Source organism: Arthrobacter humicola (genome assembly GCF_022803015.1).
GTDB classification, from domain to species: domain Bacteria; phylum Actinomycetota; class Actinomycetes; order Actinomycetales; family Micrococcaceae; genus Arthrobacter; species Arthrobacter humicola_A.
The window spans coordinates 1-56,338 of the sequence record NZ_JAFKON010000008.1; the positions used below are offsets into that span (position 1 = coordinate 1).

Annotated in this window: 52 protein-coding genes, 3 tRNA genes and 2 pseudogenes (1 of these 57 cut by a window edge); 40 read left to right on the forward strand and 17 right to left on the reverse strand. The window is 69.1% G+C overall.

The genetic code is table 11. The annotated features are described in order from the left end of the window. Positions 1–120: 120 nt before the first annotated feature. The 4 genes and pseudogenes from ARTB_RS15350 to ppsA form a co-directional block, all read left to right on the forward strand. Positions 121–963 (forward strand): annotated as a pseudogene (locus tag ARTB_RS15350) (class I SAM-dependent DNA methyltransferase); the annotation flags it as partial. A gap of 5 nt (positions 964–968) precedes the next feature. Then, positions 969–1,754, forward strand: coding sequence for a glycosyltransferase (locus ARTB_RS15355; protein WP_243181332.1), 786 nt, complete (start codon positions 969–971; stop codon positions 1,752–1,754). 42 nt (positions 1,755–1,796) lie between these two features. Beyond that, on the forward strand, positions 1,797–2,015 hold the full coding sequence (locus tag ARTB_RS15360; protein ID WP_028277122.1) for a three-helix bundle dimerization domain-containing protein: 219 nt from the start codon (positions 1,797–1,799) through the stop codon (positions 2,013–2,015). Between the two features lie 281 nt (positions 2,016–2,296). Beyond that, positions 2,297–4,725 (forward strand): annotated as a pseudogene (gene ppsA, locus ARTB_RS15365) (phosphoenolpyruvate synthase). Here ppsA and ARTB_RS15370 read toward each other — a convergent pair. Beyond that, the gene (locus ARTB_RS15370; protein WP_243181333.1) at positions 4,726–6,660 is read right to left on the reverse strand and encodes a heavy metal translocating P-type ATPase; all 1,935 of its coding nucleotides are present in this window, start codon (positions 6,658–6,660) and stop codon (positions 4,726–4,728) included. A 213-nt stretch (positions 6,661–6,873) separates the two neighbouring features. Between ARTB_RS15370 and ARTB_RS15375 the strand changes: the two genes are divergently transcribed. Further along, entirely contained in the window at positions 6,874–7,965 is a 1,092-nt protein-coding gene (locus ARTB_RS15375; RefSeq protein ID WP_243181334.1) for an SDR family oxidoreductase, read from the forward strand. A gap of 63 nt (positions 7,966–8,028) precedes the next feature. After that, positions 8,029–8,994 (forward strand): polysaccharide deacetylase family protein, encoded by a 966-nt coding sequence (locus ARTB_RS15380; RefSeq protein WP_028277125.1) that lies wholly within the window; start codon positions 8,029–8,031, stop codon positions 8,992–8,994. 172 nt (positions 8,995–9,166) lie between these two features. Here the strand turns inward: ARTB_RS15380 and ARTB_RS15385 are convergent, their stop codons facing one another. Together ARTB_RS15385 and ARTB_RS15390 are read right to left on the reverse strand one after the other, a co-directional pair. Further along, entirely contained in the window at positions 9,167–10,174 is a 1,008-nt protein-coding gene (locus ARTB_RS15385; RefSeq protein ID WP_308197248.1) for a zinc-dependent alcohol dehydrogenase family protein, read from the reverse strand. A gap of 54 nt (positions 10,175–10,228) precedes the next feature. Continuing rightward, positions 10,229–11,140, reverse strand: coding sequence for a universal stress protein (locus tag ARTB_RS15390; protein WP_243181336.1), 912 nt, complete (start codon positions 11,138–11,140; stop codon positions 10,229–10,231). Between the two features lie 177 nt (positions 11,141–11,317). Between ARTB_RS15390 and ARTB_RS15395 the strand changes: the two genes are divergently transcribed. Continuing rightward, positions 11,318–12,301 (forward strand): spermidine synthase, encoded by a 984-nt coding sequence (locus tag ARTB_RS15395; protein ID WP_243181337.1) that lies wholly within the window; start codon positions 11,318–11,320, stop codon positions 12,299–12,301. Between the two features lie 28 nt (positions 12,302–12,329). On the opposite strand, the gene ARTB_RS15400 is transcribed toward ARTB_RS15395, so the two are convergent. Further along, positions 12,330–13,247 carry a LysR family transcriptional regulator gene (locus ARTB_RS15400; RefSeq protein ID WP_243181338.1) on the reverse strand — a complete coding sequence of 306 codons (918 nt, stop codon included), beginning with the start codon at positions 13,245–13,247 and terminating at the stop codon, positions 12,330–12,332. Between the two features lie 131 nt (positions 13,248–13,378). Between ARTB_RS15400 and ARTB_RS15405 the strand changes: the two genes are divergently transcribed. Both ARTB_RS15405 and ARTB_RS15410 read left to right on the forward strand, forming a co-directional pair. Continuing rightward, a complete protein-coding gene (locus tag ARTB_RS15405) occupies positions 13,379–14,761 on the forward strand; it encodes an MFS transporter (protein WP_243181339.1) in 1,383 nt (460 codons plus the stop codon). 78 nt (positions 14,762–14,839) lie between these two features. Beyond that, complete coding sequence (locus tag ARTB_RS15410; protein WP_243181340.1) at positions 14,840–15,589, forward strand: 3-hydroxybutyrate dehydrogenase; 750 nt, start codon at positions 14,840–14,842, stop codon at positions 15,587–15,589. Between the two features lie 173 nt (positions 15,590–15,762). On the opposite strand, the gene ARTB_RS15415 is transcribed toward ARTB_RS15410, so the two are convergent. Beyond that, positions 15,763–16,398: a LysE family translocator gene (locus tag ARTB_RS15415; protein ID WP_243181341.1), complete on the reverse strand. Its 636-nt coding sequence runs from the start codon at positions 16,396–16,398 to the stop codon at positions 15,763–15,765. Between the two features lie 64 nt (positions 16,399–16,462). Continuing rightward, positions 16,463–17,959 (reverse strand): amino acid permease, encoded by a 1,497-nt coding sequence (locus ARTB_RS15420; protein ID WP_243181342.1) that lies wholly within the window; start codon positions 17,957–17,959, stop codon positions 16,463–16,465. A gap of 378 nt (positions 17,960–18,337) precedes the next feature. On the opposite strand from ARTB_RS15420, the gene ARTB_RS15425 reads away from it, so the two are divergent. Genes ARTB_RS15425 through ARTB_RS15435 form a run of 3 tightly spaced genes read left to right on the forward strand, consistent with a single transcriptional unit; the run spans position 18,338 to position 19,961 of the window. Further along, positions 18,338–18,766, forward strand: a complete 429-nt coding sequence (locus ARTB_RS15425; RefSeq protein ID WP_243181343.1) for a hypothetical protein — start codon at positions 18,338–18,340, stop codon at positions 18,764–18,766. Next, positions 18,760–18,993 carry a helix-turn-helix transcriptional regulator gene (locus ARTB_RS15430; protein WP_028277135.1) on the forward strand — a complete coding sequence of 78 codons (234 nt, stop codon included), beginning with the start codon at positions 18,760–18,762 and terminating at the stop codon, positions 18,991–18,993. Before ARTB_RS15425 ends, ARTB_RS15430 begins: the two co-directional genes overlap by 7 nt. After that, the gene (locus ARTB_RS15435) at positions 18,990–19,961 is read left to right on the forward strand and encodes an NAD(P)-dependent alcohol dehydrogenase (protein WP_243181344.1); all 972 of its coding nucleotides are present in this window, start codon (positions 18,990–18,992) and stop codon (positions 19,959–19,961) included. The genes ARTB_RS15430 and ARTB_RS15435 overlap by 4 nt, the downstream gene beginning before the upstream one ends. 28 nt (positions 19,962–19,989) lie before the next feature. Here ARTB_RS15435 and ARTB_RS15440 read toward each other — a convergent pair whose 3' ends face one another. Next, positions 19,990–20,430, reverse strand: coding sequence for a protein-tyrosine phosphatase family protein (locus ARTB_RS15440; protein WP_028277136.1), 441 nt, complete (start codon positions 20,428–20,430; stop codon positions 19,990–19,992). Between the two features lie 56 nt (positions 20,431–20,486). Beyond that, positions 20,487–21,404 carry an SDR family oxidoreductase gene (locus ARTB_RS15445; protein ID WP_243181345.1) on the reverse strand — a complete coding sequence of 306 codons (918 nt, stop codon included), beginning with the start codon at positions 21,402–21,404 and terminating at the stop codon, positions 20,487–20,489. 282 nt (positions 21,405–21,686) lie between these two features. On the opposite strand from ARTB_RS15445, the gene ARTB_RS15450 reads away from it, so the two are divergent. The 5 genes from ARTB_RS15450 (at position 21,687) to ARTB_RS15470 (ending at position 27,931) form a co-directional block, all read left to right on the forward strand. Continuing rightward, positions 21,687–22,562 carry an IclR family transcriptional regulator gene (locus ARTB_RS15450; protein WP_243181346.1) on the forward strand — a complete coding sequence of 292 codons (876 nt, stop codon included), beginning with the start codon at positions 21,687–21,689 and terminating at the stop codon, positions 22,560–22,562. Between the two features lie 262 nt (positions 22,563–22,824). Beyond that, positions 22,825–24,522: a urocanate hydratase gene (hutU, locus tag ARTB_RS15455; protein ID WP_243181347.1), complete on the forward strand. Its 1,698-nt coding sequence runs from the start codon at positions 22,825–22,827 to the stop codon at positions 24,520–24,522. A gap of 9 nt (positions 24,523–24,531) precedes the next feature. Next, positions 24,532–26,124 (forward strand): histidine ammonia-lyase, encoded by a 1,593-nt coding sequence (gene hutH / locus ARTB_RS15460; protein ID WP_243181348.1) that lies wholly within the window; start codon positions 24,532–24,534, stop codon positions 26,122–26,124. A 152-nt stretch (positions 26,125–26,276) separates the two neighbouring features. Beyond that, positions 26,277–26,513: a hypothetical protein gene (locus ARTB_RS15465; RefSeq protein WP_243181349.1), complete on the forward strand. Its 237-nt coding sequence runs from the start codon at positions 26,277–26,279 to the stop codon at positions 26,511–26,513. Between the two features lie 113 nt (positions 26,514–26,626). Then, on the forward strand, positions 26,627–27,931 hold the full coding sequence (locus ARTB_RS15470) for a cation:proton antiporter (RefSeq protein WP_243181350.1): 1,305 nt from the start codon (positions 26,627–26,629) through the stop codon (positions 27,929–27,931). A gap of 30 nt (positions 27,932–27,961) precedes the next feature. Here the strand turns inward: ARTB_RS15470 and hutG are convergent, their stop codons facing one another. Beyond that, positions 27,962–28,921 (reverse strand): formimidoylglutamase, encoded by a 960-nt coding sequence (hutG, locus tag ARTB_RS15475; RefSeq protein WP_243181351.1) that lies wholly within the window; start codon positions 28,919–28,921, stop codon positions 27,962–27,964. 150 nt (positions 28,922–29,071) lie between these two features. Continuing rightward, positions 29,072–30,514: an NCS2 family permease gene (locus ARTB_RS15480; protein ID WP_028277143.1), complete on the reverse strand. Its 1,443-nt coding sequence runs from the start codon at positions 30,512–30,514 to the stop codon at positions 29,072–29,074. 121 nt (positions 30,515–30,635) lie between these two features. Between ARTB_RS15480 and ARTB_RS15485 the strand changes: the two genes are divergently transcribed. Continuing rightward, the gene (locus ARTB_RS15485; protein ID WP_243181352.1) at positions 30,636–31,229 is read left to right on the forward strand and encodes a copper resistance CopC family protein; all 594 of its coding nucleotides are present in this window, start codon (positions 30,636–30,638) and stop codon (positions 31,227–31,229) included. 40 nt (positions 31,230–31,269) lie between these two features. On the opposite strand, the gene ARTB_RS15490 is transcribed toward ARTB_RS15485, so the two are convergent. Continuing rightward, positions 31,270–31,899, reverse strand: coding sequence for an FAD-binding protein (locus tag ARTB_RS15490; protein WP_043436212.1), 630 nt, complete (start codon positions 31,897–31,899; stop codon positions 31,270–31,272). A gap of 472 nt (positions 31,900–32,371) precedes the next feature. Here ARTB_RS15490 and ARTB_RS15495 point away from each other — a divergent pair, with 472 nt between their 5' ends. The 6 genes from ARTB_RS15495 to ARTB_RS15520 all read left to right on the forward strand — a co-directional run bounded on the left by ARTB_RS15495 (position 32,372) and on the right by ARTB_RS15520 (position 40,297). Further along, a complete protein-coding gene (locus ARTB_RS15495) occupies positions 32,372–33,409 on the forward strand; it encodes a universal stress protein (protein ID WP_243181353.1) in 1,038 nt (345 codons plus the stop codon). A 37-nt stretch (positions 33,410–33,446) separates the two neighbouring features. Continuing rightward, positions 33,447–36,179 (forward strand): PEP/pyruvate-binding domain-containing protein, encoded by a 2,733-nt coding sequence (locus ARTB_RS15500; RefSeq protein ID WP_243181354.1) that lies wholly within the window; start codon positions 33,447–33,449, stop codon positions 36,177–36,179. 92 nt (positions 36,180–36,271) lie between these two features. After that, positions 36,272–37,048: a hypothetical protein gene (locus ARTB_RS15505; RefSeq protein ID WP_243181355.1), complete on the forward strand. Its 777-nt coding sequence runs from the start codon at positions 36,272–36,274 to the stop codon at positions 37,046–37,048. 109 nt (positions 37,049–37,157) lie between these two features. Further along, positions 37,158–38,246 carry a LolA family protein gene (locus ARTB_RS15510; protein WP_243181356.1) on the forward strand — a complete coding sequence of 363 codons (1,089 nt, stop codon included), beginning with the start codon at positions 37,158–37,160 and terminating at the stop codon, positions 38,244–38,246. A gap of 58 nt (positions 38,247–38,304) precedes the next feature. Beyond that, positions 38,305–39,360, forward strand: coding sequence for an ABC transporter ATP-binding protein (locus tag ARTB_RS15515; protein WP_243181357.1), 1,056 nt, complete (start codon positions 38,305–38,307; stop codon positions 39,358–39,360). Between the two features lie 124 nt (positions 39,361–39,484). After that, complete coding sequence (locus ARTB_RS15520) at positions 39,485–40,297, forward strand: ABC transporter permease (RefSeq protein WP_279294340.1); 813 nt, start codon at positions 39,485–39,487, stop codon at positions 40,295–40,297. 61 nt (positions 40,298–40,358) lie between these two features. Here the strand turns inward: ARTB_RS15520 and ARTB_RS15525 are convergent, their stop codons facing one another. The 5 genes from ARTB_RS15525 to ARTB_RS15545 all read right to left on the reverse strand — a co-directional run bounded on the left by ARTB_RS15525 (position 40,359) and on the right by ARTB_RS15545 (position 45,388). Beyond that, positions 40,359–41,867 (reverse strand): C40 family peptidase, encoded by a 1,509-nt coding sequence (locus ARTB_RS15525; RefSeq protein WP_243181359.1) that lies wholly within the window; start codon positions 41,865–41,867, stop codon positions 40,359–40,361. Positions 41,868–42,057: 190 nt separating this feature from the next. Then, entirely contained in the window at positions 42,058–42,978 is a 921-nt protein-coding gene (locus ARTB_RS15530) for a cation diffusion facilitator family transporter (protein ID WP_243181360.1), read from the reverse strand. A gap of 10 nt (positions 42,979–42,988) precedes the next feature. After that, entirely contained in the window at positions 42,989–43,432 is a 444-nt protein-coding gene (locus ARTB_RS15535) for a metallopeptidase family protein (protein WP_243181361.1), read from the reverse strand. A gap of 9 nt (positions 43,433–43,441) precedes the next feature. Further along, positions 43,442–44,422 (reverse strand): DMT family transporter, encoded by a 981-nt coding sequence (locus ARTB_RS15540; RefSeq protein WP_243181362.1) that lies wholly within the window; start codon positions 44,420–44,422, stop codon positions 43,442–43,444. Between the two features lie 84 nt (positions 44,423–44,506). Further along, the gene (locus tag ARTB_RS15545; RefSeq protein WP_243181363.1) at positions 44,507–45,388 is read right to left on the reverse strand and encodes an ArgP/LysG family DNA-binding transcriptional regulator; all 882 of its coding nucleotides are present in this window, start codon (positions 45,386–45,388) and stop codon (positions 44,507–44,509) included. Positions 45,389–45,456: 68 nt separating this feature from the next. Between ARTB_RS15545 and ARTB_RS15550 the strand changes: the two genes are divergently transcribed. Continuing rightward, on the forward strand, positions 45,457–46,059 hold the full coding sequence (locus ARTB_RS15550) for a LysE/ArgO family amino acid transporter (protein WP_243181364.1): 603 nt from the start codon (positions 45,457–45,459) through the stop codon (positions 46,057–46,059). 161 nt (positions 46,060–46,220) lie between these two features. Beyond that, on the forward strand, positions 46,221–46,766 hold the full coding sequence (locus tag ARTB_RS15555) for a methyltransferase family protein (protein WP_243181365.1): 546 nt from the start codon (positions 46,221–46,223) through the stop codon (positions 46,764–46,766). 98 nt (positions 46,767–46,864) lie between these two features. Here the strand turns inward: ARTB_RS15555 and ARTB_RS15560 are convergent, their stop codons facing one another. After that, positions 46,865–47,884, reverse strand: a complete 1,020-nt coding sequence (locus ARTB_RS15560; RefSeq protein WP_243181366.1) for a PHP domain-containing protein — start codon at positions 47,882–47,884, stop codon at positions 46,865–46,867. Between the two features lie 201 nt (positions 47,885–48,085). On the opposite strand from ARTB_RS15560, the gene ARTB_RS15565 reads away from it, so the two are divergent. The 14 genes from ARTB_RS15565 to ARTB_RS15630 form a co-directional block, all read left to right on the forward strand. After that, positions 48,086–48,158 (forward strand) — tRNA-Glu (locus tag ARTB_RS15565). A 105-nt stretch (positions 48,159–48,263) separates the two neighbouring features. Beyond that, positions 48,264–48,337: transfer RNA gene (locus ARTB_RS15570), tRNA-Asp, on the forward strand. Between the two features lie 48 nt (positions 48,338–48,385). Then, a tRNA-Phe gene (locus ARTB_RS15575) sits at positions 48,386–48,461 on the forward strand. A gap of 230 nt (positions 48,462–48,691) precedes the next feature. After that, entirely contained in the window at positions 48,692–49,165 is a 474-nt protein-coding gene (locus ARTB_RS15580) for a hypothetical protein (RefSeq protein ID WP_243181367.1), read from the forward strand. Between the two features lie 195 nt (positions 49,166–49,360). Further along, a complete protein-coding gene (locus tag ARTB_RS15585; protein ID WP_243181368.1) occupies positions 49,361–49,879 on the forward strand; it encodes an Asp23/Gls24 family envelope stress response protein in 519 nt (172 codons plus the stop codon). Then, positions 49,879–50,070 (forward strand): hypothetical protein, encoded by a 192-nt coding sequence (locus tag ARTB_RS15590; RefSeq protein ID WP_243181369.1) that lies wholly within the window; start codon positions 49,879–49,881, stop codon positions 50,068–50,070. The genes ARTB_RS15585 and ARTB_RS15590 overlap by 1 nt, the downstream gene beginning before the upstream one ends. Beyond that, positions 50,067–50,450 (forward strand): hypothetical protein, encoded by a 384-nt coding sequence (locus tag ARTB_RS15595; RefSeq protein WP_243181370.1) that lies wholly within the window; start codon positions 50,067–50,069, stop codon positions 50,448–50,450. The genes ARTB_RS15590 and ARTB_RS15595 overlap by 4 nt, the downstream gene beginning before the upstream one ends. Further along, positions 50,447–51,106, forward strand: a complete 660-nt coding sequence (locus ARTB_RS15600; protein ID WP_243181371.1) for a DUF6286 domain-containing protein — start codon at positions 50,447–50,449, stop codon at positions 51,104–51,106. Before ARTB_RS15595 ends, ARTB_RS15600 begins: the two co-directional genes overlap by 4 nt. Continuing rightward, complete coding sequence (locus ARTB_RS15605; RefSeq protein WP_243181372.1) at positions 51,103–51,714, forward strand: hypothetical protein; 612 nt, start codon at positions 51,103–51,105, stop codon at positions 51,712–51,714. Before ARTB_RS15600 ends, ARTB_RS15605 begins: the two co-directional genes overlap by 4 nt. Positions 51,715–51,910: 196 nt before the next feature. Beyond that, positions 51,911–53,194 (forward strand): ABC transporter substrate-binding protein, encoded by a 1,284-nt coding sequence (locus tag ARTB_RS15610; RefSeq protein WP_028277787.1) that lies wholly within the window; start codon positions 51,911–51,913, stop codon positions 53,192–53,194. Positions 53,195–53,201: 7 nt separating this feature from the next. Continuing rightward, the gene (locus ARTB_RS15615; RefSeq protein WP_243181373.1) at positions 53,202–54,239 is read left to right on the forward strand and encodes a carbohydrate ABC transporter permease; all 1,038 of its coding nucleotides are present in this window, start codon (positions 53,202–53,204) and stop codon (positions 54,237–54,239) included. Beyond that, positions 54,236–55,135: a carbohydrate ABC transporter permease gene (locus ARTB_RS15620; RefSeq protein ID WP_243181374.1), complete on the forward strand. Its 900-nt coding sequence runs from the start codon at positions 54,236–54,238 to the stop codon at positions 55,133–55,135. The genes ARTB_RS15615 and ARTB_RS15620 overlap by 4 nt, the downstream gene beginning before the upstream one ends. A gap of 10 nt (positions 55,136–55,145) precedes the next feature. Then, positions 55,146–55,400: a hypothetical protein gene (locus ARTB_RS15625; RefSeq protein ID WP_243181375.1), complete on the forward strand. Its 255-nt coding sequence runs from the start codon at positions 55,146–55,148 to the stop codon at positions 55,398–55,400. 109 nt (positions 55,401–55,509) lie between these two features. Then, a protein-coding gene (locus ARTB_RS15630) for a LacI family DNA-binding transcriptional regulator (RefSeq protein ID WP_243181376.1) crosses the window boundary here: on the forward strand, positions 55,510–56,338 show its 5' portion. 239 nt of this gene lie beyond the right edge of the window; the window shows 829 of its 1,068 coding nt (coding positions 1–829); it begins with the start codon at positions 55,510–55,512; the stop codon falls past the right edge of the window.

The following is a 56,338-nucleotide window of genomic DNA, read 5'->3' on the forward strand; positions in this document are numbered from 1 at the left end:
GTGGACTAGAATTTGTTGGACATGGAGGAGTTGTTCGAGCGAGGTGCTGGTATGTTTTTTTTTTTTTTTTTTTTTAATGGTCTCGTGGGCTCGGAGATGTGTATAAGAGACAGGCTTGAGGCCAAGGCCGCCGCGATGGCGGCACATGTGTCCCAGGTCCGCCCGCTCTCCGGGCTGCCGGGCGACGAGGTGCTCCTGCCACCGGCCTTCCTGGCACACTTTGAGCGGGCCTGGGAGACGTTTGCCTGGCACCCCGCGGTCGCCCCGGCCGACGCCCCGGCCGACGGCCCGGGCGACGGCCCTGCGGACGGCCCGGGCGATGGCGGGTCCCGGCGGCCCTTCGTCGCGGGCGACGCGGAGCGCGTGTTCGATGCGGTCCACGCCCGGGAGGAGGACCCCTGGCAGTACACCTCGAGCTGGTACGAGCAGCGCAAACGCACCCTCACGCTCGCCGCGCTGCCCGGCAGCAGCTACACGTCCGGGTTGGAGATCGGCTGCTCCATCGGGACCCTGAGCGTGGAACTCGCGCCGCGGTGCGGAAGCTTCCTCGCCGTCGATGCCAGCGGCACCGCGCTGGACCGTGCCGCCAGGCGGCTCGTGCACCTGCCCGCGGCGACGACGCGACACCTGACCGTCCCAAACGAGTGGCCGGAAGGATCGTTCGACCTGATCGTGGTTTCAGAGGTGGGCTACTACCTCTCACCGGCAGAGCTCGCCGGACTGTTCGACCGGATTCAAGGCTCGATCATGCCCGGCGGGACCCTCGCGCTGTGCCACTGGCGGCACCCCATTTCCGGCTGGGAACTCGACGGCGACGCGGTCCACGCCGCGGCCCGGCGGCACCTGGGCTGGGCGGGCGGCGGGAGCTACCAGGAGCGCGACTTTGTGCTCGAGGTGTTTCTTGCCCCGGACGCTGTACCGGGTGCCGCGCCGGGCCTGGGCGGCCCGGAACGGATGCGGTGACCCCGATGACGGCGTTGCCATTGCCGCGCGGGCACCGCATCGACCGGGTCGCCGTCGTCATGCCCGCAAACAACGAGGAAGACCACCTGGAACTGGCGTTGGAGGCCGTCCAGCGGTCCGCGGACGCCCTCCGCAGGGTCCGGTCCGACGTCGACACCCGGGTGACGGTGGTACTGGACAGCTGCACGGACGGCTCCGCCGCCGTCATGGCCGGCTTCGCAGCCTCGGACCCGCGTTTCAGCGCACTGGAGGTCAGCTACCGCAGCGCCGGCGCCAGCCGGGCCGCTGGCGTCCGGGCCTCCGGCATCGGCGTGACCCGGCGGCGGCCGCCCGGCCAGCGCTGGACGCCGCCGCCCTGGGCCGGCCGGACCTGGCTGGCCAACACCGACGCGGATTCCCGGGTGCCCGAGAACTGGCTGGTGCGCCAGCTGGAGTTCGCCGAGGCCGGGGCCGACGCCGTGCTGGGTTCCGTGGAACCGGACCCCGCCGGGATGGACCCTGAACTGCTCCGGTGCTGGCACGAACGCCACCCCTTCCGCGAGGACCACCCGCATATCTATGGCGCGAATTTCGGGGTCCGGGCTTCCGCCTATCTTGCCGCCGGAGGGTTCGCCAGGGTCACGTCCGAAGAAGACCGGACCCTGGTGCACAGCCTCCGCAGCCGCGCCTTCACGGTCACCGCAACGGACAGCATCAGGGTCATGACCTCCGGCCGGACCCATGCCCGGGCGCCCCACGGCTTTGCCACCTACCTGCGGAGCCTGGGCCACCTGCTGCCGCCTGCCAGCTGAAGATTCATTGACGCCGGGACCTGGCCGCTCCACACTGAAGAAGTGACGGACGATGCGAAAGAACCCAGCATTGATCAGGTTGTCGAGCGTCTGGCTGCCAGGTTTCCGCACGTGCCGCGGATGCACATCGCCGGGATCGTCGGCGAGGAATTCGATGCCCTGAACGCAGGCCGGATCCGGACCTACATACCCACACTGGTTGAGCGCGGCGCCCGCGTGCGGCTCAAGAGCGAGTTCGGGATCAGCGCCGCCGAAGACTAACGCACGTGACGCCGCCCCCTAGCCGCGAGTTCGCCGGATGCGCGCGACCCGGCACCCCCGAGTTCGCCGGATCCGTGCGACCCCGCACCCTCGAGTTCGCCGGATCCGCGCGACATCGCCGTATAGTTCCGGCGATCCCGCAGGTGTCCGGCGATTTCGACGGCGGCGGCCCGGGGCAGGCGGCACAGTAGCCGGAGGGGGCGCGCGGGTCCAAAGCCCCTGACCCCGGGACACCGGCCCCGCGCAGTATGGGTCCACCGACAATCCACAGGAGTGCTGACATGGCTGAATCGCCCGTGATGTGGTTTGACGAGACCGGCATGGCCGACGTCCCACGGGTCGGCGGGAAGAACGCCTCGCTCGGCGAGCTCATCCGGACCCTCCAAAGCGAGGGGATACGGGTCCCCGACGGGTTCGCCACCACAGCCGCCGCCTACCGCTCGTTCGTCGCGGCCAACGGGATCGACGCCGCCATGCGATCGCGCATTGCCGCCTACCGGGCCGGGGACGCCACACTGCGCGCCACCGGCGAGGCCATCCGGGACCTGTTCCTGGCAGCGAGTTCCCCGGCGACATCGCCGACGCCATCCGCGCCCACTACCGGACCCTGGGGGACCGGGCCGGCATGGACCGGCTCGCCGTGGCCGTGCGCAGCAGCGCGACGGCGGAGGATCTCCCGGACGCGAGCTTCGCCGGGCAGCAGGAGACCTTCCTGAACATCGCGGGTGAGCGGGAACTGCTGGACGCCTGCCGCCGCTGTTACGCCTCACTCTTCACGGACCGGGCCATCAGCTACCGCGAGGTCAAGGGCTTCGACCACATGGACATCGCCCTCTCGATCGGCGTCCAGCGGATGGTGCGCTCCGACGTCGGCGCCTCCGGGGTGATGTTCTCCATCGATACCGACTCGGGCTTTCCCCGCGCCGCCGTCATCAGCGCGGCCTGGGGCCTTGGCGAAACCGTCGTCCAGGGCACCATCAATCCGGACAAGTACCTGGTCTTCAAGCCGCTCCTGACAGAGTCCGCGGCCGCGGAGGGCATCACCCCGATCATCGAGAAATCCCTCGGCTCCAAGGCCCGGAAAATGGTCTACAGCCGCGGCGGGAGCGCCCGCACCCGGATGGTGGACACCTCGGAGGCCGAGCGCCGGGCCTTCGTGCTGGGCGACGCCGAGATCCTCGCCCTCGCCCGCTGGGCCGTCACGGTCGAAAACCACTACGGCCGGCCCATGGACATGGAATGGGCCCGGGACGGCGAGACCGGGGAACTCTTCATGGTCCAGGCCCGGCCCGAGACGGTCCAGTCACGCCGGACCGGGCCGCAGTTCACCATCCACCACCTGCTGGAACGGGGGCCCGTGCTCGCCACCGGATCGGCCATCGGCGACTCGATTGCGCACGGCACGGCCTGCGTCATCCGGACCGCGGCGGACATCGCGGGGTTCCGCGACGGCGCCATCCTCGTGACCGAAATGACCGACCCGGACTGGGTGCCCATCATGAAACGGGCAGCCGGCATCGTCACGGACCACGGCGGCCCCACGAGCCACGCGGCGATCGTCAGCCGCGAGCTGGGTGTCCCCGCCGTCGTCGGAAGCGGCAACGCCACGGCCGTCCTGGCCGAGGGCCGGCCCGTGACGATCTCCTGCGCCGAAGGTGATCTGGGCCGGGTCTACGACGGCACCCTGGCGTTCGAAACCGAAGAGGTGGACCTCGGCGCGCTGCCTGCGACGCGCACGGCCGTCATGGTCAACATCGCCAGCCCAGCCGCGGCCTTCCAGTGGTGGCGGCTGCCGGCGGACGGCGTCGGGCTTGCCCGGATGGAATTCATCATCAGCAGCCTGATCCGCGTCCATCCCATGGCGCTTGTCCACCCGGAACGGGTCACGGATCCGGCCGAGGCGCACCAGATCCGGGAGCTGGCGCAGGCCTATGCGGACCCGGCCGAGTACTTCGTGGACGCCCTGTCGCTGGGGATCGCCAAGATCGCCGCGCCGTATTATCCGCGCCCCGTGATTGTCCGGCTCAGCGACTTCAAGACCAACGAATACGCCCACCTGCTCGGCGGTGGCGCCTTCGAGGAACCGGAAGAGAATCCCATGCTCGGGTTCCGCGGCGCCTCGCGCTACTACGACCCCCGTTACCGCGAGGGGTTCGCGCTCGAATGCGCCGCGCTCAAACGTGTCCGCGAGAAGCTCGGGTTCACCAACGTGATTGTCATGGTGCCGTTTTGCCGCACGCCGCAGGAGGCGGACAAGGTCCTGGCCGTGATGGCCGAGCATGGTTTGGTCCGCGGCAGCAACGGGCTGCAGGTCTACATGATGTGCGAAATCCCGTCCAACGTGGTCCTGGCCGAGAAGTTCGCCACGCGGTTCGACGGGTTCTCGATCGGCTCCAACGACCTCACCCAGCTGGTCCTGGGCGTGGACCGTGACTCCGGCCAGCTCGCGGCGCTCTTCGATGAGCGGGACGAGGCCGTGATGGCGATGATCAGCGAGGCCATCCGCAAGGCCCACGCCGCCGGCATCAAGATCGGCATTTGCGGGCAGGGACCGAGCAACCACCCGGAGTTCGCCGCGTTCCTGGTGCGCGAAGGGATCGACTCGATCTCCCTGAACCCGGACAGCTACCTCAAGACCGTGCCGCGGATCGCGGAAGCGGAGACTGAGTCAGCCGTCGCGGCGGCAGAGACAGAGTCAGCCAGACAATAGTCATCCCGGTAGCGGGGCCTGCCGCTCGCTTTCCCGGGACCGCACCGGGCTGGCTGCGCCGCGGCGGCCGGGGCCGAGTGAACGCAGGGCATTGAGGATCGTGGCGAGGTCCACCAGTTCCTGGGACAGGGCGCCGGCGATGGCCGGCACGTAGCCCGCGGCGGCGGCCAGCATGAGGGCCACGCTCAGGCCGATGCCGATCCAGATGCTCTGCAGGGCCACCTGCACGGTGCGTTGCCCGATCCGGACGGCGGTCCCCACCTTGGAGAGGTCATCGAGGATGATCACGACGTCGGCCGACTCGCCGGCCGCCGTCGAACCGCGGGCGCCCATGGCGATTCCGACGTCGGCGACCGCCAGGACGGGGGCATCGTTGACGCCGTCGCCGACCATCATGACCGGACGGTCCGGCAGCGACCTGACGGCCTCGACCTTGTCCCGCGGCAGGCACTCGGCGCGGACGTCGGTGAGCCCTGCCTCGTCCGCGATGTGCCGGGCCGTGGCGAGCGCGTCACCGGTCAGCATGACCGTTCGGCGTACGCCCAGGGCCTTGAGGTCGGCGAGGGTGCGGCGGGTCTCTTTGCGGATGGGATCGCTCATCACCAGGGCGCCCACGAATTTTCCGCCGGCACCGACGTAGATGGCGAGCTCGCCGCTGGCCAGCCCAGCCTCCACCACGCCGGACGCCCACTCTGCGACGAACGCGGGCTTGCCCACCACCACGTCCTGGCCGTCGAACCTGGCACGGACCCCGTGGGTGGCGAATTCGGTGGCTTCGGTGGCGGCCGCGAAGGGCAGGGCCCGGTTCCGGGCGGCCTCCACCACTGAGGCGGCCAGGACATGCGAGGAATACTGTTCCGCGGACGCCGCCAACTGCAGGACCTCGTCCTCTGCGAGGGGCCCGGCGGTCCGGATACGCAGCAGGGACGGGCGGCCGTACGTGAGGGTCCCTGTCTTGTCGAAGGCGGCCGTCTTGATCCGGCTCAGCTGTTCCAGCACCCCGGCGTACTTGACGATGACGCCGGAGTGAGCGGCGCGGCTCATGCCGCCGAGGAACGCCACCGGCGCTGCGATCAGCAGGGGGCACGGCGTGGCCACCACGAGGACCTCGGCGAAGCGTTCCGGGCTGCCGCTGATGATCCAGCCCACGGCGCCGAGCACGTACGCGAGGGCCGTGAATGGCACGGCATAGCGGTCAGCGAGCCGGACCATGGGCGCCTTGCTGTCCGCTGCCTCCTGCACGAGGGCGACGATCCGGCTGTACTGCGAATCCTCCATGCGCGCCGTGACCCGCATCCGGACGGCGGCCTCACCGTTCAGCGAACCGCTCATGAGGCCGTCCCCGGCGGACCGCTCCACCGGCAGGCTCTCCCCGGTGAGTGAGGACTCATCGAAAGAGCCGGACTCGGAGAGCAGGACGCCGTCCAGCGGGACCACCTCGCCGGGCCTGACCAGCAGGATGTCCCCGATCTCGACGTCGGCGGCCGCCACGTCCTCGTGTTGGCTCTCCGTTGGGGTTCCGGCGGCGGGGGTTCCGGCTGTGTGGGTTCCGGCGGCGGGGGAGCCGTTGCGCTCCCGGTGGGCCGTCTGCGGGACGCGTTCGAGCAATGCGGTGAGTTCGCCCTTGGCCCGGCCGGCGGCGTAGTCCTCAAGGGCAGTGCCGCCCGCGAGCATGAGTACGACGATCATCGAGGCGACGTACTCGCCCACCAGCACGGTGCTGACGATTGCGGTGACGGCCAGGATGTCGATGCCGAACTGCCCGCGTGCGAGCCGGCGCGCCATCCCGACGGCGAGGTAGGCCGCCACGGCCAGGGCATAGACGCTCGCAGCGGCCCGGGCTATGCCTTCCTGCCCGGAGAACAGCAAGACCAGCACCGCCAGCAGGACGACGAGGGTCCCGGCCACGAGCGGATACCGGAGTACGAATTTCACGGATGTTCCGCCTTAGCTTCGTATCAGTTTTGGCGTCTCCCTGAATCCTACTGCGCGGCCGCGACCGGCTTGCCGGGACGGCCTCCCGGACCGTCCCCGGACCCCGGCATGAGAGGCTGGACGAGCAGCCGTCCCGATCAAGCGGGCCGGCGCGCAGGGACCCGACATAGGCGATGGGCGCGGCGCAGCACAAGCGATGCCAGGAGGAATGACGTGCGAAGCAGTTCAGAGACCGTCGACACCCGGACCGCCCTGGTGGTGGGGGCAAGCGGAATTGCCGGATCCGCCCTGGTGGACAGGCTCGTCGAGGAGGGCTGGGACGTGGTGGGGCTCTCCCGCAATCCCCTCCGTCGCCGTGACGTACGCCATGTGAGCGCGGACCTGACATCCGTGGAGAACCTGCGCCAGGCCCTTGCAGGTGTTTCACCCACCCATGTGTTCTACACCGCCTGGTCCAGGCGGAAGACCGAACAAGAGAACATCGACACAAACGCGGGCATGCTGCGGAACGTCCTCGCCAGCCTCAACGGCAAACCTGTGAAGCACGTCGCCCTCATGACCGGGCTGAAGCACTATCTGGGCCCGTTTGAGGCGTATGCGGCCGGGGAAATGCCGGACACCCCCTTTCGGGAGAGCGAGCCGAGGCTGCCGACGCCGAACTTCTACTACGCCCAGGAAGACGAGTTGTGGGCTGCGGCCGCGAAGCAGGGCTTTGGCTGGTCCGTGCACCGGGCGCATACGGTGATCGGGCATGCGGTCGGGAACGCCATGAACATGGGGCTCACCCTCGCCGTTCAGGCATCCATCTGTAAGGAACTGGGCCAGCCGTTCATCTTCCCGGGCTCGGAGACGCAGTGGAACAGCCTCACGGACATGACCGACAGCGGACTGCTGGCGGACCACATGATCTGGGCGGCCACAGCGGACAACGTTGGCGACCAGGCCTACAACATCGTCAACGGCGATGTCTTCCGCTGGCGGCGCATGTGGCCTGCGCTGGCCGGCTACTTCGGGGTCGAGCCGGTAGGTTACAGCAACGAACCGCAGCCGTTGGAGCAGCAAATGCGCGGCATGGAAGGCGTCTGGTCGGGCATCGCCGCCCGCCATGGGCTGGCCGAACCCGACCTCGCGCAGGTCGCCTCCTGGTGGCACACGGACGGCGACCTGGGCCGGAACCTCGAGGTGGTCACGGACATGAGCAAGAGCCGGCTCGCCGGTTTCACCGGGTACCGTCGCACGGAAGACGCATTCCTGCAGCTGTTCGACCGGTACCGTGCGGACGGCTTGATTCCGGCGGCCTCCTAGGCTGCGGCACGGGCGGGGCCTTTGAGCCCTAGCCTGCCGTAGCGCGTGATGCCAAGGTGAAGCATGGGGTCCATGACCGCGGGCCGCCGCCGGCTGTTGGTGATCGCGGCCGTGGTGGTTGCGCTGTTTCTGGCCGCCGGTGCCGCGGTCGTGCTGCTTCAGGGGGCGCCGACTGCGTCACCGCCCCCATCTGCGCCCGTCACCGCACCGGTATCCGGACCCGTCAGCGCAAGTGCCTCCGGGACCGCGCCCCCTGCCTCCCCGTCCCCTGAACCGACCTCGGCATCGCCGGCTCCGAATACCAGCGGACCAGTTCCGGCCGAGCCGGGTCCCGTCCCCCCGCCGACCCGGGCACCGACGGCTCCCGCTACCGTGCCCCCCGCGGCGCGGTTCCCCGCCGCGCTCGCCGGCCACGACGTCGAGAGCATCCCGGGCGCCGGAACCGTAGTGGCCCTGACCTTCGACGCCGGCGCCAACGCTGCCGGACTGCCGAGCATCCTGCAGAGTCTTGCCGCCGCGGACGTGCGGGCCACGTTCTTCCTTACCGGCAGCTGGGCTGCCGCGAACCCCGGAGGAGTGGCGGCGATCGTTGCCGGTGGGCACCGGGTGGGCAACCATTCCATGACGCATCCGGCATTCACCGGGCTGCCCGACGTCGGCATCAGGGACCAGGTCCGGTCGGCCGAAGAGGCCATCCGGGCGGCCGGGGCTGACCCGCGGCCGCTCTTCCGGTTTCCCTTCGGCGACCGCGACGCCAGGACCATCGCCACCGTCAACAACCTCGGCTACCTTCCGGTGCGCTGGAGCGTCGACACCCTGGGCTGGAAAGGCACCAGCAGCGGAGTGACGGCGCAGGTCGTGGCGGACCGCGTCCTGGCGGGCCTGCAGCCGGGGGAAATTGTCCTGATGCACATCGGCTCCAACCCCGACGACGGCACCACCCTGGACGCCGCTGCCCTGCCCCAGGTCATCAGCCGCATCCGCCAGGCCGGCTATGGCTTCACCACCCTCGATGCGCTCCTGGGCTGAGCGCAGCCGGGCCCAACGCCACTGTCGCGCGGCTCCGGTGCTGGTGCGGGTGGGCGTCGAGAAGGTGCTGCTCCGGGCGGGCCAGGAGCACGAGTTCCGCCGGGACGCCCGGCTGACGCGCCGAAGCGTTTCCCCGGCGTCGGTGCGGTGACTTGCTTGCGGTGGTTCCGGGCTATGTCGCGTCCATGTGCAGCACGGCTGCTCCGGTGATCCGGTCCTCCGCCAGGTCCCGCAGGGCCCGGTCCGCGGCCTCGAACGGGTACGCCACAGTGGTCGGGCGGAGCGGGATCTCGGCGGCAATCCGGAAGAACTCCTCGCCGTCGGCCCTGGTGTTGGCTGTGACGCTGCGCAACTGGCGCTCTTCGAAGAGCTCGTCGGCGTAGTGCAGCGACGGTATATCGCTCAGGTGGATGCCCGCGACGGCGAGCGTCCCGCCGCGGTCCAGGGCCCGGAGCGCAACCGGAACCAGCCCGCCCGCGGGGGCGAAGAGGATCGCGGCATCCAGGGGATCGGGCGGTTGTTCCTCGGCCCCGCCCGCGAATGTCGCGCCCAGGTCCAGGGCCAGCGCGCGAGCCTGCGCGGACCGGGTCATGACGTACACGCGCGCACCCCGGTAAAGGGCGATTTGGGCCGCCAGATGCGCGGAGCCGCCGAACCCATAGATGCCCAGCCGTCCGCCGATCGGCAGTTCGGCCCGGGTCAGGGCCCGGTAGCCGATGATGCCTGCACACAGGAGCGGCGCAGCCTCCTCGTCGCTGAACGTCTCCGGGATCCGGTAGGCGAAGTTCTCCGCCGCGGTGATGAGTTCGGCGTACCCGCCGTCGCGGTCCCAGCCGGTAAACGTGGGGGACAGGCAGAGGTTTTCCTGGCCGCGCAGGCAGAACCGGCAGGCGCCACAGGTGCCGCCCAGCCAGGCCACGCCCACCCGTTCGCCGATGCCGAACCTGGCTGCCCCCGGTCCCTGCCCGATCACCTCACCCACTACCTCATGGCCCGGGATGACCCCGGCGTGCCGCGGCGTGAGGTCGCCCTCGGCCAGGTGCAAGTCCGTGCGGCACACACCGCAGACCCGCACTTTCAGCAGGACTTCGCCGCGTCCCGGCACAGGATCCGGGCGGTCGGCGGCAACGAGGGGGCCGCTGGACATGGGCCCGGGAAGTCCAACTTGCCATGCTCGCACCGCGGCCTCCTTCTTGCAGCGTCTGCAGGTCCGAATCGGTTGCGCTCGCGGCGGCTAGCGGGTGACCAGCACGTTGCAGCGCGCCTTGTGCAGCACGGCGGAGACCGTGTTGCCGGCTCCGGCCGCAGGGTTGTGGGTCCCGAGCACCAGCACGTCGGCGTCGTCCGCGGCGTCGAGGAGCTCCCGGGCCGCATGGCCCTCACGCAGGGCGCCGGCAACCTCCAGCCCGGGCGCCATCCCGCGGGCCTCGTCGATGGCGCGCTCGAGCAGCTCCTGGCCGTGGAGCAGGGCATGGCGGCCGTGCTCTTCCCGTGCCCCGCCGCGCAATGGATCGACGTGGACGAGGTGCAGCGGGGCGCCGAGGACTTTGGCCAACCGGATGGCCTCGGCCACCGTGGCGGGGCTGCGGGGCGAGGCGTCGACTCCCACCACGACGGGGTGGGCCCGGCGGCGCGGGCGCCGGATTATCATCACCGGGCAGGGTGCCGAGCCGGCCAGATCGATGCAGACCGAGCCGGCCACCTGGCCCAGGACGGCGCCGAGGCCCCGGCTGCCCACTACCAGCAGGCGTGCGTCCCGGGAGGCGTCGCGCAGCACGGGCGCCGGGAGCCCGGCCTCCATGACGCCGTCGACGGCGGGGCCGGGACGTTCCGGCTGTTGCCCGGTGACGGCGCGCTCGGCCCCCAGCGGTGCGCCAGCGGCCGCATCGCGGGCGGCGCGGCGTGCCAGCTCGATGCCCTCGGCGAGGACGGCTTCCGCGGAATGCCGCAGCCCGCTGCCGGCCACGCCCTTGACAGGGCCCAGGTTCTTGGTGAAAACCGGCCACACCCAGGCATGGATCACCAGGAGGTCCAGCCCGGCCGCGGCCGCGTATTCGGCCGCCCAGCGAACGGCGAGTTGAGCGGCCCCGGACCCGCCGTAGCCGACCGCCACGGTGCCGCCCTGCTGCCCTGTGGGTGCCGACATTTTTCCTCCCGGCTCGTCGGACGCACCCCTTCGCCCGGCACTATGTGCAGCCCCAGTAGAACCCTGCGGCCCGGGAATGGGTAGGGGCTTTGGTCCCGCGGGCTGGCCGCGTACGGGGCCGCGTCCGGGGCCGCCGGTGAACTAGGGTTGAAACATGCACAATGCGGGGGATAGCTGATGGCCAAGCGGGGCAAAGGGCGGGGCGCCCAAACCGCCGGGCCGGGTGTGGTGGAAGTGCCCAAGGGTTCCCGCCCGGCCGGTCCTTTGGCCGGGGTGTACTACATCGATACCGGGGACTGCGAGCTGATCCCGGACCAGGACAATTCCACCGGCTGGCTCCTGCGCATCAACGGCGTCATGAGCTCGCACATTGACCTCGCGGACCCGTTGTTCCTCGACTTCGAGTACATGCGCTGGATGGCAGCCCTGGTGGAGTCGCGCTGGCCGCGGGAGCCTGGGCCCAAGCTGCGCGCCCTGCACCTTGGCGGGGGAGCATGCTCACTGGCGCGCTATTTCCACGCCGCCTACCCGGACGCCCGCCAGGTGGTGGTGGAGCTGGACGGCAAGCTCGCCGACTACGTCCGGGGCTGGTTCGACCTGCCCAAAGCGCCGTTGCTGCGCCTGCGCGTGGGAGAGGCCCGCGAGGTCACCGAGAGCCTGACCCCGCAGACCCGGGACCTGATCATCCGCGACGTCTTCGCCGGCTCGCTGACCCCGCGGCCGCTGACCACCCGGGAATTCATCGAGCACGCCAAGCGCGTCCTGGCCCCCGGCGGGATATATGTAGTCAACTCCGGCGACGCCCCGGACCTCAAGAATGCCCGCGAGGACGCCGCGACCATCGCCGACGCCTTTGCCTACACCGTGATCATCGCGGATCCGGCCATGCTGAAGGGCCGGCGCTTCGGCAACATGGTCATGGCCGGCAGCGATGTCCCGTTCGACGACGACCCCGGCCTCGCGCGGCGCCTGCTCGGCGGTGCGGTGCCGGCCCACATCTGGAACGACGAAAAGGTGCGGGCGTTCGCGGCCGGCGCCGCCGTCCGGCATGACCCGAAGTCGCCCGTGCTCGCTGAGCCGGCCGCGGAACCGCCCGTTCCCGCTCAGCCGCCCGCCGAGCCCCCGGCTGGGCCCCGCGCAGGGACGCCGACTGCTCCGTAGCGGCCCTTTTGCGGCACGATAGAGGCGGCTACGGAGCAATCGATGGGGCTGCTCCCCGGCCCAGCAGGGCATCGCGGTGCGCCGCGGTCTGCTCCCGCAGCGCCTGCACGAGCGCGGCCACTGCCGGCCGGCGCATCGAATCGGGCCGGAGCACCATCCAGTAGGGCAGCAGCTCCGCGAATTCTTCCGGCAGGAGCCGGACGAGGTCCGGGTGCAGGTCGGCCGCGAAACAGGGCAGGAACCCAATCCCGGCGCCGGCCCGGGTGGCCTCCACGTGGACGAAGACGTTGGTGGAGCTCAGCCCGTCCCGCATGGTGGGCACCAGCCGCCGCGGGGCGTCCAGATCGTCCACCTGCAGCATCGAATCGACGAAGTAGACCAGTGAGTGGGCCGTCAGCTCCTCCACGGTGGCCGGGGTGCCGTACTCGGCGAGGTAGCCGCGGGAGGCGTACATTCCCAGCATGTACTCGCCGAGCCGCGCGGCCTCTGCCCGGTGCACCTGCGGCTCGCCGACCACCACCTCGATGTCCAGGCCGGACCGCTGCTGGAGCGCCCGGCGCGTCACGGTGATGATCTCGACGCTGAGGCCGGGATGGTTGCGGCGGAGCCGGGCCACGGCCGGGGCGGCGATGTAGGCGCTGAATCCATCCGTCGCGGTCATCCGTACGACGCCGGTGATGGGGTCCGGGGTGTGCCCGGGCTGCTCCAGGGTGCGCACGGCACTCTCGACCTGCTCGGCCACCCGAACGGCCTCGGTACCGAGTTCGGTGAGCTCCCAGCCTCCCGAGGCGCGCGAGAGCACGCGGCCACCCAGCGCCTTCTCCAGCGCCGCGATCCGGCGGGAAACGGTGGTGTGGTTCAGTCCGAGCGTTTGTGCCGCCGTCGTGAATTTAGCCGAACGGGAGACCGCGAGCAGGACCAGCAGGTCATCGGGATTGGCGTTCATATCTGCAATTCTGCACATAGCGGGTGCTGGTTTGGCCATTGAATCGCCGTGGATGTGCGGCAATACTCAATGAAGCCATTTCAGTGCTGTGCGTCACAGCGCGTGTCACCGTGGACACTAAGGAGAATCAGATGAGCGTAAACGAACGCTCTGCAACAACCGCCGCCGCACCCGCATCCAAGGGTTCCGGGCTCAAGAAAATCGTCGCCGCATCGATGGTGGGAACCGTCGTCGAGTGGTACGAATTCTTCCTCTACGCCACCGCCGCCACCCTGGTGTTCGGCAAGTACTTCTTCCCCGCCACGGGCAACGAACTGGACGGCATCATCCAGGCGTTCCTGACCTACGCCGTCGGTTTCGTGGCCCGACCCCTGGGCGGCATTGTCTTCGGCCAGATCGGCGACAAGCTCGGCCGCAAGCCCACCCTGCAGCTCACCATCATCATCATCGGTGTCTCCACCTTCCTGATGGGCTGCCTCCCGGGCTTCGCCACCCTCGGCTACCTGGCGCCGGCGCTGCTGGTCCTCCTGCGCTTCATCCAGGGCTTCGCTCTCGGCGGCGAATGGGGCGGCGCAGTCCTGCTCGTCGCCGAGCACAGCCCCAACAAGTCCCGTGGCTTCTGGTCCAGCTGGCCCCAGGCCGCCGTTCCCGTGGGCAACCTGCTGGCCACCCTGGTCCTGTTCATCATGTCCAACGTGCTCAGCTCCGCCGACTTCCTCAGCTGGGGCTGGCGGGTGGCGTTCTGGCTTTCCGCCGTGATCGTGTTCGTCGGTTACTACATCCGCACCCACGTCTCCGAATCGCCCATCTTCCTCGAGGCCAAGGCCCAGCTGGAAGAGGATCAGTCCGCCAGCTACGGCGTCCGCGAAGTCATCCGCAAATACCCCAAGGGCATCCTGCAGGCCATGGGGCTCCGGTTCGCGGAAAACATCATGTACTACCTCGTGGTCAGCTTCGCGATCGTCTACCTGAAGTCCGTGCACAAGTACGACACCTCCTCGCTGCTGTTGGCCCTGCTGATCGCCCACGTCGTCCACTTCCTGGTCATCCCGCAGGTCGGGCGCCTCGTGGACAGCTGGGGCCGGAAGCCGGTCTACCTCATCGGTGCCGTCACAGGTGCCACCTGGCCGTTCTTCGCCTTCCCGATGTTCGATACCCGCAACCCGGTGGTCATCGTCCTGGCCGTCACGATCGGCCTGTGCCTGCACGCCTTCATGTATGCCGGCCAGCCGGCCCTCATGTCGGAGCTGTTCCCGACCCGGATGCGCTACGCCGGGGTTTCCCTTGGCTCGCAGGTCACCTCGATCTTCGCCGGTTCGCTGGCGCCGCTCCTGGCCACCCAGTGGCTCAAGGACACCGGCTCCTGGCTGCCTACCGCGATCTACCTGCTGGTCGCCTGCGCCATCACCACCGTCGCAGTGCTGACCCTGAAGGAAACCAAGGGCATCGCGTTGGAGGACGTGGACCGGGCCGACGCCGAACGCGAAGGCCTGCCCGTAGCAGCCACCCGCTGAGCTGCTTGAGTTTTGGGCCGGCTCCAGCCACGCTGGAGCCGGCCGCCTCATCGAATTTTTGACACGGAAGGCTGAGTTATGGAAAACACGCTGAACGGACGCAAGGCCCTGGTCACCGGCGGCGCCGGCGGGATCGGCGCGGCGAGCGTCCGGGCCCTGGCTGCACGCGGGGCCAAAGTGGTGATCGCGGATATGGACGAGGCCGCAGCCGCCGCGCTCGCCGACGAGGTCGGCGGCAGCGCGTGGGCCGTCAACCTGCTCGACGTGGAATCCCTCCAGACGCTCAGCCTGGACTGCGACATCCTGGTGAACAACGCCGGAATCCAGCGCATCAGCCCCATCGAGGAGTTCGATCCGGCCGACTTCCGCCGCATCATCACCCTCATGCTGGAGGCCCCGTTCCTGCTGATCCGGGCCGCGTTGCCGCACATGTACGCCAACAACTTCGGCCGCATCATCAACCTGTCCTCCGTGCACGGGCTCCGGGCTTCGCCGTTCAAGAGCGCCTACGTCTCGGCCAAGCACGGGCTCGAGGGCCTGAGCAAGGTAACGGCCCTCGAAGGCGGGGCGCACGGGGTCACCTCCAACTGCATCAACCCCGGCTACGTCCGCACGCCCCTGGTTGAATCGCAGATCGCGGACCAGGCCAAGGTTCACGGCATCCCGGAGTCCGAGGTGCTCGCCAAGATCATGCTGACCGAATCAGCGGTCAAGCGGCTCGTGGAGCCCGAGGAAGTGGCGTCCCTGGTGGCGTGGCTGGCATCCGACGACGCCGGCATGGTCACCGGCGCCAGCTACACGATGGACGGCGGCTGGTCCGCGCGGTAGCCCGGGCCGGGCTGCCGTGCGGGCGGCACGGACGTGTTCCGCGTGCTCGCTCGTTCCTCCCCGCCGTCTCCCTGGCCTCGCAAGCTCGGCCAAGGAACCCGGACGGCGTGGGCCCTGCTTGGACGCACATGCCCGCCGCCGCCCGCTTCCATCTGCTGGGCGACAGGAATCCGCTAGTTCTTGTTGCCCACGAGCGCCAGGGTGCCGCCCAGCCCGATCATCATCACGCCACCGGTGGTGCTGAGAGCGGCGATCCGCCGGGGGGAGCGCGCAAACCAGTGCCGGGCCGTCCCGGCCGCGAGGGACCACGTGCTGTCCGAGACCAGGGAAATGAGCAGGAAGACCGCACCCAAGGCGGCGAGCTGCACGGGAATCGCTCCGGCCGAGTAGTCCACGAACTGGGGAAGCACGGCCACGAAAAATACAATCGACTTGGGGTTGGTCGCGCCGACGATGAAGCCCTCCCGGAGCACGCGGGCGGTCGAGGCCGGGTTCGAGGACGACGCCGTCGCCGCGCCGCCGCCGCGGTGCCGGATCGCCTGGATCCCGAGGTAGACCAGATAGGCGGCGCCGGCGAATTTCACCACGCTGAACAGCAGCAGGGATTGGGCCAGCACCACGCCGACGCCCAGGGCCACGGCGGCGATCTGCACCACCTCTCCGGCCGCGTTTCCCAGGACGCTCAACAGCCCGCCCCTGCGTCCCAGGGCCAGCGTCCGTCCGATCACGAACAGCACGCTGGGCCCCGGGATGGCGATGAGCACGAGGGCGGCAAGGGCAAAGGCCAAGAGGTTGGTGGCAGGGACCATGCCTGATCTTAACCCCGTGGGGGCACCCCCGGGAGCGTCTTAATCCCTTGGGGGCGAGGCACTATCACCGCCCGGCGGGAACTTGCGGGAGCTGGGCGGTTTCGTCGACCAGTTCCGCCCGCGCCCGGCCGTGGCCGCGGACCCAGAGGCGGTAAGCGAGTACCAGGACGCCCAGCCAGGCGGCGCCCACGTACAGCGCCACCCGGGTGTCCTCGAAGGCGCCGAGAATCACGATCACCAGGGCCATGAACGCGATGGTCAGTATGGAGGCGGCGGGCCACCACGGTGACGGGAACTCCGACGCCGGCAGGGACTTGCGGGCGATCTCGCGTTTCATGGCGACATGGGAGGCCAGGATCATGGCCCAGACCCACACGGTCGCGAAGGTGGCGATCGAGGCGATCAGCAGGAAGACGTCTTCCGGGATCACGGCGTTCAGCACCACCCCCACCAGCAGGATGCCGGTCATCATCACCACCGTCATCCACGGCACCCCGTGACGGGAAACCTTGCCGAAGCTCGCCGGTGCGTGGCCCTGCCGGGCCAGGCCGAAGAGGATCCGGCCGGCGCCGAAGATGTCGCTGTTGACTGCCGAGAGCGCCGCCGTGATCACCACGGCGTTGAGGATGTGGGGTGCGGCCGGGATGCCCAGGCCGCTGAAGATCTGCACGAAGGGGCTGCCGTTGCTGCCAATTTCGTCCCACGGGAACAGGCTCATCAGCACGCCGAGGGTCAGCACATAGAACAGCAGGACCCGGACGGGCACGGTGTTGACGGCCTTGGGGATGACCTTTTTCGGATCGGCGGCCTCACCTGCGGTGATGCCGAGGGTCTCCACGCCGCCAAACGCGAACATCACCACGGCGAAGGAGGCAAGGAGTCCTTCGAACCCGTTGGGGAACAGGCCTCCGTGGTCCACGAGGTTGCCGAGCCCTGGTGCCACGGTGGCGCCGCCGGCCTGGAAGCCGAAGACGATGATCGCAGCCCCGCCCGCGATCATGGCGATGATGGCCGCCACCTTGATCAGGGAGAACCAGAATTCCAGCTCGCCGAACACCTTGACGCTGAGCAGGTTCAGGGCGGCCAGGAAGAAGATGATGGCCAGGATCCAGACCCAGCGCTCCACGCCGGGGAACCAGAATCCCATGTAGATGCTGAACGCCGTGACATCCGCGATGGCCACGATCGCCATCTCAAAGACATAGGTCCAGCCCGTCACAAACCCGGCCAGCGGTCCCAGGTAGCGGCTCGCGTACTGGCCGAAGGACCCGGACACCGGATGCCGCACCGCCATTTCGCCGAGGGCACGCATCACCATGAAGACCGCGGCGCCGCCGATCATGTAGGCCAGCAGGACGGCGGGCCCGGCCTTCTGGATGGCGGAGGCGGAGCCGTAGAACAGCCCCGTGCCGATCGCCGAGCCCAGCGCCATGAAGCGGATGTGGCGGACGTTGAGTCCCCGGCTGAGTACGGAGTCGACGGCTGCGCCGACGGCGGTGGCAGCGCTGCCGGTGCCGGCCTCGGCAGGAGCCGCCTTCGTGGCGGTTTGGGCTTGTTGCATGCGAATACCTTCTCGTCATTGGGAGGGGGATCGCCATCCAGCAGACCACGTCCGGCCTTGCTGTGAGGAGTCTCACGGGAACTTCGTGTCTTTGATTTCAGACTGTGCGGCGCTCCCTCTGCCGGGATTCCCCACCTATGGCAGCGCCCGACGGCGTGTGGTCCCGCGAAGGCGGCGCGTCCCGGCGTCGTGGTTGCAAAGGTGGGGAAACTCCGCGCGGGGACCATGTGCGGAGCCGCGGCATGAGCGGCGCCCGCGCACGCCGCCGTCGAACTCAAACCCCAGGCGAGTCGAAAACTCTTGACACCTTGTCAGGTTTTCTTTACTTTTGGGATGTCAGGTTTGTTTTACATTGCCTTGGTTGCGCTGGAGCGGCAGATGTCATTTGAAGAAAAGAGCGCCTGGATCATGGGGGTGCTCGCGGCCGCAACCTACGCCGTGTACCTCGCCGTCGTTTTTGGCCTGGCCGGCACCATGCCGCTCACGGAAGTGCCGTATGTGGCGCCGCTGCTGTGGACAGTCGGCGCCTCGATCGGCCTTTCGATCGTGCTTCACCTGGTGATCCGGGCCCTGTCCGCCAAGGACGCCGGCATGAAGGATCAGCGGGACAAGGAGATTTACCGCTTCGGCGAATACATCGGCCAGTCCTTCCTCGTCGTCGGGGCCGTGGCGGCGCTCCTCCTGGCCATGGCCGAGCTCGACCACTTCTGGATCGCCAACGTCATCTACCTGGCCTTCGTCCTGTCCGCGATCCTCGGATCCGTGGCCAAGGTGGTCGCCTATCGCAAAGGCTTCCAGCCGTGGTGAAGCCGACCCGGGTCACGAACTCCATCCGTCGCCTGCGTTTCGAAAACGGAGAGCTGACCCAGGCGGAGCTCGCCGACCGTATCGGCGTGACCCGCCAGACGGTCATCGCGATCGAACAGGGCCGGTACTCGCCGTCGCTTGAGCTGGCGTTCCACATTGCCCACGTCCTCAAAGTTCCCCTCGATGACGTCTTCCAATACCCCGACTTTGAAGGAGAAGCACCATGAAAGCGATCGTCCAGGATGTTTACGGTTCCGTTGAAGTGCTGGAACTGCGCGAGGTCGACGCCCCCGTGCCCGGCGACGACGATGTGCTGATCCGGGTCCGGGCAGCCGGTGTCGACCAGGGTGTCTGGCACCTCATGACGGGCCTCCCGTACCTGACCCGCGTGGTCGGCTACGGGCTCAGGAAACCGAAGACCCGCATCCGGGGCCGGGCCGTGGCCGGCCGGGTGGAGGCTGTCGGCCGGAATATTGTCGGCTTCCGGACCGGGGATGAGGTGTACGGCACCTGTGAGGGATCCTTCGCCGAATACGCGTGCGCGAAGGAAGGCCGGCTCGCGCTGAAGCCGAAAAACCTCAGCTTCGAACAGGCCGCCGCCGTCCCGATCTCGGCCGTCACTGCCCTGCAGGCGCTCCGGAACGCCGGCAGGATCCAGGCCGGGCAGGAGGTCCTCGTCATCGGCGCGGCCGGCGGTGTCGGCGCGTACGCGGTGCAGCTCGCCAAGGCGTTCGGGGCGCAGGTGACGGGGGTGTGCAGCACCGCGAAAACCGATCTGGTCCGCTCGATCGGCGCGGACCACGTCATCGACTACACACATGACGATTTCGCAGACGGATCCCGGCAATTCGACCTCATTGTGGACACCGCCGGCAACCGCCCGCTCACCGTCCTGCGGCGGGCGCTCAAGCCGAAGGGCACGCTCGCGATCGTCGGCGGGGAAGGCGGAGGGCGGCTGACGGGCGGATTTCAACGCTCGCTCGGCGCCGGGCTGCTCTCCGTGTTTGTCGGCCAGCGGCTCAGGGGCGTCATGGCCGCAGAGCGGGCGGAGGACCTCCGGTTCCTGACCGGGCTCATCGAGGCGGGCGCGGTGACCCCGGTCATCGGCAAGAGCTACGCCCTGGCGGACGCGCCGGCGGCAATCCGGGACCTGCGTGATGGACACCTCCGCGGGCAGGCCGTCGTCACCGTTTGAGCCGGAGCGGTCAGGCCTTAGCCGCCGCCTACGGTGTGCCGGCCGGGAAGCGGGCGACGTACTGCCGCTGCCACGGGGTTTCCACTGTCCGGCGCCGGTACTGGCGGCGGACGTAGGACACAGCCTGGCCGGGCGGGACTCCGTCCAGGATCGCGATGCAGGCCAGCGCAGTGCCGGTCCTGCCGATCCCGCGCCAGCAGGCCACTTCAACCCGTTCGGCCTCGGCCCGGCGCCAGGCCTCCCGGAACGCCTCCAGGGCGTCCGGCTGGTCGACAGGCAGCCGAAGGTCGGGCCAGGGCACCCATCGGGACTCCCACCCCACGGGCGGCGGCTGCTTGCCCAGCAAATACACGCCGAACTCGGGAAACGGCCCGGCCGGAAGGGGGTAGTGCAGGCCGCGGCCACGAACGAGCCGGCCGGACGGAAGAGCCATGATGCCGTCCGCGGAAGCTTCCCACGTGTGCTTCATGAACCGATCGTAGTCCGTCCTGCCGCCGGTTGTCCGTGACCAGGAAGGGGCGGATGTCAGCGGTATCCGGCGGCATCGGCGTCGAGTCCTGCTTCCTGGACCTCAACGAGGTACCTCCAACAGTCCGGCTGCGAGCCGTCGGTGTCGGTGAAGCCGTACTCGCGGGCCAGCGCGCCGGACGAATACGAGCCGCCCGTGCGGCCGAGCACGTTGGGGTCCGCCGCCAGGGCCGCGACCGCACGCCCGACGAACAGCGGGCTTTCCGAGATCGCGGCGAAGTGCGGTTGCGTCCCGGCGGCCTCCCGCCAGTTTGCCTCGGTGACGCCAAAGTGTTCGAGCATCATCTCCGAACGCATCCAGCCGGGCGTCAGCGCCACCGCCGCGCAGCCGGAGGATCTCAGCTCCTCCGCCTGGCTGAACGCCAGGCGGAGCACCGCGGTCTTGACGAGGTCGTAAAACACGGAGACCCGGTAGTGCTCTGCGTTGTACTCGCGCGTGCCGTCGGTCATCTCCACCACCAGGCCGCCGGGGCGGCGGGTGAGCAGCGGCAGCGCGAAGTGGCTCGTAATGAGGTGGGTGTCCAGGCCGAGGCGGAGCATCTGCAGCCCGGCATTCAGATCGTGGGCCCAGAGCGGAGTGTTCCATTCGATGAAGTCCTCGCCGCCCCAGATGTCGTTGACAAGGATGTCCAGCCGGCCCTGCTCGGCGTCGATCCGCTGCACGAGGGCTTCCACCTCGGCGGCCTGGCGGTGATCGACCTCGACGGCGATTCCAGTGCCGCCCGCGGCGTCGACGAGAGCGGACGTCTCCTCGATCGTCTCGGCCCGGTTGTAGTCGGAACGGTGGCCGGAGGTGGTGCGCCCGGTGCAGTACACCACCGCTCCGGCCTCGCCGAGTGCGACGGCGGTGCCGCGCCCCGCGCCCCGGGTGGCCCCGGCAACCAGGGCGACCCTGCCCGACAGCGCTGCATTCACGTCTGTGCCTTTCCCTCCGGGACCTTACGGGCTGGGCTCAGCCGGCGACGGGCTCGCTCCTATGGCGGGGTCCGATGGCGGGGCACGCACCGGAAAGCCGGCGCCCACGTTCATCGGAACACCGGGCGTCGGTCCGGGCTAGGGGCGGAAGGCCCGCCATCGGAACGTGGCACTTGTCCGGCATTCCAGACAGCCGTTCCTGTGGGAGGCTGTCGGTTGACCGCCGCCGGGCGCATGCTTAAGTACGGGATACCGGACACCGCCCGACCGTGAAGAGGATCAATGCCACCCACCAGCACCGCAGTGAGCTCCGCCGCCGCCACGTTGTCCGCAGCGCCTGACACGGCCGCCCCCAAGGCCGTCCACCGGGCCGCCGGAACCAAGGCGGCGTCGAAGGTGCCGGCCGCCGAGAACACGCTGCGCATCCTCAAGCTGCTGGCCTCCCGGCGCGGGCCGATGGCGGCGTCGAACATTGCCACCGCGCTGGGACTGCCGCGCTCCAGCGTCTACCACCTGCTCGGCGTGATGGAGGCGAACGGCTTCGTGCTGCACCTGCACGAGGAGCAGCGCTACGGCCTGGGCATCAGCGCATTCGAGCTCAGCTCGGCCTATTCCCGGCAGGAGCCGCTGTCCCGGCTGGGCCGGCCAATGCTCGCCTCGCTCGTGGACGTGATCGGCGAAAGCGCGCACCTGGCGGTGCTGCACGGCCGCGACGTGCTCTACATCGTGGAGGAGCGGGCCAAGAACCGGCCGTCCCTGGTGACCGACGTCGGCGTCCGGCTGCCCAGCCATCTCACGGCCAGCGGGCGGGCCATCCTCGCCGCGCTGCCGAAGTCGCAGGTGCGGGCGCTGTACCCGAACGCTGCCGCCTTCACGGCCCGCCACGAAACCGAATCGCCCATCATGAAGTACTCCGCGCTGTCTTCGCATCTGGACCAGGTCCGCCAGCGCGGCTACGCCACCGAACACGGCGAGGTCACGCCCGGATTCGGTTCGATCGCCGCCGCCGTGACCGACCACGTAGGGTGGCCCACCGCCGCCGTCGCCGTGACGTTCCTGGAGGACAAGCTGCCCGCGGATCAGTGGCCGGTCCTGGCCGCCCGGGTCCAGAAGGTCGCCAACGAGCTCTCGGTCCGGATCCACGGCCGCCCCGCCTGACCGGTTGCCCCGTCCCACCCCAGCCCACCCCCGGTTGCGCTGTCACTTAGGGCTCCCATTCGCCCTTTTTAGCAACCGGAAGTGACAGCGCAACGGGGGAGGGGAAGGGTCTGGAATCCCGGACAGCACCCCTCCGGCAGGCCTGTTTCCGCGGCCGCGAAGGGGCTTTAGTTGATACAGAACCTCATTCCTCCGGATACACCAGGACACCAGTCCGAACAGACATCATCCGGCCACATATCCAGCGACAAAGGAGACCCTCATGGCACCCGCCGATTTCACTACCGGTGCCCGCCCGGTCAAAGCAGCCCGCGGCACCGAGCTCACCGCCAAGAGCTGGCAGACGGAAGCCCCGCTGCGCATGCTCATGAACAACCTCGACCCCGAGGTCGCCGAGCGCCCCGATGACCTGGTGGTCTACGGCGGCACCGGCCGCGCCGTCCGGTCCTGGGCCGCGTTCGACGCCATCACCCGCACCCTGGAAACCATGGAAAAGGACGAGACCCTGCTGGTCCAGTCCGGCAAGCCGGTCGGCGTCTTCCGCACCAACGAATGGGCACCGCGCGTGCTGCTGGCCAACTCCAACCTCGTCGGCGACTGGGCGAACTGGCCCGAGTTCCGCCGGCTCGAGGCCGAGGGCCTGATGATGTACGGCCAGATGACCGCCGGGTCCTGGATCTATATCGGCACGCAGGGCATCCTGCAGGGCACGTTCGAGACCTTCGCCGCGATCGCCCGTAAGCTCACCGGGGACGAGAACGGCACGCTCGCCGGCACCCTGACCCTCACCGGCGGCTGCGGCGGTATGGGCGGCGCCCAGCCGCTCGCCGTCACCCTGAACGACGGCGCCTGCCTGATTGTCGACGTCGACGAGACCCGCCTGCGCCGCCGGGCCGGGAAGCGTTACCTCGACGAGGTTGAAACTGATCTCGACGCCGCGATCGCCAAGGTCCTGAAGGCCAAGGAAGAGCGCCGCGGCTGGTCCGTGGGCTACGTCGGCAACGCCGCCGAGGTCTTCCCCGAGATCCTGCGCCGCCACAACGCCGGCGAGCTCACCGTCGACATCGTCACTGACCAGACTTCCGCGCACGACCCCCTGAGCTACCTGCCCGAGGGCATCACGGTCGAGGAATGGCACAGCGAGGCCGCGGCCGATCCCGAAGGCTTCACCAAGAAGGCCCAGGCCTCGATGGCCAAGCACGTCCAGGCGATGGTCGAGTTCCAGGACGCCGGCGCCGAGGTCTTCGACTACGGCAACTCCATCCGTGACGAGGCCCGCAAGGGCGGCTACAACCGCGCCTTCGAATTCCCCGGCTTCGTCCCGGCCTACATCCGGCCGCTGTTCTGCGAGGGCCTCGGCCCGTTCCGCTGGGTGGCCCTCTCCGGTGACCCCGAGGACATCGCAGTCACAGACAAGGCCATCAAAGAGCTCTTCCCCGAGAACAAGCACCTGCACCGCTGGCTCGATGCCGCCGCCGAACGGGTCGAGTTCGAAGGCCTGCCGGCCCGCATCTGCTGGCTCGGCTATGGCGAACGCGCCAAGGCCGGCCTGCTGTTCAACCAGCTCGTCAAGGAGGGCAAGGTCAAGGCGCCCATCGTGATCGGCCGCGACCACCTCGACTCCGGCTCCGTCGCCTCCCCATACCGCGAGACCGAGGCCATGGCCGACGGCTCCGACGCGATCGCCGACTGGCCGCTGCTCAACGCCCTTCTCAACACGGCCTCCGGCGCCACCTGGGTTTCCATCCACCACGGCGGCGGGGTCGGCATCGGCCGCTCCATCCACGCCGGCCAGGTCTCCGTTGCCGACGGCACCGACCTCGCCGCGGAAAAGCTCGCGCGCCTCCTGACCAACGATCCCGGCATGGGCGTCATCCGCCACGCCGACGCCGGCTACGACCGCGCCGTCGAAGTCGCCAAGGAACGCGGCGTCCGCATCCCCATGAACGAAAAGAAGTAGGACTTCACAATGACTGTTACAACCCACGAACCGCTCACCGTCACCCTCGGCTCCAGCGGTGTCACCCCCGAGGACGTCGTCGCCGTCGCCCGCCACGACGCCCACGTCACCATCGCCCAGGACGCCCTGGACGCCGTCGCCAAGGTCCGCGCCCACATCGACGACCTCGCCCACAGCGAGGTCCCGGCCTACGGGATCTCCACCGGCTTCGGGGCGCTGGCCAACCGGCACATCCCCAACGAGCTGCGCACCCAGCTGCAGAAATCCCTGATCCGCAGCCACGCCGCCGGCATGGGCCCGGCCGTGGAACGCGAAGTGGTCCGCGGCATCATGTTCCTGCGCGCCAAGACCCTGGCCTCCGGCCGCACCGGCGTCCGCCCGGTGGTGCTGCAGACCATGGTGGACGTGCTCAACGCCGGCATCACCCCGGTGGTCCGCGAATTCGGCTCCCTCGGCTGCTCGGGCGACCTCGCGCCGCTGTCCCACTGCGCCCTGGTCCTGATGGGCGAAGGCGAGGCGACCGGCCCCGACGGCACGCTGTACGGGAGCAAGGATGCCCGCCCGGTCGCCGAGCTCCTCGCCGCGCACGGCATCGAACCGGTCACGCTGGCCGAAAAGGAGGGCCTGGCCCTCGTCAACGGCACCGAGGGCATGCTCGGCATGCTGCTGATGGCCATCGCGGACATCCGCCAGCTGCTTACGACGGCGGACATCACCGCCGCCCTCAGCGTCGAGGCGCTGCTCGGCACCGACCAGGTGTTCCTGCCGGAGCTGCACGCGGCGCTGCGCCCGCACCCGGGCCAGGCCGCCGCCGCGGACAACATGCTCCGTGTGCTGTCCAACTCCCCGATCGTGGCCTCGCACCGGATCAACGACACGAAGGTCCAGGACGCCTACTCGCTGCGCTGCGCACCCCAGGTGGCCGGCGCCGTCCGCGACACCGTGGACCATGCCGCTCTGGTCGCCTCCCGCGAACTGGCCGCCGCGATCGACAACCCGGTGGTCCTGCCCGACGGCCGGGTCAGCTCCAACGGCAACTTCCACGGCGCCCCGGTGGCCTACGTGCTGGACTTCCTGGCGATCGCCGTCGCGGACCTGAGCTCCATCGCCGAGCGCCGGACCGACCGGATGCTGGACCCGGCCCGCTCGCACGGGCTGCCCGCCTTCCTGGCCTCGGACCCCGGCGTCGACTCCGGCCTCATGATCGCCCAGTACACGCAGGCCGGCCTGGTTTCGGACAACAAGCGGCTGGCCGTCCCGGCGTCGGTGGACTCGATCCCGAGCTCGGCGATGCAGGAGGACCACGTCTCCATGGGCTGGCACGCGGCCCGCAAGCTCCGCCGCGCGGTGGAGAACCTGCGCCGGGTCCTGGCGATCGAACTGGTGACGTCGGCCCGGGCGCTGGACATCCGCACCCAGCTCTCCGGCGGCGAACTCACGCCGGGACCTGCGGGCGCGGCCGTGATCGCCGCGCTGCGCGACGTCGTCGACGGTCCGGGCACCGACAGGTTCCTGTCACCGGAGCTCGAAGCGGCGGATGTCCTCGTGGCCTCGGGCAAGGTCCGGGCGGCGGCCGAATCCGCCGTCGGAAATCTCGCCTGAGAAGAAACAAAATGCAGGGCAGCTGAACAATTCCCGGCGCCCCCGAAATCTTTGGCGACACGGACGGCGGGGGCCCGGGAACTGTAGTACAAATGGAGAGTCCACACCAACGAAGTTGTGGCAAAGAACACATACAAAGGGGTAAAAGTTCTATGAAAGCACGCGGCACGGTACTGTCCAGGCGCCTTGCATCCGCAGCTACGGTTTCCGACTGGAGCGGCCTCCGGGTCGGCGAACGCGTCGAAATTGTCAAGCACGCACAGGTCATTGCGGCCGGTGAGGTCGAAGAGGTCTCGGTAAGCGGGAATGTGCTCTGGCTGGTCCCCGAGGGGCCGTCCGAAACGCAGCTTTTCCTGCAGTCCGACGGCGTGCAGGTCCGCCGCAGCTAGGCTGGCCGGGTTTTACGCGTTCACGCGTATCGTTGGGTGAGGGGCGCCGTTCCACAGGGACGGGGCCCCGACTCATCCCCCGGGCATCCGGGCCCGGGCAGGAGGACCACGCAGTGTTTGAGGCTCCCAGCATCGTTTTTGCCGCGGCAGGCATGGCCGTTTTCGCCGCCGCACTCCTGCCCAAGCTGCTGCGAAACGCGCCGCTGTCCATGCCGATGGTCTTCCTGGCCGCCGGCATACTCGCCTTCACATTCATCCCCGGCCTGCCGGCCCCAGATCCCCTGCAATATGGGGAGTTCACCACCCACGTGACGGAAGTCTGCGTCATCATTTCCCTGATGGGCGCGGGCCTCGCACTCGACCGTCCCGTGGGACGACGCGAATGGTCCACCACCTGGCGGATGCTGGGGATCGCCATGCCGGTCTGCATTGTTGCACTGACCCTGCTGGGGCTCTGGGCGCTGGGGCTGGGGCTCGGCGCGGCACTGCTGGTCGCAGCCGCGCTCGCCCCAACCGACCCGGTGCTGGCCTCTGAAGTGCAGGTGGGCGAGCCTGCCGACGACGAGCACGAAACCGAGCGTGGCGAAGACGAGATCCGTTTCGGCCTCACCTCCGAGGCAGGCCTGAATGACGGGCTGGCCTTTCCGTTTGTCTACCTGGCCATCGCCATCAGCCTGTCCGGGTCGGCGCCGTCCGAGTGGTTTTGGCCCTGGTTCCTCACCGATGTCCTGTGGCGGATCGGCATGGGGCTACTCGTCGGCTGGCTGGCCGGGAAAGCGTTGAGCCAGCTGTTCTTCTCCGCCCGCGACAGCATCCGGCTGTCCAACCACTCGGAGGGCTTCGTGGCGCTGGCGGCGACGTTCCTCGCTTACGGGGTGACGGAAATGCTGGAAGGCTACGGGTTCATCGCCGTCTTTGTATGCGCCGTGACCATTCGGGCCGCTGAACGCACGCATGGGTTTCACCGTGTCATGCACGCCTATGTGGAGCAGCTCGAACGTCTCATGACGGTGGTCATCCTGGTGCTGCTGGGCGGCGCGATTGCACGAGGCCTGCTGGCCGGCATTGGCTGGCCGGAGGTTCTGGTGGCGCTGGCGTTCCTGCTGCTCGTCCGTCCGCTGGCCGGCTGGACCGGCCTCGCCCGGGGTAAGACCGGCCCGCGGGAACGGATCGCCATCGCCTTTTTCGGCATCCGCGGCATCGGCTCGCTCTACTATCTCGCATACGCGCTCAGCAAGGGCGACTTTGGAGCCCAGGCCGAGGAATTGTGGGCGTTCATCGGCCTGGTGGTGGGGATGTCCATCGTGTTGCATGGGGCGACAACGGCTCCCGTCATGAACCGGCTGGACCGGCTACGCGAACGGAAGGCTGTGCAGCAACATGGCGACGAGGGCAAGGCGCCGAAAACGCCTATCTGAGGCGGCGGCTGACCGTTCCCGCCGCCCCGCCTATCCCAGCAGCGTATTAACCAGCCGGGCGGCCACTTTGGCGGTGCGGCCGTCGATGTCGAACTCCGGGTTCAGCTCGGCGATATCCAGATGCAGGAGCTTCCCGCTCGCGGCCACCTGGCGGCACACGGCGCTGATCACCGGCAGCGGCACACCAAAGGCCGCGGGAGCGCTCACCCCGGGGGCCGCGGAGGCCGGCAGCACGTCCAGGTCGATGGTCAGGTACACCGCGTCCACCTGTGCCAGGAAGGCTGCCACAAACGCGTGCGCGGCGTCCGCCGAGCAGTCCTCGTCCAGCAGGTAGTCCACGCCGAGCTCGTCTGCCGTCCGGAACAGCGTACGGGTGTTGTTCGGCTCGGAAATCCCGACGACGGCGTAGCGCAGTTCGCGGCCGGCGGCTGCTTCGGCGCGGGCCATCTGGAGGAACGGCGTGCCGGAGCTGGGCACCGGCTCATCGCGGAGGTCGAAGTGGGCATCGAGGTTCAGCACGCCGACGCTCAGGCCCTCGCGCACGGCCGCCGACCCGGCCACGCCGAGATAGCTGGCAAAGGCGGTCTCGTGCCCGCCGCCGAGCACCACGGGAAGCCCGCCGGCGTCGAGCAGACTGGTGATCGCGAGCCCGGCGCGGGCCTGTCCTGCCTCGAGCGCGTCCCCGGCCACGGTGACGTCGCCGGCGTCGTGCACGGCGCGCGTCAGGTGGAACGCGAGCGGGCCGAGCGCGGCCCGGATGGCCGCGGGGGCGGCCGCGGCGCCGGTCCGTCCCTTGTTGCGACGCACCCCGGCGTCGCTGCCGAAGCCGAGGAGGACTGCGGGGCGCCCAGCAGGGACACCCGCCGGAACCGTGCCGGGAGCGTAGGGGGTCACCGCCTGCCACCAGCGCCGGTGTTCGTCGCCGTCGCCGTCGAACCTGCCGGTCCAGGGGTGGGGCGGGACATCAACGGGGAGCGCGGGAGAAACCATGCCCCTAGCTCACCGCAGCCCGGGCCGGAAAACCAGCCGGGCCGCCGTCGGACTGTCCGGAATCCCGGAAACTGAGCTTAAACGCCGCCGGGTGGGCCACGCCGGGTGGGCGTGGCCCACCCGGCGGGCGTGACCGCGGGCGGGGCTGCGTTAGTGGATCCCCAGGGCGGCCTCGATCGGGCCGATCGCGAAGAAGAGCAGGAACGCGGACGCCACGGCCCACATGAGCGGGTGCACCTCGCGGGCCCGGCCCTCGAAAAGGCGGATCAGCACGAAGCTGATGAAGCCAGCGCCCAGGCCGTTGGCGATCGAGTACGTGAACGGCATGAGGGTGAAGGTCAGGAAGGCCGGAATCGCGATGCCCCAGTCCTGCCAGTCGATCTTGCCCACCTGGGAGACCATCATGAAGCCGACGACCACGAGGGCGGGGGCCACGGCCTCGAACGGCACGAGGTTGATCAGCGGGGTGAAGAACATCGCCACGAGGAACAGCAGGCCGGTGACGACGGAGGCCAGGCCGGTGCGTGCGCCTTCGCCGATGCCGGCACCGGACTCGACGTAGATCTGGTTCGAGGAGACGGAGGCGCCGCCGCCGATGATCGCGCCCAGGGCGTCCACCTGCAGCACGCGGTCGACGTCGGGGATGTTGCCGTCCTTGTCGATGGTGCCGGCCTCGGTGGCCAGTCCCACCATCGTGCCCATGGCGTCGAAGAAGATACTGAGCAGGATCACGAACGCCAGCAGGGTCGCCGCGACGAAGCCGAGGTGTTCAAAGGCGCCGAAGGGGTTGGCCTTGCCGATCAGGGACAGGTCCGGGGCCGTCCACTCGGAGAACTGCGGAGCCACGAGGGACCAGCCCTGCGGGTTGTGGGTCTTGCCGTCAAAGCTGGGCCCGATGTGCAGGATGGATTCCAGGATCACGGACAGGATGGTCGAGGCCACGATGCCGATCAGGATGGCGCCCTTGACCTTGCGGACCACCAGCGCGATGGTCAGGATCAGGCCGAAGACGAACACGAAGGTCGGCCAGCCCAGGAGCTTGCCGTCGAAGCCCAGGCCGACCGGGACGGTGGTGCCGGCGACATCGGGGACGCGGCGCACGAAGCCCGCGTTGACGAGACCGATCAGGGCGATGAACAGGCCGATGCCCACCACGATCGCGGTCTTCAGCCCCTCGGGTACGGCCTTGAACACGGCCGTCCGGAAGCCGGTGAGGACCAGGATCAGCATGGTGATGCCCGAGAGCATCACCAGGCCCATCATGTCCGGCCAGGTCAGGCCGGGGTTCGTGGCCACCGTGACGGCGACGAACGCGTTCACGCCGAGCCCGGTGGCCAGGGCGAAGGGATGCTTGGCCCACGCGCCCATGAGGATGGTCAGGATGCCGGCCACGAACGCGGTGACGGCGGCGACGGCGGGGAAGCCCAGCGTGGCGCCCGAGGAGTCCGGCCCGGAGAGGATCAGCGGATTCAGCACCACGATGTAGCTCATGGCGAAGAACGTGGCGAACCCTCCGCGGATCTCGCGCGAGACGTTCGACCCCCGCTCGGATATCTTGAAATACCGGTCGAGTGCCGAGCCCTGCTTGAGCATTAGGTCTTGCATTAGTCCTCCGGGAGTGATGGGTGTTGCATATATCTTATTTGGCGCCCGAGGGCCAACCCTGCGTTTTCGCCTAGTCTGTAAGGAAGCCAACACTAGGAGTAGCCTGCCCATGCGCCGTATCCGCCAGCTTCGCAGTGCCCTCCTGGGCGCCGTCGTCCTTGTGGCCGTCCTGCTGGGAGCAGTGAGCCCGGCGTCGGCGCACGATACCGCGGAGTCCACCAGCCCGGCTGCCGGAGCAACCGTCGCGGCACCGCCGGAGCAGGTCTCGGTCACGTTCAACCACAATCCGCTTGCCCTGGGGTCGCAGATCGTGGTCAATGACGCCGCCGGCGCCAACTGGTCGGACGGTCCCGTGGAAATCGTGGACAACGTCGCTGCGCAGAAGCTGAAGTCCGGCGCCCCCGCGGGGCCGTACACCGTGCACTGGCGGGTGGCCAGTTCCGACGGCCACCCGATCGAGGGCAGCTTCACCTTCACCGCGACGGCGGCTGCGGCAGGCACGACGGCGGCTGCGGCGGTCCCCACGATGGGCACCGCCCAGCCGGGGACCACGCCCGCGCCAGCCCCTGCGCCGGCCGGGTCGCAGCAGTTTCCCTGGAGCGTCATGGTCTTCGTCGCCGTCGGGGTCGGCATCCTGGTGGCCCTGGGCCTGATGGCGAAACGCCGCCTCACCCCGGACGAGGGCGGCGACACCGAAGGCTGAAATAAGCCAACCTGACTCCGGCAACGCGGCCAAAGCGGTGCTAGGCGGGGGCGGCCAGGGCAAAGCCGCCGGGCAGCAGCGCGGGGATCCCGTTCGGGTGGACCTTGGCGGAAATTGCCTGTCCCACCACCTTGGCCTGGCGCAGGACTTCCTTGGGCGTCGGGGTAATGAGCTCGCCCACCCCCACGAGGTACATTCCCAGAGCATGCATTGCCGCCATGAGGTTCTGCCCGGCTGCCATGCCAAGTTCCGAGAGCATGCGGCGCAGCTGGCTGTGGGCGCAGCGGGTCAGGACAAGGTGGTCGGCCAGCAGGACGCCGCCCGGGGTCTGGACGGCCCACTTCTCGGTGGGTGAGCCGTCCGTGCCGGCCTCCAGGAGGTCCAGCTGCAGGGCCCGGATGTTGTTCCGCACGTCAAGCTTGTGGCTTGCGGCGTAGTTGCGCAGGTGCCGCAGGATTTCATTGCGCTCCCTCAGGCTTGCGGCGTCCGCCGCGTCGCAGCGCTGAAGCGAGGAGGTGTTGGCCGGATGGCCGGCACCCAGGAGGTCGAGCCCGTCCACAATGATGGACGCAACGCCCCGGCGCTGGAGCTCGCTGGCCACAGCCAAGCCGGAGAGCCCCGTCCCGATGACTACGGCGGTGGTCCGCTCAATCCCGCCGTACAAAGGCATGCTCGACACTGCAGGGTACCTCCTTGAAATGGTGCGAGTCGCGGGGGAAACCCCGGACGCCAACCCGTGCCTGGTTCCACAGCCCCAGCGGCTGCTTTCTGGAACACCAGTCTCGGTTCAGCAATGCCTCGAAGGATACCTAAGATTCCCGCCCGTGGATAGGGGAGGTAGGACATTGGCTGTGGTCCCGGATTCCGGCGGTTTCCTTGCCCCCGCTCCAGCGGAAACCGGCTCAAAAGCCTGAATTTCGGGGCCGGGAAACGGCGTGTTAACTCTGCGTAAATCCTTCCGCCGCGGGCGGCCGGGGACGCCTTGCCGCCGTCTTGAATGTTCGCAATTAACCGAGAATAGTGAGGAAAATCAGGGGTTCCTGCACGCAGATTCCGGGTCGCCTCGCCGGTGGACGCCGGGCGGCAGTACTTCTGGCAGAATAGCCGCAACATCAGGCAAGAATCGCGAGGAGGCGGACCCTATGGGCCGTGAACAGGTGCATCCGGACCCGGCATGGGAGACCGGTGGCGAGCCGGCGCCGCCCCGCGGAATCGTCGTGGGAGTGGACGGCTCGGACCACAGCCACTGCGCCCTGGTGTGGGCGGCCCGTGAGGCGGAACGCCGTCGCCGCCCGCTGCACATCGTGACCGCCTATTCCGTTCCGATCTTCGCCGCTTCCGGGCTCGACGGCGGCTACGCCACGGTGGACGACTCCGTGATCCGCGAGGGCGCCGAAGCCATCCTCAAGCACGCCATGGACAAGATCGCGTTCTACAACATCGACGTCGACGCGTCCGTCGAAAACGGGGACGCGTCCGGCGTGCTGCTGGAAATCAGCGAAACCGCGGAGCTTCTGGTCTTCGGCACCCGCGGCCGCGGTGGCTTCGTGGGCCGGCTGCTCGGCTCCGTCAGCAGCGCGCTGCCCGCCCACTCGAAGTGCCCCACCGTGACCGTGCCGCTGATCTGCGCGGACCGCCTGGGCGAAACCACAGACGACAAGCATGTCCTCGCCGAACGTGCCAAGTCGGGCAGCCAGCCGGTGGAGAACGTCGTGGTCGTCGGTGTCGACGGTTCCGAGCAGGCCCGCGTCGCCGTGCTGGAGGCCGCAGCGCAGGCCGAGCGGCTCTCCGCCCGGCTCCGCGTGGTGTGCGCGGTGCCGCAGTACACCGGCTCGCTGGCATGGGTGCCCACCCCGATGGACCGCGACGCACTGTTCGCCGACATCAAGGTACAGCTCGACGCCGGCGTGGCCTGGCTGCGGAGCTACTTCCCCGCCCTGCAGGTGGAGACGCAGCTCGTCGACGGCTCGCCCGTCGACATCCTCGTCGACGCCAGCCGGCACGTGGAGCTCGTGGTGGTCGGCACCCGAGGGCGCGGCGGATTCACCGGGATGCTGCTGGGCTCCACGTCTGACGGCGTCCTCCACCACGCCAAGGGCCCGGTCATGGTGGTGCCGGACCGCGACGACCCGCGGCTGGCGGACAGAGCCAGCTTCGGCCCGATGCTCGGCGACTCCTAGAAGGCGACGGGCCCGGCGTCGGAAGGACGGTTAACGGATGGAGCACCCCGGGACGCCGGACCCTGCCGAGGACGGGCCGGTCCTGGCCCTTGAACGCTTTGGCCCGGACATGCTGGCCACCGTCGGCGGGAAGGCGGCGAACCTGGGCGAACTGGCACGCGCCGGCCTGCCGGTGCCCGCCGGCTTCTGCCTGACCACCAGTGCGTATCTGGACGCCACGGCATCCCCGGCGCTGGCGGACGTGCACCGCGCCCTCGCCGCAACAGCCCCCGACGACCTGGCGGGGCTGGCGGCGCTCGCGGCGAAGGCCCGCGCGCTGGTGCTCGACGCCGATGTCCCCGCCGCCATCGACGCCGCCGTGCGCGCCGCCTATGCGGCGCTGGGCTCCGACACGGCGGTCGCTGTGCGGTCCTCCGCGACCGCCGAAGACCTGCCGTTTGCCAGCTTCGCCGGCCAGCAGGACACTTTCCTGAACGTGGTGGGGGCGGATGCCGTGCTGGCTGCCGTCCGCCGGTGCTGGGCCTCGCTGTGGACAGACCGCGCGGTGACCTACCGCGCGGTGCAGGGGATTGAGCCCTCGGCGGTGGCCCTCGCCGTGGTGGTCCAGCGCATGGTGGACGCGGCCGTGGCCGGGGTGCTGTTCACTGCCAATCCCGTGACCGGCCGGCGGCACGAGGCCGTCATCGACGCCAGCCCGGGGCTGGGGGAGGCCGTGGTGTCCGGGGCGGTCAACCCTGACCACTTCGTGCTCGACGGCACCACGGGACGGATACTTGAGCGGCGAATTGGGGACAAGGGCATCATTATTCGTCCCCTGCCCGGCGGCGGCACCGAGCGGGTGGCGCAACCTGACGCCGGGCTGGCGCCCAGCCTGGACGACGCCCAACTGGCGGCACTGGAGCTCCTGGGCCGCCGTGCGGAGGTGCACTTCGGCTCGCCGCAGGACCTCGAATGGGCCATCGGCCGGGACGGTGCCGTGTGGCTGACGCAGTCCAGGCCCATCACCACCCTCTATCCGATGCCGGACCGGCCTCCCTCCGGGCCGACGCCGCGCGTGTATTTATGTTTCAGCCTGGCCCAGGGGCTGACCCGGCCCCTCACCCCGATGGGACTCGCCGGCATCCGGCTGATTGCGTCTTCGGTTGCGGGGGCGGCGCATTTCCCGGTGCCGGTGCCCCGTGACGGGCCCGCGCCGTACGCGGAGGCAGGCCAGCGGATTTTCTTCGATCTCACGCCGGTTCTCCGGAGCCAGACCGGGCGCGCCATTGTCCCCCGCGTGTTTGACGTCATGGAGGCGCGTTCGGCCACCGTGCTGCGCAACCTTTTCGCCGATCCGCGGTTCTCCGTGACCACAACAATGCCGTGGGGGCTCCTGCGCCACGTCGCCCCGGTGGCGGCGCGGGCGAAGGTCCCGGAGACCTTGATCCGCGGCCTCATCCGGCCCGAGGCGGCACTGCGCCGGGCAGACCGTGTGGGAGAACAGCTCCGCGCGGCACTCGCTGTGCCCGCCGGCGCCACCGCCACGGAGCGCCTGGACCACATCGAGCGGATCCTTGGCCAGCATGTCTTTCCCGTGGTTCCCGCGATCCTGCCGCTGCCCGCCCTGGGGTTCGCCTTGCTGGCCGTGGCCGGAAAACTCGCCGGGAAACCGGGGAACGGGGCGCTGCAGGAAGTCCTGCGGGGGCTGCCCAACAACGTGACCACCGAAATGGACCTGGACCTGTGGTCGCTGGCTACTGCCATCCGCAACGACCCGGCGTCGGCGGCGGTGTTCGGGGAAGCCGCATTGCCCGAGATAGCCCGGCGTTACCGGGCGGGGGACCTGCCCGGCGTCGTGCAGTCGGGGCTGCGGGACTTCCTGGGCCGGTACGGCCACCGCGCCGTGGCGGAGATCGACGTCGGCATGCCCCGCTGGTCTGATGACCCGACCCACATCCTCGGGGTCCTGGCCAACTATCTGCGCATGGATGATCCCGCGCTCGCCCCGGACCGGCAGTTCGGCAAGGCGGCCCGAGAGGCGGAGGCACAGGTGGCCCGGCTGGTGGCAGCGGCGGCGCAGCGCAGCCGCCTTCGCGGTGCACTCGCCCGGGCCGCGCTGCGGCGGACCCGGATGTTCGCCGGGCTGCGGGAGCTGCCCAAGTACCACCTCGTGGAAGCGCTCGGCGCCGTCCGGGAGCAGCTCGCAGCCGTCGGGGCCGAACTCGCCGCGGCCGGGGCCCTCGATGCGGCCGACGATATCTTCTTCCTCGACCTGGCTGACGCGCACCGGGGGCTCGGCGGCGCCGCGCTGCAGGGGCTCGTGGCACGGCGTCGGGAGGCGTACGCGGCTGAACTGGGCCGCCGGCACATTCCCCGCGTGCTGCTCTCGGACGGCACCGAGCCGGAGGCGGTGCAGACCACAGCCGGCGGAAGGGGGCCGGCGGGTTCTGACGGCGGCGCGGGGCGGCTCTCCGGCACACCGGCCTCGGCCGGCACCATCACGGCCCGGGCCCGGGTGATCCTGGACCCCCAGGGCGCGCACCTGGAACCGGGCGAGATCCTCGTGGCGCCGTCCACCGATCCGGGCTGGACGCCGTTGTTTCTGACGGCCGGCGGCCTCGTGATGGAAATGGGCGGGCCCAACTCCCACGGCGCCGTCGTCGCCCGGGAATACGGGATCCCCGCAGTGGTGGGGGTCCCCGACGCGACGTCGAGGATCGCCACGGGCCACAGCATTACGGTCGACGGCGCCGCCGGCACCGTGACGCCGTCAACGCCGCCGGCACCCTGACGCCGTCACCCTGACGCCGGCCACTTCGCGCCGGACCGCCGACGGCGGCGGGCTCCGCACCATGGTGTCGGCCGGCTCGCTACAGTGGGGCCATGAGCGAAGTGCGCGGCTCCGAGGGCCGGGAGCCCGGGAGCGCCGGAGTTCCCGCGACGGGCATACCGGCGCCTGACACCCGGCCGCCCGGCAGCCCCGCGCCTGCGACTGACGCGACCCCCGCGCCCGCGGACCCGGACGCGTGGCTGCCGGAGTGGTTCGTGGGGCGTCCGCTCACCGCCGGCTGGGCGTGGGCCGGGTTCTGGGCGGCGCTGATCGTGGCCGACGAGTTCCTGGATCTGGCCGGCTGGTCCTGGTATGTGCTGGTTGGCCTCGCCGCCCTGCCGACGCTGCTGGCAAGCATCGCCCTTCTGCACGCCACCCCGCGCCGCTACCTGAAGCCGCGCCGGGACTCGGTCCTGGGCCACTTCTTCGTCCGCTTCCTGGCCCTGATCGCCGCCTTCCTCGTGTGGGGCGTGTCCGTGGTCATGAGCGCCTCGATCTCAACGACCCTTCAGTCACTCGTCGGGGCGTCCGAACGCGAGGTCACCGCGGTGGGCTTCAACCTCCTGCTGGCCGCGATCCCGCTGGTGGTCTCCGTACTGTGGCTGGCCTTCATCATTCGCTGCGCCTGGTTCCTGCGGCGGCTCCGGGGCTGGAAACAAACGCCGGAACCGGGCGCCGTGCCCAAGAAGTTCCTGCGGGACAGGCCGCGGCTGAGGCGGGTGGTGGTGGGTCTGGCCCATCCCGGCCTGCTGCTCGTGGCGGGCCTGGGCACCTCTGTGCTCGCGTTCCTGCTGGGCGCCGTGGAACTGACCATTAATGTGCTGAAGTAGGATAACCGGGCTGCCGGGGCCAGGCGTACTGTTGACCTATGAGCTGCACTGAAGCGCGCATTCCCCAGGCGCGGATAGTTGGAACATCTCTTTCCGGAGCGCGGTCGCGATGACGCGCACGTGGCTGCGCTGGCTGCCTGCTGCCGCCGTTCCTGCCGTTATTGCCGCCGGCGCGCTGGCCGGATCCCTGCCCGCCAGCGCCGGGGATCCCCTGCCGCCCAAGACGCCGGAGCAGGTGCTGCAGTTGATTGCCCAGCACCGCGAGCCCGCCCTCTCCGGAACCCTGGAACAGTCTTCTGCGCTCGGGCTTCCCGAGTTGCCCAAGACCGGTGCCGGCTCGGCCCCGTCAGGTACGGCATGGCTCGAACTGCTGACGGGGCCGCACACCGCGCGGGTTTATCGCGACGGCCCGGACAACGCCCGCGTCCAGGTGATGGACCGGCTGGCCGAACGCAACGCGATCCGCCACGGCAACGACGTGTGGTTCTACAACTCCAAGGACAACACGGCCGCCCATGCCCAGCTCCCGGCCGACGACGCCGGTGACACAGGCCGTCACAGCGCCGGCAGCGACGTCACCGCCACCCCCGACCAGCTCGCCGCGATGCTACTGGCCAAGATCGAACCGGGCACCGACGTGGCGGTGGGAGCCGATGTCCAGGTAGCCGGCCGGCCCGCCTACAACCTGGTGCTGACACCAAAGTCCGATGCGACGCTGGTCGGGTCCATCGCAGTAGCCGTTGACGGCCAGACCGGTCTGCCGCTGGGCGTCGAGATCAAGGCTCGCGGACAGTCGGATCCCGCCTTCCGCGTCGCCTACACCAGCCTGACCCTCGGGGCCCCCGACGCGTCGGTCTTCACATTCACCCCGCCGCCGGGTGCCACGGTCGAGGAGATTCCGGTAAAGGAGCACAAGCACGGAAACGACGCCGGGAACGCGACGGCGCCGGCGGCCAAGGACCGCGCCGGCAAGCCGGCCGTCACTGGCTCCGGCTGGGACTCGGTTGTTGAGTTCCCGGCGGGAACGGCCGGCCCGGCGTCGGACGCCACGGCCCTGCTCGAACAGGCCACCGTCCCGGTCCAGGGCGGCCGGCTTTTGTCCACCGCGCTGGTGAACGTGTTGGTGCTCGACGACGGCCGGGTCGTCGCCGGCTCCGTGCCACCGGAGCGGCTCCAGGCCGCTGCCGCACAGAAGTGATGTCCGGCGCGGTATCCGGTGGCCGACGGTTGCTCCCTGACCATCCGGTGACGGCCGCGTGAGCGCCGCCGGGCCGGCGGCCGAGCTGAGCATTGAGACCACGGGCCTGACCAAACGGTTCGGCCGGCAGATGGCTGTCGACGGCGTCGACCTGGCCGTGCCGAAAGGCGCGGTCTTTGGTTTCCTGGGCCCGAACGGTTCGGGGAAGACCACCACCATCAGGCTCCTGCTCGGCCTGGCCACGGCCACCGGAGGCTCCATGCGCGTGCTGGGCGAGGAGATGCCCGGCAAACTCAATGACGTGCTGCCCCGGGTCGGGGCGCTGGTGGAAGGACCGGCGTTCTACCCCTTCCTCTCCGGCGCCGCCAATCTGCGCCGCATGGACGCCGCGGACCCCTGTGGTTCGGGCGCGACGCGGCGTGCCCGCGTCCACTCGGCCCTGGAACGGGTGGGTTTGACGCACGCCGCGGACAAGCTGGTCCGGGCCTACTCGCTGGGGATGAAGCAGCGGCTGGGGATCGCCAACGCCCTGCTCGCCCCGCGGGAACTGCTGGTGCTGGACGAGCCCACCAACGGGCTGGATCCGCAGGGCACCCGTGAGGTGCGGAGCCTGGTGCGATCGCTCGCGGCCGACGGCGCCACGGTGTTCGTCTCCAGCCACCTGCTGGCCGAGGTCGAGCAGATCTGCACCCATGCGGCCATCATGAGCGCTGGCCGGCTGGTGGCGCAGGGAACCCTGACGGAACTGCGCGGGGCCGGCCAGGCAAGGATCCGCGTGTTGACCCCGGATCCGGGTACCGCGGCGCAGGTGCTGGCCGGCCTCGGCCTGACCGCGACCCTGGGCACCGACGGCCGTACTCCCGGTGGCGCTGGTTCCGGTGCCGCCGGCTCCGGGACCGACGCGGCCCTGTTCGCGTCACTGCCTGGGGCTCCGGCAGCCCAGGAAGACGGAGGATCATCCCGGTCCGTGGAGCGGGCGGCCGTGCAGCCGGAAGCCGTGGTGGCGGCCCTCGTGGCGGCGGGGGTCCGGGTCCGCGGCTTCGCGACCGAACAGGCCAGCCTTGAGGACCGGTTTGTGGCATTGACGGGGGAGGGGTTCGACGTTGTCCAGTAACAGCTCATCCGCGGGCGATCCGGCAGCCGGCCCGTCAGTTGCCCCGGCGCCGGGCCGTAGCGGCGCGGCCGCAGGCGCTGGCGGGGACGGCGGGGCCTACGCTGCGCCGGTCCGGCGCGGGTCCCTGACCGGTGACCTGCTGGCGTCCGAGCTCGGGGTGCTGTTCCGCCGCCGCAGGACGTGGGCCATGTTGTGCGCGCTGGCGGCCATCCCGATCCTGATCGCGGTGGCGGTGCGGGTCTCCTCGGCCGTGCCGGCAGGCCGCGGGCCGGCCTTCCTGGACCGGATCGCCCAGAACGGCCTGTTCGTGGGCGTCACGGCAATGGTGGTCTCCGTTCCGCTGTTCCTGCCCCTTACCGTCGGCGTCGTGGCCGGAGACACGATCGCCGGGGAGGCCGGACAGGGGACCCTGAGGTACCTGCTGGTGGCTCCCGCCGGGCGGATCCGCCTGCTGATCGTCAAATATGCCGGGGCGGCCGTGTTCGTGATCGTTGCCCCGCTCGTGGTGGCCCTGACCGGGGCCGGAATCGGCGCGGCGCTCTTCCCCGTGGGGCCGGTGACCCTGCTCTCCGGCGATACGATCGGCACCGGCGAGGCCATGGTCCGGCTCTTGCTGATCGCCGCGTATCTGGCGGTTTCACTGCTGGGGTTGTCGGCGATCGGGCTGTTCATCTCCACCCTGACCGATGTTCCGGTGGGGGCCATGGCGGCCACCGTGGTGCTCTCGGTCGTCGCGCAGGTCCTGGACGCGCTGCCGCAACTCGAGTGGCTGCATCCCTGGCTTTTCAGCCACTACTGGTTGGACTTTGGCGATCTGCTCCGGCAGCCGGTTTCCTGGGATTCCTTTGCCGCCAATGCCCTCCTCCAGGGCGGCTACGTCGCCGTCTTCGGCGCGCTGGCCTACGGCAGGTTCATCACCAAGGACGTGCTCTCCTAGCCGCCAGACAGGCCGGAACGGAACCCCGGAACGGGTCTCAGCAGTCGGACCCGGGAGCGGGTCAGTAACGGGCCGCGTAGCCGTACAGCTGCATCCCGGACATGGCGGCAACATCGGTCACGGTAATGCCGGCGTCGGGGTTCAGCGCCTGGACCACGCGGCCGCCGCCGAGGTAGATGGCCACGTGGTAGAAGCCCGGGGCCGAACCCCAGACGAACAGATCGCCCGGACGCGCCTGGGAGAGCGGGACATGGACAGGGGCCTGGGCGAACTGCTGGGAGGCAGTGCGGGGCAGGTACTTCCCTGCCGCGGCGAACGCATTCTGCACCAGGCCCGAGCAGTCAAACCCATAGCTCCCGGTTCCGCCGTACTGGTAGAAGAATGGCGATCCGGTCTTGCCGAGCGCCACCGAAATCGCGGTCTGGTTTGACCCGCCAGAAATCGGCGCCGGAACCGGAACAGGTACTGGCGCCGGAACAGGTACTGGCGCCGGAACCGGGGCAGGAATCGGTGCGGGGACCGGAGCAGGTACTGGCGCGGGATCCGGCGCGGATGCCGGAGCCGGCGCGGGTGCGGGTGCGGGTGCGGGCGCTGCAGCGGGGGCCGGCACGTCGGCGGGAGCCGGAGCGGCTGGCTGTCCTGCTGCCGAATCGTCCCGTCCCGGAGCTGTTGGTGCCGGCTGTGAACCCGTGCCAGGCTGCGGCGCGGGGCCCGCCGCCGCGGTCAGTGCTGCGAGCCGAGCCTGCTGGCGCTGGCGGTCGAGGGCGTCCACCCGGGCCGATTCCAGCGCCGCGGTGGTGTTTCTCAGGCTTGCCAACTGGTCCACGAGCGCGCTGCGCTGCGCTTTGGCATCGGCCACGACCTGGCGCTGGGCGGCGTCGGCGCGGTCGGCGTCGGCCTTGCGGTCCGCGGCAGTCGCGGCGGCCTCGTCGGCGGCGCGGTTGGCGTCGGCTGCGGCTTCGGTCAGGGACTGCGCGGCCGTGGCCGCGTTTTCCGCGGACTCGAAGGCCCGCGCGCGTCCGGCCGTTACGGCCTCCAGCGTGGCGGCATCCTCCAGGGCCCGCCCGGAGCCGCTGACAAAGCTGCTGAGGGCCGGGTTCAGGCCGCCGTTGCGGTACAGGTCACCGGCCAGCTGGCCGAGCTGTTTGCGGGTTTTGGCCTGTTCTGCCCCGGCCGCGGCAGCCCTGGCGGCCGCCACAGCCGCCGCGTCACGGCGTGTGGCCAGCTCCACGAGGGCCTCGCCGTACGCGTTGTTTGCTTGCAGGGATGCGGCGAGGCTGGTTTCCTGGCCGGCCGACGCGTCGGCCAGAAGCCCGTCGATCCTGGTGACCTCTGCCGCCGTCGAGCTCGCACTGGACTTGGCGGCAGCGATCTCTTCCGGTGAGGGGATCTCCGGCGACGCCGGAACCCGGCCGGCAGTCTCCAGCGGCGGGCGCCCCTGCGCAGAAAGCTGCGAAGAAATCAGCGCGGTGGTCAGCGGCGCGGCCTGGGCCGGGAGCGCGAGGGTTCCGAGGAGGACGACGGCGGTGCAGAGCACAGCCGTCTTGCGGCCGGATCGGATCCAACTCATGGGCAACCTCGCTGAAGTCTCAGGCTGGAGTGAGCGAGGTCGGATTTGGCGCGTGAAAGCCCTCTGCGGATCACCCAGCAGGCATGAGGCTACGTGCCAAAGGCTACTTTGGCAACACGAGTCACATGAATAACATAAACAACACCAGTGTCATTTGGCCACGTCCGTGACGGGCGTGTCCTGCCGACGGTCAGGCGTGCTGGTGGGCCTCGTGCTCTGAATGCGTGGTGGGCTCGAGCTGGAATGTGCAGTGTTCGGTGTCGAAATGGGAGCCAAGGCAGCTGGTGAGTTTGTCCAGGACCCGGTCGGCGCCCTTGGCGCCGAGCGCTGCGTCCTCCACCACCACGTGGGCGGAGAAGACGGGGACACCAGAGGTAATGGTCCAGATATGGATGTCGTGGACGGATACCACGCCGTCCACCGCCAGGATGTGGTCGCGGATCATCTGAACGTCCACGCCCTTGGGCGTGGCCTCGAGGAGCACGTCCACGACGTCGCGCAGCAGGTGCCAGGCACGGGGCAGGATCATGAGGGCGATGAGGATCGAGGCAATAGTGTCGGCCGCCTGAAACCCGGTGACCATGATGACCACCGCCGCCGCGATGACGGCAAAGGACCCCAGCAGATCCCCCAGGACTTCGAGGTAGGCGCCGCGGACGTTCAGGCTTTCCTTCTGGGCGCCGCGCAGGATCAGCAGGGAGACCAGGTTGGCGACGGCGCCGAGGACCGCCGCGGCGAGCATGACGTCGGTGTGGACCTCGGGGGTGGTGCCGAGCCTGCGGATGGCCTCGATGAAGATGACCACCGAGATGACGATCAGGACCAGTGCGTTGGCCAGCGCCGCCAGAACTTCGGCGCGCTGGTAACCGTAGGTGCGCAGATCGCTGGCTGGCCGGGTGGCGATCCATGCGGCCAGCAGGGCGATGAAGACGCCGGCTGCGTCCGAGAGCATGTGTCCGGCGTCGGCGAGCAGGGCCAGGGAGCCGGAGACCACCGCACCGATCGTCTGCACGAGCACCACGGCGAGCGTGATGGCCAGGACGGCGACCAGGCGCTTGCGGTGCTTGCCGGTGGCGGTCAGGCCGTGCGAGTGGCTGTGGTCGTGTCCCATGCCTACAAGGCTATCCCCAGCCGAGCTCGTGCAGGCGCGCATCGCTGATGCCGAAGTGGTGGGCGATCTCGTGCACCACGGTGACGGTGACTTCCTCGATCACGTCCTCCCGGGAGGTGCAGATGTCCAGGATGGGTTGGCGGAAAATGGTGATCCGGTCCGGCAGCGAGCCGGCGTCCCACCAGGAGTCCCGCTCGGTCAGGGGCACCCCCTCATAGAGCCCCAGCAGCACGGTGTCCGGATCCTCCCCGGGCTGCGGGGTGTAGTCGTCCTCGATGAAGATCGCGACATTGCTCATGGTCTTTGCCAGATCCGGCGGGATCCGGTCGAGGGCATCACTCACGGCAGCCTCGAAATCGGCCTCGGACATCGGGAAGGGGCCGCCGTCCGGGCCGTCACCACCGTCCCCGCCGTTCGGAACGATCGGCAGGCCGGGCGGGAGGGAGGAGGGCATAGGCAAACTCTAGCGGGACCGGCGCCGGGTCAGCCCCACGCCCGCAAGGCAGATCACGCCGCCCACCAGGCCCCAGATGGTCGGAATCTCGCCCAGAACCAGCCAAGAGATCAGGATCGTGGTGCCCGGGACCAGGTAGGTGGTGGCCGCGAGGCGTCCCGCATCAATCATTGAGAGCGCATAGGCCCACGTGGTGAATGCGATCGCAGTGGGGAAGATGCCCAGATAGACCAGGCCCAGGGTGGCCGGCAGGGGAGCGGCCTGCAGCTCGGTGACCAACTGGCCGCTAAAGGGCAGGCAGCACAGGGCGCCCACCATGATGCCGAACCAGGTGGCCTGGGCGGCCGGGAACTTGCGGAGCACCGGTTTTTGGACGATCACGCTCACGGCGGCCAGCCCGGCCGCGAGCAGGCAGAGCAGCACGCCGGCCACGTCCGCCGTCGACCGCTGGCCGGAACCAAGCGCAATCACGGCCACGCCGCCGAACGCGATCAGGCTGCCGATGATGAGCCAGCGCGGGAACCCTTCCTTCAGGATCACACCGGCCATGACGGCGACCAGGATGGGGTTGACGTTGATCAGCAGGGCGGCCGTGCCGGCGTCGAGCATGTGTTCGGCGGCGTTCAGGGCCACGTTGTAGCCTCCGAACCACATGACGCCATAGGCCAGGATGGGCCACCACTCGCGGCCCCGGGGCAGGCCCCTGAGCTTGGGCACCACCAGCAGGCCCAGCACGACGGCGGCAACGGCCAGCCGGCCGAGGGTCAGGGAGCCAGGGGAGAAGCTCGGGCCCACGGCCCGGATGCCCACGAAGGCGGAGGCCCACAGGACCACGGTGACGACGACGGCGGCGATGCCGAGCCTGCTGATCGTGGCCGGCTGCCCGGGAGGGGGCGGCGCGGGTTGCGGGGCGGGTGCGGGGGCAGCGTGCGGAGACCCTTCGTGGGGGCCTGCGGACGGAGTGGGGCCGGATGCGGCGGTTGTTGCCATGCTGCCAATGTAGCCGTTCCCGCCTCCTCCCGGCTGGCGGGAATCGGTCACGTCTAGTCGAGATCCTGCCAATCCCGAATGGCCTCAGCGCAGGACGCGTGCCGCCGTCCGGACGGCGGCCGCGACGTCGTTCAGCGCCGCCGAGCCGCGCCGCCACTGCTGCCAGTAGAGGGCAACGTCCACGTGCGCTCGCGGGGCGAGGGCCTCGAGCCTGCCGGCCAATAGGTCCTCGCCGATTTCGATCTCGGGCATCATGCCCCAGCCCATGCCCCAGCGGATGGCATCGCCAAACTCCTGGGCGGCCGGCACATAGTGGCGCGGCGGCTGCAGGGAAGCCCGGCTGACCCGGCGCAGCCAGCGGTCCTGCAGGTCGTCCTTGCGGTCGAAGACCACAACGGGAGCCGCGGCGAGCGTCGCGCCGGTCGCGCCCTCCCCAAACCAGTGGCGGGCGAAGTCCGGAGCGCACACCGGCAAATAGCGCATCGTGCCCAGCTTGCTCGAGGAGCAGCCGGGCACGGGCTGGGCTGTTTCCGTGATGGCGGCCGCGGCGGCTCCGGCGCGCAGCAGATCCAACGAGTGCTCCTGGTCTTCTCGCAGGATCTCGAGCTGGACGTTGTGACTGGCCCCCGCGAGGCCGGCCAACGCCCAGGTGTGCAAGGAATCGCTGTTGATCACCAGCGTCAGGCGCGTCCCTCCGCGGGGGTGTTCCGGCTGCAGCTCCTCGGCCAGGTCCGCGGAGAGCATTTCCAGCTGCCGGGCGAAGCGCACCACGGCCTCGCCGGACTCCGTGAGTCCGGGCGGCCGCGCCCGGGTCAGGACCGGCCGGCCGACGGCGGTCTCGAGTGCCCGGACCCGCTGGCTGATCGCCGACGGCGTCACGGACAGGTGCGCGGCCGCGGCGTCGAAGCTCCCGTGCGTCAGAATCGCGGCCAGCGTCCGGGCCTGTTCGGGGGTGATCTCCATCATTAGCCCATCTTACGTATCAGCAGAATCTTTAACTGGTTTCATCTCTGGCGGGCGCCTACCGTGGAGTGGTGATCCTTCCCCTGTTTTCCGGTCTTTCCGCCGGACTGTCCCTCATCGTTGCCATCGGCGCGCAGAACGCTTTTGTCCTCCGGCAGGGCATCCAGCGCTCGCACGTCGTCATGGTGGTGGCAGTCTGCGCGGTCTCGGACCTCGTGCTGATCCTGCTGGGCGTCGCGGGCATCGGCATCCTCCTGGACCGGGCGCCGGCTGCCCTCGTCGTGATCCGGTGGGCAGGGGCGGCGTTCCTCCTTGCCTACGGGGCGCTCGCGGCCCGGCGCGCGGTCCGCGGGGAGCAGATGGAGAATCCCGGCAACAAGCCCGCCGCCGGCCGGGCCGCCGTCCTTGGCACCTGCCTGGCCTTCACCTGGCTGAACCCGCACGTCTACCTGGACACGGTGCTGCTGCTCGGGTCCCTCGCTGCCGCCCAGGGCGAAGCCGGGCGCTGGTGGTTCGCCGCCGGGGCCGGCCTGGGAAGCATTGCCTGGTTCACCGCCCTCGGCGCGGGAGCGCGGTTCCTGACGTCCCTGTTCCGGCGCCGGACGGCCTGGCGCGTGCTCGACGCCGGAATCGCCGTCGTCATGGTCACCCTTGCCGTGCTGCTGCTCACCTGAACCTCGACCACCCACCGCTCCTCCCCGCCGCGCTCCTCCCGCAGCGCGCCGCCCATCGCGCGCCCACGCAAAGTGTCGGGAAAGTTCAGGCTGATCCCCCGTCCCCGGGTTAGGCCGGTGGGCCCTTGTCCGTTCAACGTGGCGGGGTCACGATGGCTGGTATGACAGCATCCGCAGCCTCGGCCAGCGAACGACGGCGTGCAGCCATCGGCACAGCCGTCTTCGCCATCGCCCCCGCAACCGCCGCCGGCGTGGTGCCGTGGCTGCTGACCCGCTGGAAAGTGGAGTCGCCGGTCCCCGGCGGGGTGCCCGCGCAGATCGCGGGCGCCATGATGATCGGTGCGGGCGCCGCCGTCATCGCGAACTCCTTTGTGCATTTCGCCGTCGAGGGCATCGGGACCCCCGCGCCATTTGCCCCGCCCAGGCAATTGGTGGTTGGCGGCCTTTACCGGTACGTGCGGAATCCGATGTACGTGTCCATTGCCGCGGCCGTCGCGGGGCAGGGGCTTCTGCTGGGGCAGCCGAAGCTCTTCCTGGCCCTGGGCATCGGCGCCATCCCGGTGGTGGCTTTCGTCCGGCAGTACGAGGAGCCCACACTGGCCCGGAAGTTCGGTGCGGCGTACGAGGAATACCGCAGCAACGTCCCGCGCTGGCTGCCCAGGTCCACGCCGTGGCGGCCCGACGGGCCGGAGCCGTCCCGGCCCTAGGCGTTGGCGGTCTGGGCCTCGGCGGGCAGGCATTGGCGGGCTGGGCATCCCCGGGCTGGGGTAGCCCTGGGGCCTGGCCCAGGACAGCTGTCCGGCCGCTATTTGCCGCTTCCGGCCCACTCCAGCAGCCGATCCAGCGGCCAGGTGGTGACGATCCGCTCGGCGGGAACCCCGTTCGAGGCCGCGCGCTCGGCACCGTACTGCAGGAAATCCAGCTGGCCCGGCGCATGGGCGTCGCTGTCGATGCTGAACAGACAGCCGGCATCGAGGGCCAGCCGGATCAGATCGTCCGGCGGATCCTGCCGTTCGGGGCGGGAATTGATTTCGACGGCCACATTATTGCCGGCGCACGCCGCGAACACGCGCGCGGCGTCGAACTCGGACTGCGGGCGGGTTCCTCTCGACCCCTGCAGCAGCCGGCCGGTGCAGTGGCCGAGGACGTTCGTGTGCGGATCGTTGATGGCGCCCAGCATCCGCTCGGTCATGGTGCTCCGGTCGGAGCGGAGCTTCGAGTGGACGCTCGCCACCACGATGTCCAGCCGGTCCAGCATCTCCGGGGACTGGTCCAGGGTGCCGTCCTCCAGGATGTCCACCTCGATCCCGGCCAGGAGGCGGAAGTCGCCGCCGTCCGCGTTGATGTCCGCAACAACGTCCAGCTGTTCCCGAAGGCGTTCGGCGCTCAGGCCGTTGGCGATCTTGAGGTTGGGGGAGTGGTCCGTCAGGGCGAGGTAGTCCCGGCCCAGTGTCCGGGCGGCGTCAGCCATCAGTCCGATCGGCGACCCGCCGTCGGACCAGTCGCTGTGGCTGTGCAGGTCCCCGCGGAGGGCCGAGCGCAGTTCGGCCCCGCCGGTCGCCAGGGGTTGCTGCCCGCGTTGGCGCAGATCCTCAAGATAGTCGGGCACGCCGCCGTCGACCGCCTGCCGGATGACGTCGAACGTTCTGTCGCCGATCCCCTTCATGCTCTTGAGCCGGCCGTTGCGTGCCCGCGCTGCGACCTCCTCCGGGTCCAGGGCGCCGATAATCCCGGCTGCCTTGCGGAACGCCTGGATCTTGAAGGTGGGGGCGAACCCGCGTTCGAGCCAGAACGCAATCTCATTGAGGGCATCAACGGCATCCATCAGTCCATCTTGCACCCACTCTGCCCGGCTCCGCCCCCATCCTGGCCCGGCTTTTGTATCGGCGGGAGGGGCCGATTTTGGATAATCCGGGGGTCTGCCCTTATAGTTTTATAGTCCAGTTCGGAGGAACCCGAAAGGACAAAAACGACAGGCTTCGGCCCTTAATTTTTGCCCTGATATGTTTCACCGGATGGCGTCCTGGCCCCCATCGTCTAGCGGCCTAGGACACCGCCCTTTCACGGCGGCGGCACGGGTTCGAATCCCGTTGGGGGTACGCAAGGAACTGGTCAAACCGGGTAAAAAAGTCTGGTAGGCTAAAGGCCTTGAAAATCTGCGGTAGCGATATCGCAGGCAGCAAGAACAAGCAGTAAACAAGCAAGGCCCTGTAGCGCAGTTGGTTAGCGCGCCGCCCTGTCACGGCGGAGGTCGCGGGTTCAAGTCCCGTCAGGGTCGCTCTGATTGCCGGAAGAAATTCCGGCCTTCAAGGTGACATGTCACCTAGGCTCTGTAGCTCAGTTGGTAGAGCGTTCGACTGAAAATCGAAAGGTCACCGGATCGACGCCGGTCGGAGCCACCACTGGGAAGCATCAGTTCTTTGAGAACTGGTGCTTTTCTTCTTTAACACCATCTCCTGCTCCGCTTTATCGACGGGGGAGACGGGCGGCGAGGGGCGGCCGGCGGCGGCGACCGTTTGGGGGCCGTCCAGCCGGCCGGGCTAGACTCGCACGCTGGGGAAAGAACACCAAAGCCGCCGGCAGCCCGGTCCGGGCGGGCGGCGCAATCTCAACCGAAAAGTGATTCTGCAACGTGACTTCGAAGAATATTGCCCGTCCTCTCGCCGCAACCGCCCTCCTCGCAGCCCTGGCGCTAACCGGGTGCTCGGCCCCGCAGGCCGGCAGCGCGCCTTCGTCCGCCGCGGGCACGTCCGCCGGGGGCGAGTCCACTGCTTCGGCGTCCGCCACGCCGAGCCCCAGCGGAACCTCGGGACCGTTCGGCGGCTTCACCAGCGCCGCCGAGGCTTGCTCCAAGATCTCGGAGCAGGCAACCGGCGCCACGCTCCTTCCGTTGTCGGCCGCCCAAGGCAAGACGGCGGAACTGGAACAGTTCAAAACGGAGCTGGCCGAGACGGCCGAACGCGTCCCGGACAGCCTCAAGGCCGACTTCGCCAACCTCAAGGAGGTGGCCGTTGCCGGCGTCACCGACCAGACGGTCTTCTCCAGCGGAAAGCTCCAGGCCGCCATGGCGCCGGTCACGACCTGGATCGCCACCAACTGCAAGTAGGGGGTTCGGCCAGGCCAACGCCCGCGTCGGCTCCCGGCTGACATCCCGCAGCCGACAAACGGCCGGCCTTGTCCCCAACGCGGGCCGCCCGTTCCCGCCCCACCTGCGTGGACTGTGGGAACGGGCGCCGCAAGATTCCCCCACGGGCCCCCAGGCAGGGACTAGGGTTGTGTCAAAGAGAAGGGGGAGTGCGTTATGGAATACCAGAATTCTCAACCCGTCGCCGGTCCCGCGGCCGGTCAACACGTTGCCGGCCTCGCAGCAGGTCAGCCCGGTCCCGGCGCCCTGGTCAGTCCTGCGGACGGTCTGTCCGCGCCGGCCGGCACCGGCCGCACGGTCATAGCGGAAACCGCCGTCGCCAAGGTCGCGGGCATCGCCGCCCGATCGGTGCCCGGCGTCTATTCGTTGGGCTCAGGACCCTCACGCGCCCTCGGGGCCATCCGCGACGCCGTCGGCAACGCCGATCACGCAGCGGGCGTCCGCGTGGAAGTCGGCGAAACGCAGGCCGCCGTCGACATCGATCTTGTTGCGGTGTATGGCACCCCCCTGCAGGCCCTAGCGGACCAGGTCCGCGCCGTCGTCTACGCCGCCGTCGGGGAACTGGTGGGTCTCGAAGTGATCGAGGTCAATATCGAGATCAACGACGTTTATGTGCCCGGCCCGGCCAAACCGGCCGCGTCCGCCGAGGCCCGGCCAGTCAGGGAGGCAATCTAATGAGTCTGACGGTAGTGGGAATCGCCATGGGCGCCTTCGTGGCCTTCATGTCCTTCCAGTTCGGTGCCTGGGGCTTCCTCGGCGCCCTGTTCTTCATGGCCATCGGCGCCCTCCTGGGCCGGGCCGCAGAGGGGAAGCTGGACCTGCGCAGCGTGTTTGACGCCCTCACAGGCCGGCGTTCCTCCTCATGAGCATCACGGCTGAAGCGCCGATCCCCGGCACCGCGATGGCCGGGCACAACCGCATTAGCACCCAGGCCCTGACGAGCGTGGCCCGGGCGGCCGCGGGGGAGGCCCTCGGTGTCCCGGCGCACGACGTCCGCGCCGACTGGTCGGACGATGACGGGCTGCTCGCGCTGTCGCTTGTCATGCCCGTCGCGGTCCCGAACCTCACCGCTGTGGTCCGGGACCCCGGCCGCGTCGCCGGATTCGGTGGTTCCATCTGGGAGCGTGCCGTCGCCGCCAAGGCCGAGATTCTGCACCGCGTGACGGAACTGACCGGAGCGCAGCTGAGCCGGGTGGACATCCGCATCAGCGGGGCCGCCGTGCGCGGGGGAGGCCGGGTACATTGAGCCAGGACACCCAGAACGCCGGAATCGACTCCGCCGGGCACGACACCGATGCGGTGCCGGGGAGCGCGCCGCTGGGTTCCGGCGCCGCGGGCATGGGCCGGATAGTGAAACGGGAGACGCACACATCGCGCGCTGTTGTATCCGTGATCGCGGCCGGCCTGGTCATGGCCTTGTTCGGCTATGCGCTGCTTGAGACGGGGGTCCGTGCCATCGGGCAGCCGCCGTGGCTCGTGGATCCGCAGACCGCGGCCGAGCGGGTAGTAGCGCTCCCGGCGGGAATCCCGCCGCTTCTGCTCGGCGTCACGGGCGCTGTGATCGCGATGGCCGGATTGTTCTTCTTCCTCAATGCCGTGCTGCCCGGCCGGCGGGCACGCCACCTGCTCCCGGACCGCCGGGCCGCCGTCGTGGTGGACGATGAGGTGATCGCCGCTGCCCTGGCGCGCCGGGCCCGGCTGGCCGCCAACGTGGCCAAGGAACAGGTGATGGTGGTCGTGTCGCGGAACCGGATCACGGTCAACGTCCGGCCGACCTCCGGTGTGCCGCTGCGCCCGGACGCCGTCCTGGAGGCTGTGCGCCGGGAAGTGGAGGAAATGGGCCCCTGGCCGATGCCGGAAGTGCGGATCCAGGTATCCACAGCCGGGGTGGTGGGGGCATGAACAACACCCCCCGGGCGCTGAACCGCGTACTGATCGGCACCCTTGGCATCCTCCTCCTCGCCATCGGCGTCCTCCTGATACTGCTTGCGAGCGTCCCGGCTGTCGGCGTGTGGTGGCATGAGTGGGCCGGCGGTGTCCTGAGCTTCTGGCTCGATTTGTTCGAACGGACGCAATTCCCCCGCCGCCAGGGGAGCTGGCTGTGGCTTGTCATCTGCCTGGCGCTGCTGGTGGTGATGGGCCTGATGATCGCCTGGATTGCCCAACAGGGTACGGGCCGGACCAGCCTGCTCGTGGCAGAGGAGGACCCGGGTGAAGTGCCCGGCAACGTCGGAATCAGCGGCGGCGTGGCGGAGCAGACGCTCCGCGCAGCGCTCGCGGACCGGCCCGACCTGGCCGGCGTTACGGTAGCCGCCTACAAAATCAGCGGGGAGCCGGCCCTCAAGATCCGGGTGGAACCGCGCCAGGGTGTTGCCCCGCACCGGCTCGCCGCCGAAGTTTCCGCCCTGGTAGAGGCGCTCGACGCGGTAATCGGCAAACGCACGCCGGTGCTGATCCACATCGGATCCGGCGCGCGGTCGCGGTTCGGCCGTTCCGAGCGGGTCCGCTGAGCCGGCCGTGAGGCTGAGGCAGCCTTCCCGGCAGGCGCGCCGCGGGCCGGCCGGCCGGCCGACGGGCCACGGGATCTCCTTTGCATAAAGCTTTCATGTAAACGCTTGCATTCGGGGTACCTGTTGATTACTGTGATGGTCGGCACACGATCAGTACGGCCGTTTTTCACCGGTACTCAGCGAGGAGCACTCCAGTATGAAAACCCGCAATTTCCTACTTCCCGTCGCAACGGCAGGCATTTTGGCTATTACCCTTTCGGCGTGTGGCGGCGGAGGGGGCGGCACTACCAGCGGCAGCGACGCCGCCTCGCAGGGCCTGGACGGGCGCGGCCCCATCACTTACGTTCAGGGCAAGGACAACAGCAACGTGGTCCGCCCGCTGATCGACAAGTGGAACGCCGCCCACCCGAACGAAAAGGTCACCTTCAAGGAGCAGACCGACCAGGCCGACCAGCAGCACGACGACCTCGTCCAGCACTTCCAGGCCAAGGACCCCGGCTACGACGTCGCGAGCGTTGACGTCGTCTGGACCGCCGAATTCGCCGCCAAGGGCTGGCTGCAGCCGCTCAAGGACAAGATGGCGCTGGACACTTCGGCCATGCTGAAGCCGACGGTTGATGCCGCTTCCTACAAGGGCACGCTGTACGCGGCACCGGAATCATCCGACGGCGGCATCCTGTACTACCGCAAGGACCTGGTCCCCACGCCCCCGAAGACCTGGGACGAGATGATGAGCATGTGCTCCATCGCCAAGACCAACAACATCGGCTGCTACTCCGGCCAGTTCAAGAAGTATGAGGGGCTCACCGTCAACGCCTCTGAGGCCATCAACTCCGCCGGCGGAGCCGTGCTGGACGAGAACGGCAAGCCCAACCTGCTCACCGCGGAGGCAAAGGCCGGCATGGCCAACCTGACCAAGGCCTACGCAGACGGCTCGATCCCGAAGGAAGCCATCACGTTCCAGGAAGAGGAAAGCCGCCAGGCCTTCCAGGACGGCAAGCTGCTGTTCCTGCGCAACTGGCCCTACGTCTACAACCTGGCCACCACTGAAGGCTCCTCCAAGGTCAAGGACGTCCTGGGCATGACCGCACTCCCCGGCAAGACCGGTCCGGGCGCTTCGTCCCTCGGCGGCCACAGCGCCGCGATCAGCGTCTACTCCAAGAACAAGGCCACCGCAGTGGACTTCCTGAAGTTCCTCACCACCGAAGAAACCCAGAAGTTCTTCGCCACGCAGGGTTCGCTCGCACCGGTGCTCGGCAAGCTCTACGACGACAAGGAGCTCGTCGCCAAGCTGCCGTACCTGCCGGTCCTGAAGACCTCGATCGAGAACGCCGTGCCGCGCCCGGTCACCCCGTTCTACCCGGCCGTCACCAAGGCCATCCAGGAAAACGCGTACTCGGCCATCAAGGGCGAGAAGACTGTAGACGCGGCCCTGTCCGACATGCAGAAGTCCATCGAGTCCGCTAGCGCGGGACAGTAGGTCCATCATGGCAACTGAAGTAGGCCCGACGTCGGTCAAGGCACCGGCGTCGGGCGGGGCACCGATCCACCACGCACCCAAGGGTGTTGGGGAGGACAACCGCATCGCGACGCAGGGGCGCTGGGCAGCTTGGCTGCTGGCGCCGACCATCCTCGCATTGTCGGTAGTGATCGTGTATCCGATCATCACCGCCATTGTGATGTCATTCCAAAAAGATGCCGGTCTGGACCCCGCTACGGGTCTCTTCGTTGAGGGCGGCCCGGCCGGCTTCTCCAACTACTACAACTGGATCTTCCAGCAGTGCCCGGCTCCGTCCGGCGGAACCGTGGACTGCCCGCCGGGAACCCTGGGCGCGCAGTTCTGGTCCGCCACCGGCACCACGTTCTTCTTCACCATCGTGACGGTGGCCCTGGAGACGGTGCTCGGCTTCTGGATGGCCGTCATCATGGCCCGTGCCTTCCGGGGCCGCAGCCTGGTCCGCGCAGCCGTCCTGGTGCCGTGGGCCATCCCCACCGCCGTGACGGCCAAGCTGTGGCTGTTCATCTTCGCCTTCGAAGGCATCGGCAACAAACTCTTCAACACCACCGTCCTGTGGACCGGCAGCGAATGGCCGGCCAGGTGGGCAGTGATCATCGCGGACGTCTGGAAGACCACGCCGTTCATGGCGCTGCTGATTCTTGCCGGCCTGCAGATGATTCCCGCGGAAGTGTACGAGGCGGCCAAGGTCGACGGCGCCTCAGCCTGGCAGCGGTTCCGGATGATCACCCTGCCGCTGGTGAAACCGGCGCTCATGGTGGCCATCCTGTTCCGCACCCTGGACGCGCTGCGCATGTTCGACCTCCCGTACATCCTGACCGGCGGGGCCAACAACACCACCACGCTGTCCATCCTGGTGATCAACCAGATCAGGCAGGGCTTCAACGCGGCGGCGGCTTTGTCCACCATCACGTTCATCATCATCTTTCTGGTGGCTTTCATCTTCGTGCGCTTCCTCGGAGCGAACGTCGTGGAGCAGCAGACCGGCGCAGGTAAGGGGAAGAAATGACCGCCGCGACGAGCGCCGCAACCGAGCTGCGCGCAGAGCAGGACCGGGGGCGGAAGGCCGCGCAGAACCGCGAGAAGTGGGCCCAGAGCCGGACCTACATCAGCGCGGTCGTGATCCTCTTCTGGTGCCTGGCTCCGGCCTACTGGATGGTGGTGACGGCGTTCCGCGACGTCGGCTACACCTACGACACCTCGATCCTGCCGACCCACATCACGCTGGACAACTTCAGGACGGCATTCGACACCTCCTTCGGCAACCACTTTGGCCAGGCACTGCTGAACAGCTTGTTCATCGGTTCCGTCGTCACCGTGGTGTCGCTGGTGATCGGCGTGTTTGCCGCCTACGCACTGGCCCGCTTGAACTTCAAGTTCAAGTACCTCGTGCTGGGCTTCATCCTGGGAGCTTCCATGTTCCCCGGCGTCGCCCTCATCACCCCGCTGTTCCAGCTCTTCACGAACATCGGCTGGATGGGCACGTACCAGGCCCTGATCATCCCGAACATCTCGTTCGTGCTGCCGCTGACGGTCTACACCATGACGTCCTTCTTCCGGGAGATGCCGTGGGAGCTGGAGGAATCGGCGCGGGTGGACGGCTGCACGCAGGGACAGGCCTTCCGGAAGGTCATTATGCCGCTGGCCGCTCCGGCCATCTTCACGACCGCCATCCTGGCGTTCATCTCCTCGTGGAATGAATTCCTGATCGCCAGCCAGCTCTCGTCCGACGCGACGCAGCCGGTCACAGTGGCCATTGCCAGCTTCGCCGGTGCGCAGCCGAACCAGATTCCGTACACCGCGATCATGGCTGCGGGCACTATTGTGACCATTCCCTTGGTCATCCTGGTGCTGGTGTTCCAGCGTAAGATTGTCGCGGGCCTCACGGCCGGCGCGGTTAAGTGACTGAGGCGTGATGACTGACGAGCAGAACCAGGGCCACGTGCCGGCGACGCGTCGAAAGGTGCGCTCCGGCGAGGACTTCGACATCATCATCGGGTTCCTCGGCTTTTGGGCCGTGGTGCTGCTGGTGGTCACTGTCTGGATGGAAGTGACCGCCCAGCCGGCCCTCTTCTGGGCCCTGGGCCTGCTCGCCATGCTGCTGGCCCTCTACGGGATGATCCGGCTGCGCCGGCGTTTGCCGCGCCGGACGGCCAGCCGGCGCGGCTAGGCAGCCGGGCAGCAGCGGGGCCGGATTATTCAGCCGCCGGGGGGAGGCGGGCGAAACACGTCTGCGGGCAACCGCCAGGCTTCCACGGACCGTTAATTAGGGGGCACAGGTGGCACGGACGGAACGGGCGCAGCGCGGCGGCCACTCGGGCGTCAGCATTGAGGATGTCGCCGCCGCTGCGGGCGTGTCAACGGCCACCGTATCCCGGGCCGTCCGGGGACTGCCCCGCGTTTCCCCGGCAACCCGCGAGAAGATCCTCGGCATCGCCGAATCGTTGGGCTACGTCGCGTCGTCCTCGGCGTCCGGCCTGGCGACGGGCCGGACCAAAACCATCGGCGTGCTGGCCCCGTTCGTCAGCCGCTGGTTCTTCTCCAAGGCCATCGAGGGCGCCGACCGGGAACTGCACTCACGGCAGTACAACCTTTCCCTCTTCAACCTCGGCGGCCACGGCAGCCACCGTGAGCGGCTCTTCAGCAAGACCATGGTCTACAAGCAGATCGACGCCCTGCTGGTCCTCTGCATGGCGCTCACCCACGAGGAAATCGAGCATCTGCAGAAAATCGACATCCCGCTGGTGGTGGTGGGAGGCCACGTCGAGGAGTGCCCCTACATCGGCATCGACGACTACGCCGCGGCCGCCACCGCAGTGCGCCACCTGATCGGGCTGGGCCACACGGACATCGCGCTCCTGCACGGCGACGACGAAACCGACCTCAACTTCGACGTCCCCCGGGTCCGGATCCAGGCTTTCCACGACATCATGGGCGAGGCGCGGCTGCCCGTCCGGGCCGAATGGGACCTCTGGGGGGACTTCACCGTGCGCAGCGGTCAGGAGGCATTCCGCCGCCTTTGGGCCGCCGACGGTCCCAAGCCCACAGCAATCTTCTGCGCCTCCGATGAGATGGCCATGGGCATCATCTTCGAGGCCAACAAAGCCG

Bases quoted from the DNA above. Each gene is read 5' to 3' on its own strand.
- ARTB_RS15355 (WP_243181332.1), top strand. From the start codon at position 969: ATGACGGCGTTGCCATTGCCGCGCGGGCACCGCATCGACCGGGTCGCC.
- ARTB_RS15380 (WP_028277125.1), top strand. From the start codon at position 8,029: ATGGGGTCCATGACCGCGGGCCGCCGCCGGCTGTTGGTGATCGCGGCC.
- ARTB_RS15390 (WP_243181336.1), bottom strand. From the start codon at position 11,140: ATGTCGGCACCCACAGGGCAGCAGGGCGGCACCGTGGCGGTCGGCTAC.
- ARTB_RS15395 (WP_243181337.1), top strand. From the start codon at position 11,318: ATGGCCAAGCGGGGCAAAGGGCGGGGCGCCCAAACCGCCGGGCCGGGT.
- ARTB_RS15400 (WP_243181338.1), bottom strand. From the start codon at position 13,247: ATGAACGCCAATCCCGATGACCTGCTGGTCCTGCTCGCGGTCTCCCGT.
- ARTB_RS15405 (WP_243181339.1), top strand. From the start codon at position 13,379: ATGAGCGTAAACGAACGCTCTGCAACAACCGCCGCCGCACCCGCATCC.
- ARTB_RS15410 (WP_243181340.1), top strand. From the start codon at position 14,840: ATGGAAAACACGCTGAACGGACGCAAGGCCCTGGTCACCGGCGGCGCC.
- ARTB_RS15415 (WP_243181341.1), bottom strand. From the start codon at position 16,398: ATGGTCCCTGCCACCAACCTCTTGGCCTTTGCCCTTGCCGCCCTCGTG.
- ARTB_RS15420 (WP_243181342.1), bottom strand. From the start codon at position 17,959: ATGCAACAAGCCCAAACCGCCACGAAGGCGGCTCCTGCCGAGGCCGGC.
- ARTB_RS15425 (WP_243181343.1), top strand. From the start codon at position 18,338: ATGTCATTTGAAGAAAAGAGCGCCTGGATCATGGGGGTGCTCGCGGCC.
- ARTB_RS15435 (WP_243181344.1), top strand. From the start codon at position 18,990: ATGAAAGCGATCGTCCAGGATGTTTACGGTTCCGTTGAAGTGCTGGAA.
- ARTB_RS15440 (WP_028277136.1), bottom strand. From the start codon at position 20,430: ATGAAGCACACGTGGGAAGCTTCCGCGGACGGCATCATGGCTCTTCCG.
- ARTB_RS15450 (WP_243181346.1), top strand. From the start codon at position 21,687: ATGCCACCCACCAGCACCGCAGTGAGCTCCGCCGCCGCCACGTTGTCC.
- hutU (WP_243181347.1), top strand. From the start codon at position 22,825: ATGGCACCCGCCGATTTCACTACCGGTGCCCGCCCGGTCAAAGCAGCC.
- hutH (WP_243181348.1), top strand. From the start codon at position 24,532: ATGACTGTTACAACCCACGAACCGCTCACCGTCACCCTCGGCTCCAGC.
- ARTB_RS15465 (WP_243181349.1), top strand. From the start codon at position 26,277: ATGAAAGCACGCGGCACGGTACTGTCCAGGCGCCTTGCATCCGCAGCT.
- hutG (WP_243181351.1), bottom strand. From the start codon at position 28,921: ATGGTTTCTCCCGCGCTCCCCGTTGATGTCCCGCCCCACCCCTGGACC.
- ARTB_RS15480 (WP_028277143.1), bottom strand. From the start codon at position 30,514: ATGCTCAAGCAGGGCTCGGCACTCGACCGGTATTTCAAGATATCCGAG.
- ARTB_RS15485 (WP_243181352.1), top strand. From the start codon at position 30,636: ATGCGCCGTATCCGCCAGCTTCGCAGTGCCCTCCTGGGCGCCGTCGTC.
- ARTB_RS15490 (WP_043436212.1), bottom strand. From the start codon at position 31,899: ATGCCTTTGTACGGCGGGATTGAGCGGACCACCGCCGTAGTCATCGGG.
- ARTB_RS15495 (WP_243181353.1), top strand. From the start codon at position 32,372: ATGGGCCGTGAACAGGTGCATCCGGACCCGGCATGGGAGACCGGTGGC.
- ARTB_RS15500 (WP_243181354.1), top strand. From the start codon at position 33,447: ATGGAGCACCCCGGGACGCCGGACCCTGCCGAGGACGGGCCGGTCCTG.
- ARTB_RS15505 (WP_243181355.1), top strand. From the start codon at position 36,272: ATGAGCGAAGTGCGCGGCTCCGAGGGCCGGGAGCCCGGGAGCGCCGGA.
- ARTB_RS15510 (WP_243181356.1), top strand. From the start codon at position 37,158: ATGACGCGCACGTGGCTGCGCTGGCTGCCTGCTGCCGCCGTTCCTGCC.
- ARTB_RS15525 (WP_243181359.1), bottom strand. From the start codon at position 41,867: ATGAGTTGGATCCGATCCGGCCGCAAGACGGCTGTGCTCTGCACCGCC.
- ARTB_RS15530 (WP_243181360.1), bottom strand. From the start codon at position 42,978: ATGGGACACGACCACAGCCACTCGCACGGCCTGACCGCCACCGGCAAG.
- ARTB_RS15535 (WP_243181361.1), bottom strand. From the start codon at position 43,432: ATGCCCTCCTCCCTCCCGCCCGGCCTGCCGATCGTTCCGAACGGCGGG.
- ARTB_RS15540 (WP_243181362.1), bottom strand. From the start codon at position 44,422: ATGGCAACAACCGCCGCATCCGGCCCCACTCCGTCCGCAGGCCCCCAC.
- ARTB_RS15545 (WP_243181363.1), bottom strand. From the start codon at position 45,388: ATGATGGAGATCACCCCCGAACAGGCCCGGACGCTGGCCGCGATTCTG.
- ARTB_RS15555 (WP_243181365.1), top strand. From the start codon at position 46,221: ATGACAGCATCCGCAGCCTCGGCCAGCGAACGACGGCGTGCAGCCATC.
- ARTB_RS15560 (WP_243181366.1), bottom strand. From the start codon at position 47,884: ATGGATGCCGTTGATGCCCTCAATGAGATTGCGTTCTGGCTCGAACGC.
- ARTB_RS15585 (WP_243181368.1), top strand. From the start codon at position 49,361: ATGGAATACCAGAATTCTCAACCCGTCGCCGGTCCCGCGGCCGGTCAA.
- ARTB_RS15590 (WP_243181369.1), top strand. From the start codon at position 49,879: ATGAGTCTGACGGTAGTGGGAATCGCCATGGGCGCCTTCGTGGCCTTC.
- ARTB_RS15595 (WP_243181370.1), top strand. From the start codon at position 50,067: ATGAGCATCACGGCTGAAGCGCCGATCCCCGGCACCGCGATGGCCGGG.
- ARTB_RS15605 (WP_243181372.1), top strand. From the start codon at position 51,103: ATGAACAACACCCCCCGGGCGCTGAACCGCGTACTGATCGGCACCCTT.
- ARTB_RS15610 (WP_028277787.1), top strand. From the start codon at position 51,911: ATGAAAACCCGCAATTTCCTACTTCCCGTCGCAACGGCAGGCATTTTG.
- ARTB_RS15615 (WP_243181373.1), top strand. From the start codon at position 53,202: ATGGCAACTGAAGTAGGCCCGACGTCGGTCAAGGCACCGGCGTCGGGC.
- ARTB_RS15620 (WP_243181374.1), top strand. From the start codon at position 54,236: ATGACCGCCGCGACGAGCGCCGCAACCGAGCTGCGCGCAGAGCAGGAC.
- ARTB_RS15625 (WP_243181375.1), top strand. From the start codon at position 55,146: ATGACTGACGAGCAGAACCAGGGCCACGTGCCGGCGACGCGTCGAAAG.